General features: G+C 67.4%; 51 protein-coding genes and 1 pseudogene (1 of these 52 cut by a window edge). 15 read left to right on the top strand and 37 right to left on the bottom strand.

Annotation, left to right across the window (positions count from 1 at the left end; genetic code table 11):
* The 4 genes from AVE30378_RS20405 to AVE30378_RS20390 all read left to right on the top strand — a co-directional run.
* On the top strand, positions 1–118 hold the end of the coding sequence (locus tag AVE30378_RS20405) for an Lrp/AsnC family transcriptional regulator (RefSeq protein ID WP_129242725.1). The gene continues 341 nt to the left of window position 1, outside the view; only the last 118 of its 459 coding nucleotides appear in the window; its start codon lies beyond the left edge, outside the window; the stop codon is at positions 116–118.
* A gap of 42 nt (positions 119–160) precedes the next feature.
* Entirely contained in the window at positions 161–469 is a 309-nt protein-coding gene (locus AVE30378_RS20400) for a hypothetical protein (protein WP_129242723.1), read from the top strand.
* A gap of 73 nt (positions 470–542) precedes the next feature.
* Positions 543–1,523: a 4-hydroxythreonine-4-phosphate dehydrogenase PdxA gene (pdxA, locus tag AVE30378_RS20395; RefSeq protein WP_129242720.1), complete on the top strand. Its 981-nt coding sequence runs from the start codon at positions 543–545 to the stop codon at positions 1,521–1,523.
* 151 nt (positions 1,524–1,674) lie between these two features.
* The gene (locus AVE30378_RS20390; RefSeq protein WP_129242718.1) at positions 1,675–2,652 is read left to right on the top strand and encodes a bile acid:sodium symporter family protein; all 978 of its coding nucleotides are present in this window, start codon (positions 1,675–1,677) and stop codon (positions 2,650–2,652) included.
* Positions 2,653–2,766: 114 nt separating this feature from the next.
* Here AVE30378_RS20390 and AVE30378_RS20385 read toward each other — a convergent pair whose 3' ends face one another.
* The 12 genes from AVE30378_RS20385 to AVE30378_RS20330 form a co-directional block, all read right to left on the bottom strand.
* A complete protein-coding gene (locus AVE30378_RS20385) occupies positions 2,767–4,149 on the bottom strand; it encodes a replicative DNA helicase (RefSeq protein ID WP_129242716.1) in 1,383 nt (460 codons plus the stop codon).
* A complete protein-coding gene (locus tag AVE30378_RS20380) occupies positions 4,146–4,985 on the bottom strand; it encodes a BUD32 family EKC/KEOPS complex subunit (RefSeq protein ID WP_129242714.1) in 840 nt (279 codons plus the stop codon). Before AVE30378_RS20380 ends, AVE30378_RS20385 begins: the two co-directional genes overlap by 4 nt.
* Positions 4,986–5,083: 98 nt before the next feature.
* Entirely contained in the window at positions 5,084–5,539 is a 456-nt protein-coding gene (gene rplI, locus AVE30378_RS20375) for a 50S ribosomal protein L9 (RefSeq protein WP_129242712.1), read from the bottom strand.
* Between the two features lie 14 nt (positions 5,540–5,553).
* Positions 5,554–5,826 (bottom strand): 30S ribosomal protein S18, encoded by a 273-nt coding sequence (rpsR, locus tag AVE30378_RS20370; protein ID WP_006218308.1) that lies wholly within the window; start codon positions 5,824–5,826, stop codon positions 5,554–5,556.
* A 109-nt stretch (positions 5,827–5,935) separates the two neighbouring features.
* Positions 5,936–6,259 (bottom strand): primosomal replication protein N, encoded by a 324-nt coding sequence (gene priB, locus AVE30378_RS20365; RefSeq protein ID WP_129242711.1) that lies wholly within the window; start codon positions 6,257–6,259, stop codon positions 5,936–5,938.
* Positions 6,260–6,310: 51 nt separating this feature from the next.
* Positions 6,311–6,685: a 30S ribosomal protein S6 gene (rpsF, locus tag AVE30378_RS20360; RefSeq protein WP_129242709.1), complete on the bottom strand. Its 375-nt coding sequence runs from the start codon at positions 6,683–6,685 to the stop codon at positions 6,311–6,313.
* 190 nt (positions 6,686–6,875) lie between these two features.
* Complete coding sequence (locus tag AVE30378_RS20355; protein WP_129242707.1) at positions 6,876–7,799, bottom strand: DUF817 domain-containing protein; 924 nt, start codon at positions 7,797–7,799, stop codon at positions 6,876–6,878.
* 7 nt (positions 7,800–7,806) lie between these two features.
* Positions 7,807–8,604, bottom strand: coding sequence for a GTP cyclohydrolase FolE2 (gene folE2 / locus AVE30378_RS20350; RefSeq protein ID WP_129242705.1), 798 nt, complete (start codon positions 8,602–8,604; stop codon positions 7,807–7,809).
* A 186-nt stretch (positions 8,605–8,790) separates the two neighbouring features.
* Complete coding sequence (gene dxs, locus AVE30378_RS20345; protein WP_129242703.1) at positions 8,791–10,653, bottom strand: 1-deoxy-D-xylulose-5-phosphate synthase; 1,863 nt, start codon at positions 10,651–10,653, stop codon at positions 8,791–8,793.
* A 53-nt stretch (positions 10,654–10,706) separates the two neighbouring features.
* Complete coding sequence (locus AVE30378_RS20340; RefSeq protein ID WP_129242701.1) at positions 10,707–11,618, bottom strand: polyprenyl synthetase family protein; 912 nt, start codon at positions 11,616–11,618, stop codon at positions 10,707–10,709.
* Between the two features lie 7 nt (positions 11,619–11,625).
* Complete coding sequence (locus AVE30378_RS20335) at positions 11,626–11,892, bottom strand: exodeoxyribonuclease VII small subunit (RefSeq protein WP_129242699.1); 267 nt, start codon at positions 11,890–11,892, stop codon at positions 11,626–11,628.
* A gap of 82 nt (positions 11,893–11,974) precedes the next feature.
* The gene (locus AVE30378_RS20330; protein ID WP_129242697.1) at positions 11,975–12,826 is read right to left on the bottom strand and encodes an IclR family transcriptional regulator; all 852 of its coding nucleotides are present in this window, start codon (positions 12,824–12,826) and stop codon (positions 11,975–11,977) included.
* Positions 12,827–12,997: 171 nt separating this feature from the next.
* Here AVE30378_RS20330 and AVE30378_RS20325 point away from each other — a divergent pair, with 171 nt between their 5' ends.
* From AVE30378_RS20325 to AVE30378_RS20315, 3 genes are all read left to right on the top strand, one after another.
* Positions 12,998–13,966, top strand: a complete 969-nt coding sequence (locus AVE30378_RS20325) for a Bug family tripartite tricarboxylate transporter substrate binding protein (protein WP_129242695.1) — start codon at positions 12,998–13,000, stop codon at positions 13,964–13,966.
* Between the two features lie 87 nt (positions 13,967–14,053).
* Positions 14,054–15,064, top strand: coding sequence for an acyltransferase (locus AVE30378_RS20320; RefSeq protein WP_129242693.1), 1,011 nt, complete (start codon positions 14,054–14,056; stop codon positions 15,062–15,064).
* A 346-nt stretch (positions 15,065–15,410) separates the two neighbouring features.
* Entirely contained in the window at positions 15,411–16,559 is a 1,149-nt protein-coding gene (locus AVE30378_RS20315) for an aromatic ring-hydroxylating oxygenase subunit alpha (RefSeq protein WP_129242691.1), read from the top strand.
* A gap of 81 nt (positions 16,560–16,640) precedes the next feature.
* On the opposite strand, the gene AVE30378_RS20310 is transcribed toward AVE30378_RS20315, so the two are convergent.
* From AVE30378_RS20310 to AVE30378_RS20290, 5 genes are all read right to left on the bottom strand, one after another.
* The gene (locus AVE30378_RS20310; RefSeq protein ID WP_129242690.1) at positions 16,641–17,771 is read right to left on the bottom strand and encodes a TIGR03364 family FAD-dependent oxidoreductase; all 1,131 of its coding nucleotides are present in this window, start codon (positions 17,769–17,771) and stop codon (positions 16,641–16,643) included.
* A 29-nt stretch (positions 17,772–17,800) separates the two neighbouring features.
* Positions 17,801–18,823, bottom strand: coding sequence for a putative 2-aminoethylphosphonate ABC transporter substrate-binding protein (locus AVE30378_RS20305; protein WP_129242688.1), 1,023 nt, complete (start codon positions 18,821–18,823; stop codon positions 17,801–17,803).
* 97 nt (positions 18,824–18,920) lie between these two features.
* Entirely contained in the window at positions 18,921–19,742 is an 822-nt protein-coding gene (gene phnX, locus AVE30378_RS20300) for a phosphonoacetaldehyde hydrolase (RefSeq protein ID WP_165360254.1), read from the bottom strand.
* Positions 19,743–19,770: 28 nt separating this feature from the next.
* Positions 19,771–21,504 carry a putative 2-aminoethylphosphonate ABC transporter permease subunit gene (locus AVE30378_RS20295; RefSeq protein ID WP_425265787.1) on the bottom strand — a complete coding sequence of 578 codons (1,734 nt, stop codon included), beginning with the start codon at positions 21,502–21,504 and terminating at the stop codon, positions 19,771–19,773.
* 31 nt (positions 21,505–21,535) lie between these two features.
* On the bottom strand, positions 21,536–22,609 hold the full coding sequence (locus AVE30378_RS20290) for a putative 2-aminoethylphosphonate ABC transporter ATP-binding protein (RefSeq protein WP_129242682.1): 1,074 nt from the start codon (positions 22,607–22,609) through the stop codon (positions 21,536–21,538).
* 148 nt (positions 22,610–22,757) lie between these two features.
* Here AVE30378_RS20290 and AVE30378_RS20285 point away from each other — a divergent pair, with 148 nt between their 5' ends.
* Positions 22,758–23,621, top strand: a complete 864-nt coding sequence (locus AVE30378_RS20285) for a LysR family transcriptional regulator (protein ID WP_129242680.1) — start codon at positions 22,758–22,760, stop codon at positions 23,619–23,621.
* Between the two features lie 54 nt (positions 23,622–23,675).
* Positions 23,676–24,245: a phosphonate degradation HD-domain oxygenase gene (locus AVE30378_RS20280; protein ID WP_129242678.1), complete on the top strand. Its 570-nt coding sequence runs from the start codon at positions 23,676–23,678 to the stop codon at positions 24,243–24,245.
* Between the two features lie 27 nt (positions 24,246–24,272).
* Here the strand turns inward: AVE30378_RS20280 and AVE30378_RS20275 are convergent, their stop codons facing one another.
* Together AVE30378_RS20275 and AVE30378_RS20270 are read right to left on the bottom strand one after the other, a co-directional pair.
* Positions 24,273–25,124 (bottom strand): sulfurtransferase, encoded by an 852-nt coding sequence (locus tag AVE30378_RS20275; protein ID WP_129242676.1) that lies wholly within the window; start codon positions 25,122–25,124, stop codon positions 24,273–24,275.
* 37 nt (positions 25,125–25,161) lie between these two features.
* A complete protein-coding gene (locus AVE30378_RS20270) occupies positions 25,162–26,016 on the bottom strand; it encodes a DMT family transporter (RefSeq protein WP_129242674.1) in 855 nt (284 codons plus the stop codon).
* A gap of 151 nt (positions 26,017–26,167) precedes the next feature.
* Between AVE30378_RS20270 and htpX the strand changes: the two genes are divergently transcribed.
* Positions 26,168–27,049 (top strand): protease HtpX, encoded by an 882-nt coding sequence (gene htpX, locus AVE30378_RS20265; RefSeq protein WP_129242672.1) that lies wholly within the window; start codon positions 26,168–26,170, stop codon positions 27,047–27,049.
* A gap of 104 nt (positions 27,050–27,153) precedes the next feature.
* Here the strand turns inward: htpX and AVE30378_RS20260 are convergent, their stop codons facing one another.
* On the bottom strand, positions 27,154–28,545 hold the full coding sequence (locus AVE30378_RS20260; RefSeq protein ID WP_129242670.1) for an L-serine ammonia-lyase: 1,392 nt from the start codon (positions 28,543–28,545) through the stop codon (positions 27,154–27,156).
* 170 nt (positions 28,546–28,715) lie between these two features.
* Here AVE30378_RS20260 and AVE30378_RS20255 point away from each other — a divergent pair, with 170 nt between their 5' ends.
* Entirely contained in the window at positions 28,716–30,377 is a 1,662-nt protein-coding gene (locus tag AVE30378_RS20255) for a Na/Pi cotransporter family protein (RefSeq protein ID WP_129242668.1), read from the top strand.
* 257 nt (positions 30,378–30,634) lie between these two features.
* On the opposite strand, the gene AVE30378_RS20250 is transcribed toward AVE30378_RS20255, so the two are convergent.
* From AVE30378_RS20250 to polA, 3 genes are all read right to left on the bottom strand, one after another.
* Positions 30,635–31,423 carry a dienelactone hydrolase family protein gene (locus tag AVE30378_RS20250; protein WP_129242666.1) on the bottom strand — a complete coding sequence of 263 codons (789 nt, stop codon included), beginning with the start codon at positions 31,421–31,423 and terminating at the stop codon, positions 30,635–30,637.
* 48 nt (positions 31,424–31,471) lie between these two features.
* Positions 31,472–32,311 carry a ZIP family metal transporter gene (locus AVE30378_RS20245; RefSeq protein ID WP_129242664.1) on the bottom strand — a complete coding sequence of 280 codons (840 nt, stop codon included), beginning with the start codon at positions 32,309–32,311 and terminating at the stop codon, positions 31,472–31,474.
* 118 nt (positions 32,312–32,429) lie between these two features.
* Positions 32,430–35,147, bottom strand: a complete 2,718-nt coding sequence (polA, locus tag AVE30378_RS20240) for a DNA polymerase I (protein ID WP_129242662.1) — start codon at positions 35,145–35,147, stop codon at positions 32,430–32,432.
* Between polA and AVE30378_RS20235 the strand changes: the two genes are divergently transcribed.
* Positions 35,146–35,838: an LOG family protein gene (locus tag AVE30378_RS20235; RefSeq protein ID WP_482757307.1), complete on the top strand. Its 693-nt coding sequence runs from the start codon at positions 35,146–35,148 to the stop codon at positions 35,836–35,838. The genes polA and AVE30378_RS20235 overlap by 2 nt on opposite strands.
* A gap of 185 nt (positions 35,839–36,023) precedes the next feature.
* Here AVE30378_RS20235 and AVE30378_RS20230 read toward each other — a convergent pair whose 3' ends face one another.
* Complete coding sequence (locus tag AVE30378_RS20230) at positions 36,024–37,448, bottom strand: M20 family metallopeptidase (RefSeq protein ID WP_129242660.1); 1,425 nt, start codon at positions 37,446–37,448, stop codon at positions 36,024–36,026.
* A 66-nt stretch (positions 37,449–37,514) separates the two neighbouring features.
* A complete protein-coding gene (locus tag AVE30378_RS20225; protein ID WP_129242658.1) occupies positions 37,515–38,498 on the bottom strand; it encodes a Bug family tripartite tricarboxylate transporter substrate binding protein in 984 nt (327 codons plus the stop codon).
* 128 nt (positions 38,499–38,626) lie between these two features.
* Between AVE30378_RS20225 and AVE30378_RS20220 the strand changes: the two genes are divergently transcribed.
* A complete protein-coding gene (locus AVE30378_RS20220) occupies positions 38,627–39,568 on the top strand; it encodes a LysR family transcriptional regulator (protein ID WP_129242656.1) in 942 nt (313 codons plus the stop codon).
* Here AVE30378_RS20220 and AVE30378_RS20215 read toward each other — a convergent pair.
* Positions 39,552–40,415, bottom strand: a complete 864-nt coding sequence (locus AVE30378_RS20215; protein WP_129242654.1) for a LysR family transcriptional regulator — start codon at positions 40,413–40,415, stop codon at positions 39,552–39,554. The genes AVE30378_RS20220 and AVE30378_RS20215 overlap by 17 nt on opposite strands.
* Before the next feature lie 108 nt (positions 40,416–40,523).
* Here AVE30378_RS20215 and AVE30378_RS20210 point away from each other — a divergent pair, with 108 nt between their 5' ends.
* Entirely contained in the window at positions 40,524–40,916 is a 393-nt protein-coding gene (locus AVE30378_RS20210) for a tautomerase family protein (RefSeq protein WP_129242652.1), read from the top strand.
* 26 nt (positions 40,917–40,942) lie between these two features.
* Here the strand turns inward: AVE30378_RS20210 and AVE30378_RS20205 are convergent, their stop codons facing one another.
* The 4 genes from AVE30378_RS20205 to AVE30378_RS20190 form a co-directional block, all read right to left on the bottom strand.
* Positions 40,943–41,731, bottom strand: a complete 789-nt coding sequence (locus tag AVE30378_RS20205; protein WP_129242651.1) for a 1,6-dihydroxycyclohexa-2,4-diene-1-carboxylate dehydrogenase — start codon at positions 41,729–41,731, stop codon at positions 40,943–40,945.
* 21 nt (positions 41,732–41,752) lie between these two features.
* On the bottom strand, positions 41,753–43,099 hold the full coding sequence (locus tag AVE30378_RS20200; RefSeq protein ID WP_129242649.1) for an MFS transporter: 1,347 nt from the start codon (positions 43,097–43,099) through the stop codon (positions 41,753–41,755).
* A gap of 93 nt (positions 43,100–43,192) precedes the next feature.
* Positions 43,193–44,107, bottom strand: a complete 915-nt coding sequence (locus AVE30378_RS20195) for a dioxygenase family protein (protein ID WP_129242647.1) — start codon at positions 44,105–44,107, stop codon at positions 43,193–43,195.
* A gap of 40 nt (positions 44,108–44,147) precedes the next feature.
* On the bottom strand, positions 44,148–45,344 hold the full coding sequence (locus AVE30378_RS20190) for a muconate/chloromuconate family cycloisomerase (RefSeq protein WP_129242804.1): 1,197 nt from the start codon (positions 45,342–45,344) through the stop codon (positions 44,148–44,150).
* Positions 45,345–45,543: 199 nt separating this feature from the next.
* On the opposite strand from AVE30378_RS20190, the gene cynR reads away from it, so the two are divergent.
* A complete protein-coding gene (gene cynR / locus AVE30378_RS20185) occupies positions 45,544–46,464 on the top strand; it encodes a transcriptional regulator CynR (protein WP_129242645.1) in 921 nt (306 codons plus the stop codon).
* A gap of 97 nt (positions 46,465–46,561) precedes the next feature.
* Here the strand turns inward: cynR and typA are convergent, their stop codons facing one another.
* The 7 genes and pseudogenes from typA to AVE30378_RS32765 form a co-directional block, all read right to left on the bottom strand.
* On the bottom strand, positions 46,562–48,385 hold the full coding sequence (typA, locus tag AVE30378_RS20180) for a translational GTPase TypA (RefSeq protein WP_129242644.1): 1,824 nt from the start codon (positions 48,383–48,385) through the stop codon (positions 46,562–46,564).
* A 16-nt stretch (positions 48,386–48,401) separates the two neighbouring features.
* Positions 48,402–49,133, bottom strand: coding sequence for a tRNA pseudouridine(55) synthase TruB (gene truB, locus AVE30378_RS20175; RefSeq protein ID WP_129242643.1), 732 nt, complete (start codon positions 49,131–49,133; stop codon positions 48,402–48,404).
* Between the two features lie 38 nt (positions 49,134–49,171).
* Positions 49,172–49,573, bottom strand: coding sequence for a 30S ribosome-binding factor RbfA (gene rbfA / locus AVE30378_RS20170; RefSeq protein WP_102774817.1), 402 nt, complete (start codon positions 49,571–49,573; stop codon positions 49,172–49,174).
* Positions 49,574–49,596: 23 nt separating this feature from the next.
* Positions 49,597–52,644, bottom strand: a complete 3,048-nt coding sequence (gene infB / locus AVE30378_RS20165) for a translation initiation factor IF-2 (RefSeq protein WP_129242642.1) — start codon at positions 52,642–52,644, stop codon at positions 49,597–49,599.
* Positions 52,645–52,740: 96 nt separating this feature from the next.
* Entirely contained in the window at positions 52,741–54,219 is a 1,479-nt protein-coding gene (gene nusA / locus AVE30378_RS20160) for a transcription termination factor NusA (RefSeq protein ID WP_129242641.1), read from the bottom strand.
* Positions 54,216–54,722 (bottom strand): ribosome maturation factor RimP, encoded by a 507-nt coding sequence (gene rimP, locus AVE30378_RS20155; RefSeq protein ID WP_129242640.1) that lies wholly within the window; start codon positions 54,720–54,722, stop codon positions 54,216–54,218. The genes nusA and rimP overlap by 4 nt, the downstream gene beginning before the upstream one ends.
* Positions 54,723–55,085: 363 nt before the next feature.
* Positions 55,086–55,300, bottom strand: a pseudogene (locus AVE30378_RS32765) (23S rRNA pseudouridylate synthase B); the annotation flags it as partial.

Genomic DNA, 55,300 nt, shown 5'->3' with positions numbered 1-55,300 from the left:
CGAGCAGCTTGACGGACTGCTGGACCGCATCGGCCTCATCGACGGCGTCAAGCAGACCCAGACTTCCATCGTCCTCAGCCGCAAGCTCGACCGCCGCAGCGCCGTCGGCGCGCCGTGAAATGATGGTGTAATGGTGCCTATCGCGATTCCAGGACCCTCCATGCTTGCTCGTCTTGCCCCCGCCGCCGCCCTGCTCACTCTTCTGGCCGCCTGTTCCAGCATGAGCGAGGTCACATCCGTCGGCAAGGACACCTACAGCGTCACCTACAGTTCCGGCACCCAGTTGCTGACCTGGGTCGAGATCAAGAACCAGACGCTGCAGCGCGCCGAGCAGTACTGCCAGTCCACCGGGCGCAAGCTGCAGAAGCCGAAGATCACCTCCAATCACGCGACCGGCCTGGGCTCCAAGCGCGCCACCGTCACCTTCGAATGCGGCGTCATCGAACCGCCGAAGGACGCCAAGCAGTAACGCCGGCCCCGCCGCGGGCGCGCCCGCGAACGGGTGTAGCATTATCGGCATCGCAACCCCGACCCCAATCACCGTGAACAGCTCCCTGCCCGTGGGAATCACCATGGGCGATGCCGCCGGCATCGGCCCCGAAATCGTCGTCAAGGCATGCGCGCAAGGCCTGAACGCGCCTTGCGTGGTGTACGGCGACGCCGGCGCGCTGCGCCGCGCCGCGGCCCAACTGGGCGCGCGGCTGACGGTCGCCGAGATTTCCGGCGTGGGCCAGGCCAGCGGCGATGCGGGCCATATCGACGTCATCGCCTGCGGCCCCGCCCTGCCCGCCGACCTGCCCCTGGGACAGGTCAGCGCGGCCGCCGGACGCGGCGCCTACGATTACGTTTGCGCGGCCATCGACGATGCGCGGGCCGGCCGCATCCGCGCGATCGTCACCGCCCCGCTGAACAAGAAATCCATGCACGCCGCCGGAATCGACTACCCCGGCCATACCGAGATCCTGGCGGAACGCTCGGCCACGCGCGACTTCGCGATGATGCTCGCCAACGACGAACTGCGCGTGCTGCTGGTGACCATCCACGTCGCGCTGGCCGACGTGATCGCGCGCATCACCCCGGAAGCGGAACTGACGGCCATGCGACTGGCCGACAGGGCCTGCCGGCAAATGGGCATCGCGCATCCCCGGATCGCGGTGGCGGGCCTGAACCCGCATGCCGGCGAAGGGGGAAAGTTCGGCCGCGAGGACATCGACATCATCGAACCCGCGATCGCCGCCGCCCGCGCGCAGGGCATCGACGCCAGCGGCCCCTGGCCCGGCGACACGATCTTCATGCGCGCCCGGCGCGGCGAGTTCGACATCGTGGTGGCGCAATACCACGACCAGGGCCTCATCCCGGTGAAGTACCTGGGCCTGGACCATGGCGTCAACGTGACGGTGGGGCTGCCCTTCGTCCGCACCAGCGTGGACCACGGCACGGCCTTCGACATCGCCGGCAAGGGCCTGGCCGACCACGCCTCGCTCGTGGCGGCGTTCGACCTCGCGCTGGCGATGACCCCCTGAACGCGGCGCGCGCCGCGTCCGCATCGGCACAATCCGCGACCGCCGCCGCGCGGGGCGACACCCGCCTGTCAGGAAGCCCGGCCCGCCCGGGTCTACAATACGCCCCGTTTCCGGCGCCTCGCGGCGCTTTCCGTCCGTCCCCCGATCCTCCATGTCACGTCTCGCCAGCCTTCTTCCCGACCGCTTCACCCTCTACCTGATCTGCACCGTCATCATCGCCAGCATCGTGCCCGCCCACGGGCAAGGCGTGGTCGTGTTCGGCTGGATCACCAACATCGCGGTCGGCCTGCTGTTTTTCCTGCATGGGGCGCGGCTGTCCCGCGAAGCGATCATCGCCGGCCTGACGCACTGGAAGCTGCACCTGACGATCTTCTCGGCGACCTTCCTGATGTTTCCCCTGCTGGGCCTCGCGCTCAAGCCCGTGCTGGAACCGCTGGTCACGCCCGAGCTCTACCTGGGCATCCTGTTCCTGTGCTGCCTGCCCGCCACCGTGCAGTCGGCCATCGCCTTCACCTCGATGGCCCGCGGGAACGTGCCGGCCGCCGTATGCAGCGCCTCGGCCTCCAGCCTGCTGGGCATCTTCCTGACGCCCCTGCTGGTGGGCACCGTGGTGGCCAACGCGGGCAGCGCGCCGATCTCGTTCGACGCCGTCGGCAAGATCATGCTGCAGTTGCTGCTGCCTTTCGTGCTGGGCCAGTTCGCGCGCCGCTGGATCGGGGCCTGGGTCCACAAGCGCAAGGCCATGCTGAAATTCGTCGACCAGGGCTCCATCCTGCTGGTGGTCTACACGGCGTTCTCCGAGGCGATCAACGAAGGCCTGTGGAGCGCCACGCCGATCCCCGCCCTGCTCGGGCTGCTCGTGTGCTGCGCCGCGATCCTGGCCCTGGCGCTGGGCCTGTCGGCCTTGGCCGGCAAGGCGCTGGGCTTCAATGTCGAAGACCGCATCACGCTACTGTTCTGCGGCTCGAAGAAAAGCCTGGCCAGCGGGATCCCGATGGCGCAGGTGCTGTTCGCCGGCCACGCCGTGGGCGCGATCGTGCTGCCGCTGATGCTGTTCCACCAGATCCAGTTGATGGTCTGCGGCGTGCTGGCCGCGCGCTTCGGCAAGCGGCCGGACATTGACGGCTGAAATGTGGGTGGGTGTTCCGCGGGCCTGGGTGTCAGACACCCGGGGAGGCCTGCTTCAATCCGTAAGCGCGTCTCGTACGGGTGTCTGACACCCGACTAGTGTCTGACGCCTGGGTCAGTACATGTCCCGCGGCTGCGCGCCGGAGAAGTTCAGGAAGCGCGTGCTGGATCCCTGGAAGGTCAGGCGCACGCTGCCGATGGGACCGTTACGCTGCTTGCCGATGATGATCTCGGCGGTGCCCTTGTCCGGCGAATCGGGGTTGTAGACCTCGTCGCGGTAAATGAAGAGAATCACGTCCGCGTCCTGTTCGATGGCGCCGGATTCGCGCAGATCGCTCATCACGGGACGTTTGTTGGGGCGCTGTTCCAGGCTGCGGTTCAACTGCGACAGCGCGATCAGCGGGCAGTTGAGTTCCTTGGCCAGCCCCTTGAGCGAACGGCTGATTTCCGACACTTCGGTAGCCCGGTTCTCGCCCGAACCATTGCCCGACATGAGCTGCAGGTAGTCGATGATGATCAGGCCGAGCTGGCCGCACTGGCGCGCCAGGCGGCGCGCGCGGGCGCGCACTTCCATCGGGCTGAGCGCGGGGGATTCGTCGATGTAGACCTGCGCGTCCTGCATCAATTGCACGGCATGGGTCACGCGCGGCCAGTCCTCGGCGATCAGCTTGCCGGTTCGCATGCGGTGCTGGTCCAGCAGGCCGACCGAACCCAGCATGCGCATGGCGAGCTGCACGGCGCCCATTTCCATGGAGAACACCGCCACGGGCAGGCCTTCTTCGATGGCGACGTGCTCGCCGATGTTCATGGAGAACGAGGTCTTGCCCATGGACGGGCGGCCGGCCACGATGATCAGGTCCCCGCCCTGCATGCCCGAGGTCATCTTGTCCAGGTCGGTGAAGCCGGTGGGCACGCCCGTCACGTCGGAGGTGCTCTCGCGGTGGTAGAGCTCGTCGATGCGTTCCACGACCTGCGTCAGCAGCGGCTGGATCTCCTGGAAGCCGGCGGCGCCGCGCGCGCCTTCCTGGGCGATCTGGAACACCTTGGACTCGGCTTCGTCCAGCAACTGGCGCGCCTCCTTGCCCTGCGGATTCATGGCGGCGGAGGAGATCTCGTCGGCGATGGACACCAGCTTGCGCAGCATCGCGCGCTCGCGCACGATCTCGCCGTAGCGGCGGATGTTGGCCGCCGACGGCGTGTTGTGGGCCAGCGCGTTCAGGTAGGCCAGGCCGCCGGCGTCCTCGGCCTTGCCGGCGCTGACCAGCGATTCATGGACGGTGATGACGTCGGCCGGGCGCGCCAGCCCGATCAGCCTGGCGATGTGATGCCAGATCAGCCGGTGGTCATGGCGGTAGAAGTCCTCTTCGACCAGCACGTCGGCGATGCGGTCCCACGCCGCGTTGTCGAGCATCAGCCCGCCCAGCACCGACTGCTCCGCTTCGATGGAATGGGGAGGAACGCGCAGGTATTCGAGCTGGGAGTCGGCGGGTGTGTTCATGGCTTCAATAGTAACGGCTGCAGAATATCCGAGACCCGGAAGAATCCCTGGATATCGCGGGAAGGCAGGCGGCCCAGCACGGCGCGCAAGGGGGCGGCGGTGCCGCAAAGCAGGCGCGCCAGGCGCGTCAGGCGGGCCTTGACCTCGGGATCGGGGTTGTGCTCGAAATAGACGTCGAGGGCCAGTGTACCCAAGGTCCGGGCCGTGTCGTCCGGCAATTTGCGCAAAGACGCCAGCGAAGACAGCATCTGGAACAGATCGTAGGCCTGGGCAAGCGGGCGCGACAGGGTCGAACCGATATTCTCTTCGAAATCGATGCGCCACAGTTCGCCGTCGCGCAGTGTGACGTTGCGTATCTGCGCGCCGCCATGCCACATGCCGCGGGCATGGAAGGCGGCCAGGTCGGCCGCGGCCGCCCGGGCCAGCCACAGCCTGGAGGTCGTCTCTTCGTTGCGGATCAGGTCGGCCAGGTCCTCGCCCACGTATTCCAGCACGAGCAGGCCTTGTTCCTGCCACCATACTTCGGGGACGCGGCAGCCCGCCTTCAGCAGTTGCCCGAGCCGCAGGGACTCGTGCGCAAGGCCGTTGCGCAGCAGCACGCCGGGCCGCGGGAATTCCCCCAGGAACAGCTTGCAGCCCACCCCCAGGAACAGGGCGCGCGTGTAGCGCATGACGTAGCTGATGCCGCGGCCGATGCTGGGGCGCCGCCGCTTGATGATGCAGCGCACGCCGTCTATCGTTACGTCCCGCACCGAGGGTTCACGCGACGCGTCCACGCTGTCGAGCCAGGCTCGCAGGCCGGGAGGGGCGTTGTGATGAACGGGTGGCTGGGTCAAGGGGTCCTCTGGGAAAACGCCGCGCCTGATGCTAGGCAGGAAACTAGGCAAAAAAAAGCCGGCGCGCGGGCCGGCTTTTTTTCACTGCCGGTACCGGCTTAGGACAGTTCGCCTTCGACCAGAACCGTGACGTCCACCAGGACGTCGGCGTGCAGGGCAACCTGGATCGGGAACTCGCCGACCGACTTCAGTTGACCGTTGGGCAGACGCACTTGCGCCTTTTCGACGGCTTCGAAACCGGCCTTCTTCAGACCTTCGGCGATGTCGGCGTTGGTGACCGAGCCGAACAGGCGGCCGTCGACGCCGGCCTTCTGGACGACCTTCAACTGGAAGCCGGACAGGCGCTCGCCCAGGGCTTGGGCAGCGGCCAGCTTTTCAGCCTGGGCCTTTTCCAGTTCGGCGCGGCGGGCTTCGAATTCCTTCATGGCGGCGTCGGTTGCGCGACGGGCCTTCTTCTGGGGAATCAGGAAGTTGCGGGCGTAGCCATCGCGCACGCGGACGACTTCGCCGAGGTTGCCCAGGTTGACGACTTTTTCGAGCAGAATAACTTGCATTTCAATGCCCCGGATTAGTTGTGGTTATCGGTGTAAGGCAACAGGGCCAGGAAGCGCGCGCGCTTGATGGCCGTGTCCAGTTGGCGCTGGTAGATTGCCTTGGTGCCGGTCAGGCGAGCCGGGATGATCTTGCCGTTTTCTTGCACGAAGTCGCGCAGGGTGTCCAGATCCTTGTAGTCGATCTCTTCCACGCCGGCGGCGGTGAAGCGGCAGAACTTGCGACGCTTGAAGAGCGGGTTCTGCTGCGTGAATTTGCGTTTTTCTTTGCGTTTTCCGAAGAAAGCCATGATATGTGCCTCTTTGTTTGAGGGGGCCGGTTTTTACCCGAATCGGGTCCGAATCCCCATAACCTATCCGTATTCAGAAGGCGCTCATCGCGCCTCTTGCTCATTCCCTTCAGGCCACCTGCGGATCGCGTCCCGCACTGCCGCCGATCTTGCGCGCCTGCTGCAAATGCAGCTTGACCTTCACCGAGTCCTTGCGCGCGGGAGCCAGAAACCCCTGCACCAGCAATTCGGACCCCAAAGCGGTGTTCTTCAACAGCAGCGCCAGATCGCCCAACGCCACGGCCGTGATCGTCAATTCGACGCGGCGCGGAAGGCCGGCTTCAATGACTTCGGACTCGTGGGCCAGCAGCATTTCCAGCGCTGGCAGTCCGGCGGGAGTGTGGCGCAAAGGCTCGCATTCGAGAACGCGGGCGCTGAGTTCCAGCTTGTTCATCCTGCCAGGCACCAAGGTGACCACATGGGAAGAGCTCTGCGTGAGCCCTGCTTACTCGGCCTGAGCCGCGGCCGCTTCCGCCGAAGCCTTGCGGGCTTCTTCGCGCTCGACCGACTTCATCATGATCGAGGGCGTGGTCTGGGCCTTCTTGGTCTTGATGACCAGGTGGCGCAGAACGGCGTCGTTGTAGCGGAACGAGTGTTCCAGCTCATCCAGCGTGGCTTGGCCGCACTCGATGTTCAGGCAGACGTAGTGAGCCTTGACGAGCTTCTGGATCGGGTAGGCCAGTTGGCGGCGACCCCAGTCTTCCAGGCGGTGAACCGAGCCGCCTTGGCCCGTGACCAGCGCTTGGTAACGCTCGACCATGGCGGGCACTTGCTCGCTTTGGTCGGGGTGAACGATAAACACTACTTCGTAGTGACGCATGAGTAAAACTCCTTGAGGATGTCTCGCCGGCCTGGCGTCTTGCACCCGCGCTTTCCATCACGGATGTCGTGGCTTGCACGCAAGACGTCGGCCCGCAAGGGGCAGCCCGCTACCCAAAAACCATGGGCGGTCGAGCAAGAAAGCTCTCGATTATCACCGATTGGGCCGCCAGGCGCAAGCCGACTGCCTGTCAGGAAATAAGGGACGCGTTATTTCGCGCGCCCTGCCCCGCCGCCTGAGGCGTATCGGCAACATCGATTTCCCGGGGCCGGTTGACCACGCTGACCATCACGTAACTGATGATCATGAGCAGGAACCACGAGCCCAGTTTGGCGGCGGATACCCATTCCCAGCCGCCGGACTGGTTCGGGTAGCGCCAGGCGTTGGCGAAGGTCCCGATGTTCTCGGCGAACCAGATGAACAGGGCCACCAGCGTGAACCCCAGCAGCAGGGGCATGCGGCGGTAGTCGCGCCAGATCCGGAAGTACACCCAGGTGCGGGCGAACAGGACGGCGGTCAGCGCGAAGAGGATGAGCCTGAAGTCCGCGATGAAATGGTGCGCGAAGAAATTCAGGTAGATCAGCACCGACAGCAGCACCGTGGCCGCCAGCGGCGGATGCTCCCGGAAGCGGAAGTCGAACAGGCGCCAGACCCGCGCCAGGTAGCTGCCCACCGCCGCGTACATGAAGCCCGTGAACAGCGGCACGCCGCCGACGCGCAGCACGCTGGCCTCGGGATAGATCCAGGAGCCGGCCGCCGTCTTGAACAGTTCCATCCCCGTGCCCACGACGTGGAACATCAGGATCACGCGGGCTTCGCTCCAGGTTTCCATGCGCAGCGCCAGCAGCGCCGCCTGGATGCCCAGCGCCGCCAGGGTCAGGAAATCGTAGCGGGCCAGGAAGGCGTCCTTCGGATACCACCAGTGGGTGCCCAGCAGCAACGCGCACATCAGGCCGCCGAACAGGCAGGCCCAGGCCTGCTTCACGCCGAAGCGGAAGAACTCGTAGAGCGCGACGCCGAAACGGCCGCGGCCGGCCAGATTGCCGGCCAGCCGCGATTCCCAACCCTGCAGTCCGGCGATGAGCGGCCAGTCGTTGGCCGCCGGATGGCGCACGGGAGGCTCAGCCTTCCACGACGGCGTAGGCCGAGTGGTTGTGGATCGATTCGAAGTTCTCGGCTTCCACGCGATAGCGGGCGATGCCGGGGTGCGCGTTCAGGCGGGCCGCCACGTCGCGCACCAGGTCTTCGACGAACTTGGGATTGTCGTAGGCGCGTTCGGTGACGTACTTTTCGTCGGGGCGCTTCAGCAGGCCCCACAGTTCGCACGACCCTTCCTCTTCGATCAGGCGGATGACGCTGTCCATGCCGATGTCGCCGTTCAGGATGGCGGACACGGTGACGTGCGAGCGCTGGTTGTGCGCGCCGTACTCGGAAATGGCCTTCGAGCACGGACAGAGACTGGTGACAGGCACCTGCACGATCAGTTCGAATTCCACGGCGTCGCCCTGGGCGCGGGCGATCCACTGGACTTCGTAGTCCAGCAGGCTCTGCACGCCGGAGATCGGGGCGGACTTGTTGATGAAATACGGGAACGCCGCGGTAATGTCGCCGCGCTCGGCGTGCAGCAGCGGCAGCATGTCGGCCGCCATGGCGCGGAACAGGGCCGGCGTCATGGGCGTGCTGCGGTACTTTTCCAGCAGGGCCACGAAGCGGGACATATGCGTCCCCTTTTCTTCGGGGGGCAGCGCCACCGTCAGCGTCCAGTTGGCCACGGTGCCCTGGGGCGAACCGTCGCCGCTTTCAACCAGCATGGGGTGGCGCACGCCACGGATGCCCACCCGCTGAATCGGGATGTGCCGGGTGTCCGCCGAACTCTGGACGTCGGGCATCACGATGGCGGGGTCGATCGGAGAATTCATTTCGGCTTACCTGTCTAGGCGTTCAATCGTGCATACGCACGCGCCCAGGAATCTAGAGAAGGGGGCCATTATCGCCCATACGCCGGCAATCGCCAGGGAAAACCCTTTTCCGCGTAGGTTGGCGGGGCCGGAACAGTGTGTTGCATCCATGGGGCCCAGGCCGCCGGGCCTGGGCCCCATGGAGCTTCAGCCGGGCAGATCGGCGTAGCGGGCGCGGATCGAGCGCTCGATGCCGGCGGCGTCCAGGCCGATGCCGGCCAGCAGGGCCGATTGCTCGCCATGGTCGATGAACTCGTCGGGCAGGCCCAGTTGCAGCACCGGAATCTGCACGCCCGCGGCGCTCAGCGTCTCCAGCACCGCGCTGCCCGCCCCGCCCATGATGGAGGCGTCTTCCAGCGTGACCAGCGCATCGTGCCGGGCGGCCAGGTCCAGGATCAGTTCGCGGTCGATCGGCTTGGCGAAACGCATGTCGGCCACGGTCGCGTCCAGCTTTTCGGCGGCGACCAGCGCGGCCTGGACCAGGGTGCCGAAGCCCAGGATGGCGATCCGCGCGCCTTCGCGGCGCACCACGCCCCGGCCGAGTTCGACGGTTTCCAGGCCGGGCGCTTCCGCGGCGCCGCAGCCCGCGCCGCGGGGATAGCGCACCGACGCGGGGCCGGGATGCTGATAACAGGTCGACAGCAGCAGGCGGGTTTCGTTTTCGTCCGACGGCGTGGCCACCACCATATTGGGCACGCAGCGCAGGAAGGCGATGTCGTAGTTGCCGGCGTGCGTGGCGCCGTCCGCGCCCACGATGCCGGCGCGGTCCAGCGCGAACGTGACGTCCAGGTTCTGCAGCGCCACGTCGTGGATGAACTGGTCGTAGCCGCGCTGCAGGAAGGTGGAGTAGATCGCGACCACGGGCTTCTGGCCTTCGCAGGCGACGCCGGCGGCGAACGTCACGGCGTGCTGTTCGGCGATGCCCACGTCGAAGTACCGCTGCGGGAAGCGCTGCTCGAACTCCACCAGCCCGCTGCCCTCGCGCATGGCGGGCGTGATGGCGACCAGGCGCGAGTCCTGCTCGGCCATGTCGCACAGCCACTTGCCGAACACCTGGGTGAACGTGCGCTTGCCCGGCGCCTTGGACTGCTGGATGCCGACCGCGGGATCGAACTTGCCCGGGCCGTGGTACAGGACCGGATCCGCCTCGGCCAGCTTGTAGCCCTGCCCTTTCCGCGTCACCACGTGCAGGAATTGCAGGCCCTGCAGGGCCTTCAGGTTCTGCAGGGTCGGCACCAGGGCGTCCAGGTCGTGCCCGTCGATGGGGCCGACGTAGTTGAAGCCGAATTCCTCGAACAGCGTGGCCGGCGTGACCATGCCCTTGGCGTGCTCTTCGAAGCGGCGCGCCAGTTCCAGCACCGGCGGCACGTGCTGCAGCACCGCGCGGCCGACGTTCTTGGCCGCCGCGTAGAAGCGGCCCGACATCAGGCGGGCCAGATAGCGGTTCAGCGCCCCGACCGGCGGCGAGATCGACATGTCGTTGTCGTTCAGGATCACCAGCAGGTTGATGTTGGGTGTGACGCCCGCGTTGTTCATGGCCTCGAACGCCATGCCGGCGGACATCGCGCCGTCGCCGATGACGGCGATGTGCTGGCGCTGCGCGCCGGCGTTGCGCGACGCGACCGCCATGCCCAGCGCGGCCGAGATGGACGTGGACGAGTGCGCCGTGCCGAAGGCGTCGTACTCGGATTCGCTGCGCTTCGGAAAGCCCGAAATGCCGCCCTGCTGCCGCAGTTGGGCCATGCCGGCGCGGCGGCCGGTCAGGATCTTGTGGGGGTAGGACTGGTGGCCCACGTCCCAGACGATGCGGTCGTGGGGCGTGTCGAATACCTGGTGCAGGGCCAGCGTGAGCTCGACGGTGCCCAGGTTGGACGACAGGTGCCCGCCCGTTTTGGATACCGATTCCAGCACGAAGCCTCGCAGCTCGTCCGCAAGCTTCTTGAGCTCGCGGCGATCCAGGCGCTTGAGGTCTGCCGGGGATTGAATGCGGTCCAATAAATCTGTCGTCATGCTTTTATTTGGTTCGTTGTCCCGGCCTGCATCCAGCCCGGGCTTGTCTCGGCTCAGCGGTCCCGCAGGACGATGAAGTCGGCCAGTTGGGCCAGGCGCGATCCCGCCTCGCCCAGCGGCGCCAACGCGGCCAGCGCGTCCTCGCGCAATTCTTCGGCAAACGCCCGCGCCTCGGCAAGGCCCAGGAGCGATACGTAGGTGGGCTTGTTCTCCGCCGCGTCCTTGCCTGGCGTCTTGCCCAGGCTGGCGCTGTCGGCGGTCACGTCGAGGATGTCGTCCACGACCTGGAACGCCAGGCCCACGGCCTGCGCGTAGGCGTCCAGCGCCTGGCGCGCGGCCGAGCTGGCGCCCGCCACGATTCCGCCCAGGGCCACGCTGCACGCGAGCATGGCGCCCGTCTTCATGCTGTGCATGGTCTGCAGTTCGTCGCGCGACAGCGCGCGGCCGACGCTGAACAGATCGATGGCCTGCCCGCCCGCCATGCCCTGGCTGCCGGCGGCGCGCGCCAGCGACTGGGTCGCCTGCACGATCAGCGCGGGCGCGATCGGCATGGAAGCCAGCAGGTCGAAGGCCAGCGGCTGCAGGGCGTCGCCCGCCAGCATGGCGGTGGCTTCGTCGAACTGCACGTGGGCCGTGGGCCGGCCGCGGCGCAGCGTATCGTCATCCATGCACGGCAGGTCGTCGTGCACCAGCGAATAGGCGTGGATCAGTTCCACCGCCGCGGCGGCGCGGTCCAGCGAGGCCTCGACGGCCAGGACGCTGCCGCTGACGGGGCAGGCCTGCCCGGCCGCATAGACCAGCGCGGCCCGCACCCGCTTGCCGCCGCCGAGAACGGCGTACCGCATGGCTTCGTGCAGGCGGGCGGGCAGCGCGTCCGCGGGAGGCAGGAGATCGTCCAGGACGTCTTCGACGCGCCGCACGCGGCCCTGCAGCCATTCCGGGAAGGCGAGTTGGATTTGCTTCATCGGGTTTTTATTCGTCATCCAGCGCCGCCGGATCCAGCGGGCGCAGCAAGTCGCCCTCAAGGACCTTCACCTGCTGCTCGGCCTGCGCCAGGCGATCCTGGCAGACCCGGGTGAGCGCCACGCCGCGCCGGTAGGCGGCCAGCGATTGCTCGAGCGGCAACGATCCGTCTTCCATGGCCGCGACCAGCGATTCGAGCTCGGCCAGCGCCGTTTCGAAATCCTGGGGCAAGGGACGGTCGTCGACCTGCGGGTCGGCTTGAGAGGGTTTGGCCAAACGGATCTCCGAGGACGCTAGGGGTGGATCAATCCGTGAATTGTACGAGATACCCAGGCCCTGTCCCGATGCCCCGCGCGACTCAGGCGGACGCCCCCGCGAGCCCCGCGATCGCCGCCCGCAGCAAAGGCGCCACGCGCCCCCGCAGCTCCGCCTCGGGCAGCAGGCCGGCGGGCCCGCCGCAGCTCATGACGAAGACGCCTTCGCCCGTGACGGACGAGAACGGCACCGCGGCGGCATTGATCCCCGACTGCCACTCGCCGATGGCGAAGCAGCAGCCCGACTCCCGCAATTCCGCGCGGGCGCGTTCGATGGCCGCGGCCGCGGGCGCGGCCTCGCCCAGGCGGGCCAATGCGTCGTCGCACGCCGGGACCGGCAGGCTGGCCAGGTAGGCCCGGCCCATGGCGCTGTCCAGGCTGGCGCGGTAGCCCACCGGCAGGCGCAGGTAGAGGGCGGAGGATCCGTGGATGGCCTCGACATAGGTCATGGCGTCTCCGTCGAAGGCGCCCAGCGCGACCGCGCCGCCCGTGCCGCGGGCGAGTTCCGTCATCGACGCCTTGGCGAGTTCGCGCACTTCCAGCCCGGCCAGCAGGCCGAACCCCAGCGCCAGGACCCCGTAGCCGGGCGAATACTTGCCCGTATCGGGGTGATAGCGCAGATAACCCAGTTCGGTCAGCGTGTAGGTGATGCGGCTGATGGTGGGCTTGGGCAGGCCGGTCAGGCGCGCCAGGTCCAGGTTGCCCAGCGCGGTCACGCCATGGCGGAAGCAGCGCAGCACGTCCAGGCCGCGCGCCAGCGCCGTAATGAAGTCCGGCGAACTGGCGCCCTCTCCGCCCGCGGCGCGCTTGCGGCGCGCGGGCAGGCTCAGTTCGACCTTGCCGTCCGGCTTGGCGGCGGGATGGACGATGCGCTTGCCGTCAGAAAAAGATTGCATTTCTATTCGCTTCGTTTTTATAGTTTATTTCGAATAACAAAATTAAATTTCATTTATCGGAATTTAAAACATCCTAGGTGAACTGGCAAGCGCGACGACCCCGCCCCGGCGGCAACGCGCGAGGCCAGGCCCGACGATCCACTCCTGTATGCGACATCAAGGGGAAAAAACATGATACGCACGAGCTTCAAACTGCTGGCCACCCTGCTTCTCGGCGCCGCGGCGCTGGGCGCCCAGGCCGACACCTACCCTTCCCGCCCGATCAAGGTCGTCTCGCCCTTCCCGGCCGGCGGCGCCACCGACGTGCTGACGCGGATCCTGGCCGAGCGCATGGCCAAGACGCTGGGCCAGCCCATGATCGTCGAGAACAAGGCGGGCGCCGGCACCTCCATCGGCGCGGCGTTCGTCTCGCGCGAAGCGCCGGACGGCTACACCATCCTGATGGCCACCAACTCCACGCTGGTCACGAACCGCTACCTGTACAAGGAACTGCCCTACGACCCGGACGGCTTCGCCCGGATCGGCATGGTGGGCGTGGGGCCGCTGGTCCTGCTGTCCAGCCCCAAGCGGCCGTTCAACAGCACCCAGGACCTGGTGGCCTACGCCAAGCAGAACCCCGGCAAGCTGACCTTCGCCACGTTCGGCCCCGGCACCTCGTCCCACCTGGCCGGGGAACTCTTCAAGGAGCGCGCCGGCATCGACATCCTGCACGTGCCCTTCAAGGGCGCGACCCAGGCGCTGCCCGCGCTCATCAGCGGCGACGTGGACCTGTTCTTCGACATGGTGGCCACCGGCATGCCGCAGGCCGACGCGGGCAAGGTCAAGGTGTTCGCCATCACCAGCCCCTCGCGCCTGGCCACGCAGCCCAAGCTGGAAACGCTGTCCGAACAGGGCTACCCCTCGTTCGACATGACCGCCTGGTTCAGCTTCGTGGCGCCCAAGGGCACGCCCGCCCCGGCGATGGAAAAGCTGCAGCAGGCGCTGGCCGAAACGCTCCAGGACGAAGCGGTGAAGAAGCGCATGCTGGACATGGGCATCGACCCGCGGTCCGGCACGCCGGCCGAACTGGACAAGCAGATCCAGACCGAACAGCCCATCGTTTCGCAACTGATCAAGCAGGCCAACATCGTCCTGCAGTGACGGGTTGTTAACAGGCCCTAACCCCTGGATACACAAGCCTCGCACTCCCGGCTGCTATGGTGAAACAAACACCGAACCGGGAGTCCGATGCCGTACCTGGAAGAAAAATATTCGCGCCTGGATGCCGCCCGCTGGCTGGCGGCACTGGCCGTCGTCCTGCTGCACAGCGCGGCCATGATCGTCAGCAACCCGTCCGCCTACGGCGGCGGGGCCTGGCTGGCGGCCAATCTGTACGATTCCGCCGCCCGCTGGTGCGTGCCCGTTTTCGTCATGGTCAGCGGCGCCCTGCTGCTGGACCCCGACAAGCCCCAGGACGCGCGCCAGTTCTACAGCCGCCGCATGGCCCGTATCTGCGCGCCGCTGCTGTTCTGGACGCTTTTCTACCTGGCATGGCGCACGGCGCTGGACTGGTGGGACGACGGCCGCGTCGATTTTTCGTTCTGGCCGCGCAAGGTCGTCCAGGGCGAACCCTACTACCATCTCTGGTATCTCTACATGATCGTGGGGCTGTACCTGTTCGCCCCGCTGACCCGGCTGCTGTATGCGCGCAGCACGCCGCGCGCGCGCGGGCTGTGGGTGGTCGGCATCCTGGGCGTGGCGATCCTGGACGCGCTGTACCGCCGCGCGCTCGGCGCGCCCGCCGGCTTCTTCCTGACCTGGTTCCTCCCCTATCTGGGCTACTTCGTGGCCGGCCGTCTGATCTTCGACGGCCAGATGCGCGTGCCGCGGCCCGGCCTGATGCTGGCGGCCAGCGTGGCCGCGACCGCGCTTGGCGTCTATGCCATGTCCAGCAGCCGCACGCTGGACACTTATTTCTATGATTATTTCAGCCTGACCGTGCCGTTCATGTCGCTGGCCGCGTTCCAGTGGATCGTCTCCTCGCCCCGGCTGCCGCGCCTAGCCCCGCTGGCGCCGCTGACCTTCGGCGTGTACCTGATCCATCCGCTGTTCCTGGACCTGGCGCGCCGCGCCGGCGCGATGGCCGGCTCGCGCAGCGACGCCTGGGCGGTGCCCTTGCTGGCCGCCACCGTGTTCGCGCTGTCGGCGGCCAGCAGTTGGCTGCTGAGGCGGCATCCGGCCACCCGCCGGCTAGTCTGAAAGGCTTGCGCCGCCTGGCGGAAACCGGGTTCCGGCACCGGCCGGAACGGCTCCGCCGCGGCCCGCCCGGGCTTCCCGTATCTTCACGGGCGCGGGGCAAGGGCTTGGGGTACAATTCACGGCTTATTTGATCGGCCAGACACCGATTTTTCTTCGCGCCAGAACGGAATTCACCCAGCGGATTTCACTTGGCGGATTTGCCCAGCGGAATTCAACCGGCGGATTTGGCCAGGCCCCCAAGGCCCGGCCCGACAGGTCCGCGCTGCACGCTGGGCAAGGCCGCCAGGCAAAGCCCCTGGGCAAAAAGCTCGACCGTCCTGGCTTTTTTATCCGAGCGGAGGGAATCATGACCGACATCGGTCGGATGGCACATGTAGTGCCAGCTCGCACCCAGCTACCCGTCAGCGCGTATTTTGACGAAGCCCTCTTTGCCCGCGAGCAAGAACTCATTTTCAAGCAATCCTCGCAATACGTCGGCCACCAGAAATTGGTGCCCGAAATCGGGGACTGGCGTACGCTGGTCCAGGAAAGCAGTGGGCGCGTGCTGGTCCGCAACCAGCAGGGCGTCGAACTCATCTCGAATGTCTGCCGCCACCGGCAGGCATTGATGCTTGGCGGCGAGGCCGGCGATGTGGCCGGCAACTGCAATACGAAGGGCAATCTGAAGGCAAGCGGCGGCAACATCGTGTGTCCGCTGCACCGTTGGACGTACAACAACCAGGGCGAGTTGTTGGGCGCGCCGCAGTTCGACACCACGCCCTGCATGAACCTGCAGAAGTTCCGCCTGCGCGATTGCCACGGCCTGCTGTTCGAAGGCCCGCGCGATCCGGCCTCCGACATGGCCCCGCTGTTCTCGCGGCCCGAGTTCGACTTCGGCGACTACGTGCTGGACCACGTCGAGGTGCACCAGTGCAACTACAACTGGAAGACCTTCATCGAGGTCTACCTCGAGGACTACCACGTCGGCCCGTTCCACCCCGGCCTGGGCCGCTTCGTCACGTGCGACGACCTGACCTGGGAGTTCAACGACTGGTACAGCCTGCAGCGGGTCGGCGTGCACAACGCGCTGGCGCAGCCGGGCTCGGACGTCTACAAGCAGTGGCATGACCGCCTGCTGGCGTTCCGCGAAGGCGACGCGCCCGATTTCGGCGCGGTCTGGGTCACGTATTTCCCGACCCACATGATCGAACTCTATCCGCACGTGCTGGTGCTCTCCACGCTGTACCCCAAGAGCCCCCAGGAAACGGTGAACGTGGTCGAGTTCTACTACCCCGAGGAAATCGCCGCCTTCGAGCGCGAGTTCGTCGAGGCGCAGCGCGCCGCCTACATGGAAACGGCCATCGAGGACGACGAGATCGCCGAACGCATGGACGCCGGCCGCAAGGCCCTGATGCTGCGCGGCGTGAACGAGACCGGCCCCTACCAGTCGCCCATGGAAGACGGCATGCAGCATTTCCACGAATGGTATCGCCGCATCATGCAGGAGAAGGCCTGAAGCCCCTGGGCTTCGGCGCCGCTTCCTCCAGACGGAAAGGCCTCGCGTTCATCCGCGAGGCCTTTCTTTTTCCTGCCGTGGTCAGCGGCCCAGCACCCCGGCCACGGTGCGCTCGCCGATGGCCAGCCCCACCGTCATGCCCACCCCCGAATGCATGACCGCCACCGTCGTGGCCGGGTCCACCGGCATCACCGAGAACGGCGCCGGTCCGCGCGCGCCGTAGACGCCCTGCCAGCGCTCCAGCACGCGCAGGCGCGCCCCCAGGGCCTGCGAGGCCAGATCCAGCATCGCGTCGTCGACGGCTTCGTCGTTGAACGGCGGCGCGTCCTGGCCGTAGCGGTGCGAATCGCCGATGATCAGTTCGCCGTAGGGCGTGGGGCTGACCAGCAGGTGGATGCCGTTTTCCAGCAGCATCGGCTCGCGCGCCTGGATCGTGCCGCGCAGCGCCAGCGCCGAAGGCAGGTCCGAGAACGCGCCGTAGTGCACGCAGGACAGGCCCGTGAGCAGAGGACGGTCCAATGCGATGGGGGCCGTCTCGAACGCGGCGCGCAGCATCTGCAGGCGCGTGACCTCCAGGTTCAGCGGCGCGAACCGTTCGGGCAGCAGGGTCAGGTAATCGTGGCCCGGGCAGACGAACACATGCTCGCCCTTGAATTCGCCGGCCGAGGTGCACACCAGCCCGCCTTCCACGGCGCGCGCCAGCGTGCCGGTGACGAAGGCGACGCCCAGCGACCCGGCCAGGTAGCGCGTGATGGCCGGCAGCGCCTCGCGCGAATAGATCTGCAGGTCGTCATGCCCCTGCAGGGCCGCGCAGTGGTGCGCCAGCCGGCCGCCATACAGGCCGGCCACGTCGCGGCCCGACAGCAGGTCGGCGCGATAGCCTTCCTGCCGCATGCGCGTGTCGGCGAACTCCTGCAGCACGTCCGCCTCGTCGGCATTGCGCGCCAGCACCAGGGCGCCGTTGGCCCGCACGTGGAAGCCCGCCTTGCCCGCCAGATCCAGCCACAGTTCGCGGGCCTGCCGGGCGTGCGACAGCATCGTGCCGGGCGCCTGGCCCGTGACGATGACCTGGCCGAAATTGCGGATCGTGGCGCCATGCGCCTGGCGGCTGCGCTCGATCACGGCCACGGACAGGCCGCGCTTGGCGGCCGCCCAGGCGTGCGCGATGCCCAGCATGCCCGCGCCCACTACGACTACGTCGAAGTTCTTCATCTCTGGAATATTGCTCGAGGGATTGCGGCTTACTTCTTCTTCGGCTCGGACTTGCCGTCGTAACGCTTGGTCCATTCGGCGATGATGCGTTCGCGGTTCGTGGCGGCCCACACGAAGTCGTTCTTGATCATGCGCGTGGTCAAGTCGGCCGGCAGGTTGGGATTGACCGTCGCCACCGACGGGATCGCCAGCACCGCGAAGTTGGCCTTGTACAGTTCGTTGGCCTCGCGGCTGGCCGAGAAGTCGGCCAGTTTGCGGGCCGCTTCCAGGTTCTTGGTGCCCTTCACGATGGCGGTGGCTTCGACTTCCCAGCCCAGGCCTTCCGACGGGAACACGGCCTCGACCGGCGCGCCGTCGGCCTTCAGCTTCGCGGCGCGATAGTCGAACGACACGCCGATCGGGAACTCGCCGGCGGCGGCCATGTTGCAGGGCTTGGAACCCGAGTGCGTGTACGAGCCGATGTTCTTGTGCAGGGCGTCCATGTAGGCCCAGCCCTTTTCTTCGCCGAAGATCTGCAGCCAGGCGCTCACGTCCAGAAAGCCCGTGCCCGAGGACGCCGGGTTCGGCATGACGATCTTGCCGGCGTACACCGGCTTGGTCAGGTCCTGCCACGAGGCGGGCTTGGGCAGCTTCTGCTTTTCGGCTTCGATGGTGTTGAAGCAGATGGCGGCGGCGTAGCCGTCCATGCCGACCCACGACGGCTCGGCCTTGGCGTCGCGCATGTTGGCGGCGATCTGGTCCAGGCCCTTGGGGGCATAGGGCTGCAGCATGCCTTCCTTGTCCATCAGGCCCAGGGCCGTGCCGGCCAGGCCCCAGATCACGTCGGCCTTGGGGTTGCTCTTCTCGGCCAGCAGCTTGGCGGCGATGATGCCGGTGGAGTCGCGCACCCACTGGATCTTGATGTCGGGATTGGCCTTCTCGAACGCGGCCTGGTAGGCCTTGATCTGGTCGGCCTCGAGCGCCGTGTACACGGTCAGGGTGGTCTCGGCGGAGGCGGCGCCCATCGTGCCCGTCAGGGCGGCGGCCAGTGCAAGCAGCTTGTAGCGATTCATGGAGTACTCCGTGGATAAGCGGAAAAAAGGCTGAAAAGGGCCCCCGGGGCCGGCGCGAACCGGTCCCGTATGCGGCGCGTAAAGGGTCGGTGAGCGGTTAGGGCCGCCGGCCCGCGGACAAGCGGGATTCGATATCGGCGATCACGGCGGGCAGGTCGGCGACGGTGTCGATCAGGTAATGCGGCGCGGCGGGCGAGAGTTCGGCGCTGGCCCGGGCGCGCGCCTCCTGGCGGCCGGCGTCGTCCAGGCTCAGGTATTCGTCCAGCGTCAGGCCGGCGGCGTTGCCGGAGAGCAGCAGGCCCACGGTCCACATGCCGGCGCGGCGCCCTTCCTCGATCCCCGGCGCGGTGTCGTCGACCTTGATGCACGCGGCCACGTCCGACAGGCCCAGCTCCACCACGTTCTTCAGGGCCATCGCGGGCGCGGGGCGGGCGCGCGGCACGTCGTCGCTGGCCACGATGCAGTCGGGCTCCAGGCCCTCCGCGGCGGCGCGCTCGACCACGCGGCGCATGACGCTGTCGGGATAGCCCGAGCACGAACCGATCTTCAGGCCGCGCTGGCGCAGCGCGCGCAGCAGTTCGGCCGCGCCGGGTATCGCCGCCGAATACTGGGCGACCTTCTCCAGTTGCATCGGCAGGAAGCGCTCATAGATGGCGGTCACGTCGTCGTCGGTGGGCAGGCGGCCGAACTGGGCCTGATACTGGCTGGCGATGGCGATGTCGTTGCACAGCGCGCGGATGTGGTCCCACTTGCCCATGCCCATCGGGCCGCGGGCCTGCGCCAGCGAGACGTCCATGCCGAACTGCGCGAACGCGTCGACGAACACTTTAGTGGGCGCGAAAGAACCGAAATCGACCAGCGTTCCGGCCCAATCGAAGATCACCGCTTCCAGGCGGACGGGCAAAGGCGAAACAGTCATGAGGGTCATCCTTCAGGAAAATAGTCGGTCAATGGGCCGCGGGGCGGCGCCAGGCCTGGCTGCGCGCCACCAGCGCGCGGCTTGCCAGGTGCAGGGCCAGCGCCGCGGCGGCCGAACTGGCCATGATCACGGTGCACATGGCGGCGGCGGGGCCGATGAAGCCGGCGTCGTCCATGTTCAGCACCGCGACCGCGGCCAGCACCGTGGACGGGCTGTACAGGAACACCACGGCGGACACCGTCGTCATGGCGGAAACGAACAGATAGCGGGCGACGTCCAGCGCGGCCGGCAGGCACATCGGCAGGGTCACGCGCAGGAACGTGGTCAGGCGCGGCACCTTCAGCGACGCGGAAGCGGCCTCGAACTCGGGGTCCAGCGCGTTGAGCGCCGTGGCGGCCGTCAGGTGCGCGCTGGTGTAGAAGTGGACGACGGTGCACAGGACCAGCAGCGGCATCGTTCCGTACAGCACGTTCAGCGGATTCATCGGGCTGTTGAAGAAGAAGATGTAGCCCAGCCCCAGCACCAGGCCCGGAACGGCCATGGGCATCAGCGCCAGCATGCCGAGCAGGCCGCGCAGGCCCTGCGCCATGGCGCCGCGGGCCGGCACCTTCTCCATCATCCAGGCGCCGGTGAAGACCACGGCCGTGCCCGCCAGCGCCGTGCAGAACGCCAGTTGCAGGCTGTTGCGCCAGGCCAGCCAGCCGCCGCCGTCCATGTTGTCGAAGTCGTAGGAACGCAGCGACATCGACAGGTTGTAGGGCCACATCTTCACGAACGACGCCCAGACCGCCACGCCGATGATCAGCAGCAGGAACGCGGCCAGCACGCCCGCCAGCGCCAGGAACGCGGCGTCGCGGCGGCGGTTGGAGCCCGCCGCGTAGGGCTGGGCCCGGCCGCTCAGTTGGGCGCCCTGGCGGGCGCGCAGCCGGCGGTCCAGCGCGAAGGTCAGGAGGGCGGGCAGGAGCAGCAGGATGCCGATAGCCGCGCCCTTGGGGAAATTCTGCTGCCCGACCACGGCCTTGTAGGCCTCCATCGCCAGCACGTTGTAGTCGCCGCCGACGACCTTGGGTACGCCGAAGTCCGTCACCGTCAGCGTGAACACCACGCAGCACGCGGAGAACACGGCGTAGCGGGTGCCCGGCAGGGTCACGGTCATGAAGGTGCGCCACGGGCCCGCGCCCATGGCGCGCGCGGCGTCGTAGAGGCGGCCGTCGGCCAGGGCCAGCCCGGTCAGCAGGATCATGAGGGCGTGCGGGAAGGTGTAGAACGCCTCGCCCGCGACGATGCCCCAGAAACCGTAGATGGTGGCGCCGCCGGTCAGCCCCTTGAGCAGGCCCTGGTTGCCCAGCAGGTACACCAGCGCGATGCCCGGCAGCAGCGACGGGGCGAGCAGCGGCAGCAGGGCGACGGTGCGCAGCAGCCCCTTGCCCGGCAGGCGCGTGCGCGTCAGGCCATAGGCGAATCCGTAGGCGCAGGGCACGACCAGCAGCGTCGTCACGGCGCCCACCGCCAGGCTGCGCGCGACCATGGCCAGGAAACCGTCGCCGCCGATGATGCCGGCGACCACCGACAGCCCGGCCCAATCGCCGTTGCCGTCGGTCACGGCCTTGATCAGGATCGCCGCCAGCGGCAGGGCCAGGAACAGCAGCAGGCCCAGCGCCAGCGCGCCCTGCCCGGCCGCCAGGCCGGCGGCGCCGATCCAGGCGGGCAAGGGGCGCCGGCCCAGCGACGGCGCGGGCGCGGCAACGAGAGCGGCCGGCATGGGCGCATCGGAGGAGCGGACCATGGCGGGATCAAGCGTAGGCGCGTAGCGCATGGCGCGGCAGCTCCACCCAGCAGCGGCTGGCAGCGTGAGGGCCCAGCAGGGCGTCTCCGATTTCAGGGGATACGATGGAATGCACCGTCGCGCCGGGCACGCCTTCCAGGCGCAGGGCCAGGCGGTAGCCGCGGCCCAGGAACACGCCGTCCAGCACGTCGGCCAGCATGGCGTTGGGCAGGTCCGGACGCGCCGTGCTCACACGCACCGCTTCCGGCCGCACGAACAGCCTGCCCGTGGCGGCGTCCAGCGCCTCGTCCACGGCCAGTTCCTGCCGGCCGACGCGGGCGCGATGCGCGTCCACGCGTTCGAACGGCAGCCAGTTGGCCTCGCCCACGAAATCGGCGATGAAGGCCGAGCCGGGCTGGCGGTAAAGCTCTCTCGGGGTGCCGTACTGTTCGATGACGCCGCCGTTCATGACGGCGATGCGGTCGGCCATCACCATGGCCTCTTCCTGGTCGTGGGTGACCATCAGCGTGGTGATCGACAGGCGCTTTTGCAGGGCGCGCAGTTCGATGCGCAGATGTTCGCGCACGCGGGCGTCCAGGGCGGACATGGGCTCGTCCAGCAGCAGCAGGGACGGCGACGGGGCCAGCGCGCGCGCCAGGGCCACGCGCTGCTGCTGTCCGCCCGAAATCTGTCCCGGATATTTTCCGGCCGCGCCCGCCAGGCCCACCAGCGTCAGCATTTCCTCGACGCGGCTGGCGACGTGGCTGCGGTGGGCGCGCTTGCCGCTCAGTCCGTAGGCCACGTTCTGGGCCACGGTCAGGTTGGGGAACAAGGCATAGGACTGGAACAGGATGCCGTAGTCGCGCGCTTGCGGCTCGGCGTGCGAAATGTCGCGGCCGGACAGTACGATCGCGCCGCTGTCCTGGCGCTCCAGGCCGGCGATCGCGCGCAGCAGGGTGGTCTTGCCGCAGCCCGAGGGCCCCAGCAGGCACACCAGCTCTCCGGCGCGGATGTCGAGCGAGACGTCCGACAGCGCGGTGTGGCTGCCGAACCGCTTCACAAGATGCCTGACGGAGAGAAATGCGTTATCGCGTGCGGCCATGGGGCCTCCGGTTTGGGAACGCAGGCAGTATGGAACGCGCGTATTGAGTGTTTATGACACTTCGCGCAAATGCAGTAATAAAAACATCAAATTATTTTGGTGTACTGGCGGTCTTGCGCATTGCGTCCATTTACCGCCCCCAAACACCGTGCTTGTTGCCGAACTCAAATCCTTCTACGCCGTGGCCCGCTGCGGCACCGTCACCAAGGCCGCCGCCCAGTTGGGCGTCAGCCAGCCCACGGTGACGGGGCAATTGCGCCAGTTGGAGTCGCGCTACGGGGTAGAACTGTTCCATCGGCAAGGGCGCGGCATGCGCCTGTCGGACGCGGGCCACAGCCTGATGCCCATGGTGGAGAAGCTGGTCCAGCAGGAAACCGAGATCGACTTCCGCCTGCGCGACGCCAGCGATCTGCGCGAAGGCAATCTGCGCATCGGCGCCACCGGCCCCTTCTACATCATGGACACGGTGCGCAGCTACAACCAGCGCTACCCGGGCATCGACCTGACCCTCACGATCGGCAATTCGCAGAGCATGCTGCAGGCGCTGCACGATTACCGCATCGAGATTGCCACCTCATCCTTTCTGATGGATGACAGGCACCTGTACCGGCGGAGGATCGCCGCCGATCCCATCCGCGTGGTGACGCATCGCGACCACCCGCTGGCCCGCCGCGGCCAGGTCCGCCTGGCCGACCTGGCGGAACACGCCCTGCTCCTGCGCGAACCCGGTTCCATGACGCGGCAGCTCACGGAAGACGCCCTGCGGGCGGCCGGCGTCGCCGTGCGCCGCACGCTGGAGATCGGCAGCCGGGAATCGATCCGGCAAGCCATCCTGTGCGGGCTGGGGATCAGCCTGATCCCCTCGCGCGAAATCCCCTCGCATCCCGACCTGGCGGCCCTGGACATCCAGGGCGCCGACATCGTGATGCACGAATACCTGTATTGCCTGCGCGAGCGCCAACCGGTGCAGCTCATCGCGCGCTTTCTGGAGATGGCGCCGGCCGCGAACTGACCGGCACCGGCCCCCGCCCGCCACCTCCGCTTTGCGGCCACCCTGGAGACGACCATGGCCTTGACCCTGCAAGATATCGAACAGATTTTCCTGGAGCGCGGACACCGCTCCTATCATGGCGAATCCGTCAGCCATCTGCGGCATGCGCTGCAGACGGCGGCGCTCGCCGAACGCAACGGCGCCGGCCCCCACCTGATCACGGCCTGCCTGCTGCACGACCTCGGCCACCTCATCGCCGACCGGCCGGGCACGCCGACCCTGCGCGGCATCGACGACAAGCATCAGTACTTCGTGCTGCCATTCCTGCGCGGCCTGTTCGGCCCCGAGGTGCTGGACCCGATCCGGCTGCACGTGGAGGCCAAACGCTACCTCTGCTATATGGAGCCGCAATATGAAGCGTCGCTCTCGGAGGATTCGAAGCGCAGCCTGGCGCTGCAAGGGGGCGGTTTCGATGCGGGCCAGGCGGTGGATTTCGCGAGCGTGCCGGGCGCGCCGGACGCGATACGCCTGAGGCGCTGGGACGACATGGCCAAGGTGCCCGGGCTGGCGACCCCGTCGCTGGACCACTTCCTGGAAATCGCCGAAGGCGTCTCGGCGCGGGTCAGGCTGGCCGCCGTCTGGTAAGGGCGGCCTGCCCGGGGTTTGCCGGTATCAGGCGCCCTTGGCCACCGGACGGGACGGGTCGCTGCACCATTCGCTCCAGGACCCCGGGTACAGGCGCGAACCCGCCAGGCCCGCGATCTCCATGGACAGCAGATTGTGGCAGGCGGTGATGCCCGAACCGCACTGGTGCACGATGGACGCGGGATCGCGTCCGTCCAGCAGGCCGGCGAATTCGGCGCGCAGTTGCTCGGCCGGCTTGAAGCGGCCGTCCGGCTGGAGATTCTCGCCATTGGGGCGGTTCAGCGCGCCCGGGATATGGCCCGCCACGGGATCCATGGGCTCGACTTCGCCGCGGTACCGGTTGGCCGCGCGCGCGTCGATCACGGTGAACGACGGGCGGGCGATGTTGTCCAGCACGGCCTGGGCGTCCACGGATCCGGCCAGCGCAGCGCCGGGTTCCACCGCCGCGCCCGGGGCCGGGGCCGGTTCGGCCTCGGCGGCCGTGGGCAGCCCGGCGGCGGTCCAGGCCTGCCAGCCACCGTCCAGCACGGCAACCTGCCCATGCCCCAGCCAGCGCAGCATCCACCACAGGTGGGCGGCGTACATGCCGCCGCTGGCGTCGTACGCCACCACCAGGGTCTCGGGCGTCACGCCATGGGCGGCCATCAGCGCGCCGAACGCCGCGCGGGACGGCAGCGGGTGGCGCCCGTTCCTGCCCGTGCGGGCCGCGGCCAGTTCGGTCTCGTGGTCCAGGTAGCGGGCGCCGGGGATATGGCCGGCCTCGTAGGCCTGGCGGCCGGCCGAGTGGTTGGTCAGGTCATGGCGCACATCGAAGACGCGCACGCCGGGGGCATTCAGGCGCTCGGCCAGGCCGGCCGCGGAAATCAGTGTCATCGTCATTCGGTGTGCTCCTGTATGGGATAGGGTCGGCCGCGGCTCAGGCCGGCTTGGGGTCGCGCATGGTGCGCCATACCGACAGCAGGCCCGCGAAAATGATCAGGCCCATGCCTGCCCAGGCCAGGGCGTCGAGATGGTCGCCCCACAGGCCCATGCCCAGCAGGGCCGCGAAAATGATGGTGCTGTATTGCAGGGCCGCCGTCAGCAGGGCCGAACCCACGCCGAACGCCCGGGTCATGGCCAGTTGGCCGAACAGGCCCGCCACGCCCACGCCCACCAGCGACAGGTAGCCCGTCCAGTCGGCGCGGCCCCAGCCTTCGAAGGCCAGCCCGACCATGCTGGACACGCACACGGCCACGGAGAAGAACAGCACCGTGCGCCATTCGGGTTCGCCGATGCGGCCCAACTGGCGGATCTGCATCATGGCGATGGCCGACATGGCGCCGGCCGCCATGCCCAGCAAGGCGGCCAGCCACTGGTCTTCGTTGATGCTGGGGCGCAGCACGGCGATCACCCCGAGGAACCCCAGCGCCACCGCCGCGATGCGCACGGGGTCGCGCTGCGCGCCGCCCCAGCCCAGCATCCAACAGGCGATGAAAAGCGGCGCCGTGTAGTTCAGGCTGGTGGCCGTGGCCAGCGGCAGGTGGGAAATCGCGAAAAAGCCCAGCCACATCGAGGTAACGCCGGAGAGATTGCGCCACAGATGCAGCTTCCAGCTAGTCGGGATGATGGACTGGCGGCCGGCGCGGGCCCAGATCAGCAGCAGGATGACCGACGGCAGGCCGCGGAAAAGCACCACTTGCGGCAACGACGCGCCATGCTCGGTACCGAGCTTCACGAACGATCCCATAATGGCGAACATGGCGGACGCCAATAACATCCAGAGAGCCTGCATGGGGGATCTGCGCTAAGGGAAGAGTGAGGAGGAATAAGGGAAAGCGATACTATACTCTCCGTCACCGGAGCGGTGCCGCCGGCTCGGGGAACTGGCGGGCCGCCGCCTTGTCGAATTCCGGCAATTCCCGCTCGCAGAGGACCAAAAAAACATGAAACGCATCATCCTGTTCGTCATCACCAACCTGGCCGTCATGCTCGTGCTGTCGGCCACGCTGCGCATCCTGGGCGTAGACCGCTACATCACCGCCAACGGCCTGAACCTCAACGCCCTGCTCATCTTCTCGCTGGTCGTCGGCTTCACGGGCGCCATCATCTCGCTCCTGATCAGCAAGCCGATGGCCAAGTGGAGCACCGGCGCGCAGGTGCTGGACCCGAACTCGCCCCGCAACCAGCGCGAGGCCTGGCTGGTCGACACCGTGCACCAACTGGCCGACCGCGCCGGCATCGGCCGCCCCGAAGTCGCCATCTATGAAGGCGCGCCCAACGCGTTCGCCACCGGCGCATTCAAGAACGACTCGCTGGTCGCCGTGTCGACCGGCCTGCTGGAAAGCATGAGCGAAGAGGAAGTCGCCGCCGTGCTGGCCCACGAAGTCGCCCACATCGCCAACGGCGACATGATCACGCTGACCCTGATCCAGGGTGTCGTGAACACCTTCGTCGTGTTCCTGGCCCGCGTGGTCGGCTACTTCATCGACCGCGTCGTGTTCAAGAACGAACGCGGCATCGGCCCGGGCTACTACGTCACGGTACTGGTCTGTGAGATCATTTTCGGCATCCTGGCCTCGATCATCGTGGCCTGGTTCTCGCGCCAGCGCGAATACCGCGCCGACGCCGGCTCGGCCCATCTGATGGGCGCCCGCGAACCCATGATCCGCGCCCTGGCCCGCCTGGGCGGCCTGGAACCCGGCGAACTGCCCAGGTCCTTCGAGGCCTCGGGCATCACCGGCAAGGGCGGCATCGCCGCCATGTTCGCGTCGCACCCGCCGATTCCGGCCCGCATCGCGGCGCTGCAGCATGCCAAAGTGATCTGAGCTGCGCCCGGCTTCCCGCCTCGTTTGGTGTCTGACACCCGCGGGAAACGGACTCCAGATCGCGCCGCCATTCCAAGGGGTGTCAGACACCCCCCCCAACGGAATCAGCATTCGACGATATTCACGGCCAGGCCGCCGCGCGCGGTTTCCTTGTACTTCGTCTTCATGTCGGCGCCGGTTTCGCGCATGGTCTTGATGACCGAATCCAGCGACACGTAGTGCTGGCCGTCGCCGCGCAGCGCCATGCGCGCCGCGTTCACGGCCTTGATGGAGGCCATGGCGTTGCGCTCGATACAGGGAATCTGCACCAGGCCGCCCACGGGGTCGCAGGTCAGGCCCAGGTTGTGCTCCATGCCGATCTCGGCGGCGTTCTCGACCTGCTCCACCGTGCCGCCCAGCGCCGCGGCCAGGCCGCCCGCCGCCATCGAGCACGCCACGCCCACTTCGCCCTGACAGCCGACCTCGGCGCCCGAGAGCGACGCGTTGTACTTGTACAGCAGCCCCACGGCCGCCGCCGTCAGCAGGAAATCCCGCACGCCTTCGCGGTTGGAACCGGGCACGAAGCGGTCGTAGTAGTGCAGCACGGCCGGGATGATGCCCGCCGCGCCGTTGGTCGGCGCCGTGACCACGCGGCCGCCGGCGGCGTTTTCCTCGTTGACCGCCATGGCGTACAGGTTCACCCAGTCCATGACCGACAGGGGGTCGGACAGCGTGCGTTCGGCGCGCTGCGTCAGGTTGCGGTAGAGCTCGGGCGCGCGGCGGCGCACGCGCAAGGGGCCCGGCAGTTCGCCGTCCGCTTCCGGGTAATTGATACCGCAGCCGCGCGAGACACAGTCCTGCATCACTTGCCAGATGCGGTCGAGCCCGGCGTGCACCTCGGCCTCGTCGCGCCAGGTCAGCTCGTTCTTCATCATCAGCCGGGCCACCGACAGCCCGCTGTCGCGGCACATGGACAGCAATTCGCGGCCCATGCGGAACGGATAGGGCAATTGGTCGTGCGCGGCGATGACCTGGCTGTTCGACGCGCCGGCCGTCACCACGAAGCCCCCGCCCACCGACAGGTAGCGGGATTCGCGCAGCGGCTCGCCCTCGGCGTCAAATGCGTGAAACTTCATGCCGTTAGGATGTTCCGCCATGGCTTCGCGGCGGTAGAACATCATGTGCTCTTTTTCCACGAACGGGACGACGTAGCGGCCCAGCAGCGGCAACTGGCGGCTGGCCCGCACCGACGCGATCATGCCGGCGATGGCGGCGGGGTCCACGGTATCGGGCGCTTCGCCCATCAGGCCCAGCAGCACGCCCTTGTCGGTGCCGTGGCCCTTGCCCGTGGCGCCCAGCGACCCGTAAAGCTCGGCGCGCACGGAGGCCACGCGCGGCATCAGTCCGTCGCGCTCCAGGCCCTGGGCGAACAGCAGCGCCGCCCGCATCGGCCCCACCGTATGGGAACTGGACGGGCCTATGCCTATCTTGAACAGGTCGAATACGGAAACCGCCACGCAAAACTCCAGTGCTTCTAAGGTTGGTCAGGCAATGATACGCGCTGCCCATGCCGCGCGCAGTAAAGCCCCGGCGGGCGTATGCTGTATTGTGGGGACAGGTTTCCCTGTCCTGGCCGCGCATGCGATCATTACAGAATTATTTCTTGTCATAAAAAGAATGGAAACGGATGTCCGGACTTATCACCCTGCTTGACTTCGCCGGCTACGTCGCCCTCCTGCTGTGGGGCGTGCACATGGTCCAGACAGGCGTGCAACGCGCCTTCGGCGCCGCGCTGGGCGCCGCGTTGGGCAGGGCGCTGGGCACCCGCTTGCGGGCCTTCGCGGCCGGCCTGGGCATCACCGCCGCGCTGCAGAGCAGCACCGCCACGGGCCTGATGATCACCGGCTTCGCGGCCGGCGGGGTCGTCGGCCTGGTGCCGGCGCTGTCGGCCATGCTGGGCGCCAACGTGGGCACCACGCTCATCGTCCAGTTGCTGTCCTTCGACCTGACCTCGCTCGCCCCGATCCTGATCCTGGCGGGCGTCTGGATGTTCCGCCGCTACCCGCCGGGGCGCACGCGCGACCTGGGCCGCGTCTTCATCGGGCTGGGGCTGCTGCTGCTGTCGCTGCACCAGTTGGTCGAACTGTTCCAGCCGTTCCAGACCGCGCCCATGCTGGGCATGATCCTGGACGCCCTGTCGACCCAGCCGGTGGCCGCCGTGCTGCTGTCGGCCGCCTTCACCTGGGCGGCGCACTCCAGCGTGGCCGTGGTCGTGCTGGTGATGTCCTTGGCCAGCCACCACATGGTGGCGCCGCACGTGGCGTTCGCGCTGGTGCTGGGCGCCAACCTGGGCACCGCCATCAACCCCATGATAGAAGGCGTGACCGGGGACGACCCCGCCGCGCGCCGCCTGCCCCTGGGCAACCTGCTCACCCGGGTGATCGGCGTGCTGGCCGGCCTGATACTGTTGCCCTACCTCCAGCCTCTGATGAGCGAGCTGGCGAACGACCCGGCCCGCGCCGTGGCCAACTTCCACACCCTGTTCAACGCGGTCATCGCCCTGGTGTTCCTGCCGCTGCTGACGCCCTACGCCGCCCTGCTCACCCGCTGGCTGCCCAAGCGCGCCGACCCGAACGACCCGTCCCGCCCCCAGTACCTGGACGAATGGGCCCATGACGTGCCGGCCGTGGCCCTGGGCAACGCCGCCCGGGAAGGCCTGCGCATGGCCGACATGCTGCAGACGCTGCTGCTCTATGCCCGCGCGGGCTTCAAGCGCGACAACCGCCACCGCATGGTGCAGGCGCGCCAACTGGACAGCGCCCTGGACAAGCTGGAAAACGCCATCACGACCTACCTGGCCACGCTGGACCAGGAAAACATGACGCGCGAGGACCTGCAGCGCCTGGACGACATCCTGGCCTTCATCAGCAACATCGGCCATGCGGGCGACATCGCCCACCACGGCCTGCTAGGCCACGTCGCCAAGCTGCGCAAGCAGGGCTGGGTCTTCTCGCCCGAGCAGCGCGCCAGCCTGGACGACACGCTGGGCCAGCTCATCGCCAACCAGCGCACGGCCGCCGCCCTGTTCGTCAACGACGACCTGCGCCAGGCCCGCTCGCTGGCGGGCGAAAAGGCGCGCTTCCGCACGATAGAAACCACCGCCGCCGACACGCACCTGCAGAAGATCAAGGCCGGCGAGGTCGATGCGGCCGAAGTGGGCGCCCTTTATCTGGATATCCTGCGCGATATGAAGGGCATCAACTCCCATCTGGTGGGCGCCGCGGCGTATCCGCTGCTGGCGCGCCATGGAGAGCTGCTGCCCAGCCGCCTGCGCGAAGCGGGGAATTAGGGCCCCCACGCTGCGCCCGCTGCGCGCGCTTGCTGCCCCCCGAGGGGGCTGGCCCGCCCTTGGGGCGGCCCGGCGGGCGGGCCGGCCATTTTTGCGGAGGTCGTCGTTGTATACCTCGCGCCGTGCGAGTCTGGTGTCTGACACCCGGGGACACCGCCTTCAGCCTGTACGGGCATCTCGTACGGGTGTCAGACACCTGTATTACGCGGGTGTCAGACACCTGTATTACGCGGGTGTCAGACACCTGCATTGCAGCATTACAGATACCGCTTGAACCACTCCAGCATGCGCTTCCAGCCGTCCTGCGCGGCCTCGGCCTTGTAACTGGCCCGGTAGTCCGCCAGGAAGGCGTGGTCGGCTTCCGGGTACACCACGAACTCCGACCGCCTGGCGTTGTCGTTGCCGGCGGCCAGCTTGGCCTTCATGGCCTCGACGTCGGCCAGCGGGATGCTGGCGTCCTTGGCCCCGTACAGGCCCAGGACCGGCCCGTGAAGTTCGTTCACCACGTCGAAGGCCACGCGCTTGATCAGCGGGCCGTGGCCCACGCTGAGCTTGCCGTACCAGGCCACGGCGGCCTTCACGTCCGGATTGTGGGCCGCGTACATCCAGGTCAGGCGCCCGCCCCAGCAGAATCCCGTCACCGCCACGCGCTTGGCGTCCCCGCCGTTGCGGGCGGCCCAGGCCACGCTGGCGTCCAGGTCGGAGTACACCTGTTCGTCGGGCACCTTGCTGACCAGTTCCGAAATGAGCTTGGGGATGTCGGTATAGGCCGAGGCGTCGCCCTGGCGTTCGTACAGGTTCGCGGCCACCGCCAGGTAGCCGGCCTTGGCGACCCGCCGGCACAGGTCCTTGATGTGCTCGTGCACGCCGAAGATCTCCTGCACCACCAGCACGATGGGCAGGTCGCGCTTGCCTTCGGGCGCGGCGTAGTAGGCGTCGATCGAACCGTCGGCCACGGGCAGTTTGAAGTCCCCGTGGACCAGTCCCTGGGTGTCCGTGTGGATCACGGTGGGCGCGACGTTGCCGGCTGCGGCGGAAAAACTCATGGAGTACTCCTCTGTTGGGGTCGACAAGGCCGGATACCCTGGAGCGTCCTAATGCCGGTGGACGTGCTCCGCCTGCGGCGCGCCATGGCCGGCTTCGGCATCATGGTCGTGCCCGTGGTGCATCAGCGTGGTCACGCTGTAGATCAGCGCCACGCCCACCCCGACCAGCAGCAACTGCGGGACGGCGTCGGCAAGGGATACCCGTTCGTGCATCTGCGGCATCAGGTCGGCCACCGAGATATAGAGGAAGCTGCTGGCCGCAACCACCAGAATATAGGGCACCCAGCCCTGCGCCTGCTGCAGCACGAAGAACCCTATTATGCCGCCCACGGCTGAACACAAGCTGGTGAACAGGATCAGGGCGAAGGCGCGGCGGCGCGCCAGGCCGGCGTTGAGCAGCACGACGAAGTCGCCGAGCTTGTGCGGCACCTCATGGATGATGATGGACGCGGCGGTCAGCACGCCCAGCAGCGGATCGGTCAGGAAAGCCGCCGCCACCAGCACGCCGTCGCACAGATTGTGCAGCGAACTGCCGACCAGGATCAGCACGCCGCCCCGGCCCGCCTCGTGGCGGTCGTGCCCCTTGTGGTGATGGTGGCCGTCGCCCTCGTGATGGTGGCTGTGCCGCAGCAGCGCGATCTTCTCCAGCACGAAAAAACCGATCAGGGACGCCAGCATCAGCCCGAAGAGCACATGGGCGTCGGCCACGCCGGTCTCGAACGCCTCGGGCAGCAGGTGCAGCAGGGCCACCGACAGCAGCACCCCCACCGACAGGCTCACCATGTGGTGCAGATACTGCGCGAAGACCTTGTAGGCCAGCCAACTGGCGACAAGGACGGCGATGAGCCCGCCGGTGACGGTGGCAAGCAGAACCCAGAGCAGCAACATTTGGGGGACGTATTTAGAGGCGGGGAAGCGCAACATTATATTGTTGCAATCCCAAAACCGGAAATGGGCCGCCCCGGGAGGCGGCCCGTCGATTCCGCCCGCGCGGCGGCGGCCCGCCCTAGTGGGCCTGCTCCCAGTTCTTGCCCATGCCGACTTCGGCCACGAGCGGAACGCGCAAGGTCGCCACATTGCACATCAGGCGCGGCAGCGTTTCCTTGACCAGATCCAGTTCGGCGTCCGGCGCTTCCAGCACCAGTTCATCGTGCACCTGCATGATCATGCGCGTCTGGAGGTTTTCGGCTTCCAGCCAATCCTGCACCGCGACCATGGCCATCTTGATCAGGTCGGCCGCCGTGCCCTGCATGGGCGCGTTGATGGCCGCCCGCTCCGCCCCTTGCCGGCGCGGGCCGGAGGCGCCGCGGATCTCCGGCAGTTGCAGGCGGCGTCCGAAGACGGTTTCCACATAGCCCTGTTCGCGCGCCCGGCGGCGGGTGTCTTCCATGTACATCGCCACGCCGGGATAGCGGGCGAAGTAGCGGTCGATATAGGCCTGCGCGGCGTCGCGCGTGATGCCCAGGTTGGACGCCAGGCCGAACACCCCCATGCCGTAGATCAGGCCGAAGTTGATGGCCTTGGCCGCGCGGCGCTGCTCCGTGGACACGTCCGCCAGCGGCACGCCGAACACTTCCGACGCCGTGGCGCGGTGGATGTCCTCGCCCGCGGCGAAGGCGCGTTGCAGGTTGGCGTCGTCGGACACGTGCGCCATGATGCGCAGCTCGATCTGCGAGTAGTCGGCGGACAGCAGCATGCCCTGCTCGGCGATGAACGCCTCGCGCACGCGGCGGCCGGCTTCGGTGCGCACCGGGATGTTCTGCAGGTTGGGATCGGACGAGGCCAGGCGGCCGGTGATCACGGCCGCCTGGGAATAGCGCGTGTGCACGCGCCCCGTGTCCGGATTGATCATGCGCGGCAGCTTGTCCGTATAGGTGGACTTCAGCTTGGACAGGCCGCGGTATTCCAGCAGCACCTGCGGCAGCGGATAGTCCTGCGCCAGCTTGGTCAGCACGTCTTCGTCGGTGGACGGCGCGCCGCCGGCGGTCTTGCGCACGACCGGCAACTGCATGCGGTCGAACAGGATCTCGCCCAATTGCTTGGGCGAATTCAGGTTGAAAGGCTGCCCGGCCAGCTCATAGGCCTTCTGCTCCAGCCGCAGCATTTCCTGGCCCAGCTTGTGGCTCTGGCGGCCCAGTTCGGCGGCATCGACCTTCACGCCGTTGCGCTCGATGGTGGTGAGCACCGCCGACACCTGTATTTCCAGCCGGTAGATGCGGTTCAGGCCTTCGTCGGCCGCCACCATCGGGCGCAGCACCCGATGCAACTGCAAGGTGAAGTCGGCGTCTTCGGCGGCATAGTGGCCGGCCTTGTCGACCGCGACTTCATCGAACCCGATCTGCTTGGCGCCCTTGCCGCACAAATCCTCGTAGGACACGCCGCTGCGGCCCAGATAGCGCTGGGCCAGGTCGTTCAGGCCCACGCCGCGGTGCGATTCCAGCACATAGGCTTGCAGCATCGTGTCTTCGGCAATGCCCGCCAGCTTGATGCCTTCGTTGGCGAGCACGTGGGCGTCGTACTTGGCGTGATGCAGCAACTTGGCGCGCGTGGCGTCTTCCAGCCACGGCTTCAGCCGCGCCAGCACCTCGGCCTTGGGCAACTGGGTGGCGCCGTCCGGGCCGCGGTGCGCCACCGGGATGTAGCAGGCCACGCCCGGCTCCACCGCCAGCGACAGGCCGACAAGCCTGGCCTGCATCTGGTCCAGCGACGTGGTCTCGGTGTCCAGCGCCACCAGGGACGCCCCTTCCAGCTTCTCCATCCAGGCGTCGAATCCGGCCCAATCCGAAATGATCCGGTAGTCCAGTTCCGTGGGTGCGGCGGGCGCGTCGTGGGCGATGCGGGCGTCGCCCGCGGGCACGCGCTCGGCATCGCCGGTCAGCTCGCGCAGCCAGGTGCGAAAGCCATAGTGTTCATAGATTTCGGTCAGCGCCGCGTCGTCGCGCGGGCGCGGCGTCAGGTCGTCGACACTGTCGACGTGGCCCGCCAGGTCGCAGTCGCATTTCACGGTCAGCAACTGGCGCGTAAGCGGAAACTTCGGAATGGCGTCGCGCAGGTTGTTGCCCGCCACGCCCTTGACCCCGTCCGCGCCTTCGACCAGCTTGTCGATGGAGCCGAATTCCGTGATCCATTTGGCGGCCGTCTTCGGGCCCACCTTGGTCACGCCCGGGACGTTGTCCACCGTGTCGCCCACCAGCATCAGGTAATCCACGATGCGGTCGGGCGGAACGCCGAACTTGCTGGCCACGCCGGCTTCGTCCAGCACTTCGCCGCTCATGGTGTTGACCAGGGTGACGTGGCTGTTGACCAGTTGCGCCAGGTCCTTGTCGCCGGTGGACACGATGGTGTGCACGTCGTGTTCGGCGGCCCGCTTGGCCAGGGTGCCGATCACGTCGTCGGCTTCCACCCCTTCGATGGCCAGCACCGGCCAGCCCAGCGCCCGCACGGCGCGGTGGATGGGCTCGATCTGCGCCGCCAGGTCTTCCGGCATGGGCGGGCGATGCGACTTGTACTCCGGATAGATGTCGTCGCGGAACGTCTTGCCGCGGGCATCGAAAATACATGCGGCATACTCTGCCTTATGGTCAGATACCAGCTTGCGCAACATATTCACCACGCCATAGAGCGCCCCCGTGGGTTCGCCTTGCGCGTTGCGCAAATCAGGCATAGCGTGGAAAGCGCGGTACAAGTAACTTGAACCGTCGACCAGTAATAAGGTTTTTTTCATGGTTACAAAGGCAGATATGGCAATAACTGCGGAAACACCCGCCAACAAACAAATTCCGCTGATTATGTCAGAGATACGGACGGCGGCAGACGAGCTCGCGCATATCGGGCCCGCGGTCAGCGTCTTTGGCAGTGCACGAGTCAGCCGGAACTCCCCCCACTATGAAACCACCGTCGCGATCTCGGCCGCCCTGGCCGACGCCGGTTTCGCGGTGATCGCAGGCGGTGGCCCCGGCATCATGGAGGCAGCAAACAAGGGCGCATTCGAGGCAGGAGGCACCAGCATCGGGCTGAACATCAGCCTGCCGCACGAAGCGCACAATAACGAATACCAAACCATCAGCCTGTCGTTCGAGTATTTTTTCTCCCGCAAGGCTACATTTTTCATGCACAGCTTCGCCTATGTGGCGATGCCGGGCGGTTTTGGCACGCTGGACGAACTCTTCGAAGCGTTGACGCTCATCCAGACGGGCAAAGTCCCGCCCGCCCCCATCGTACTGGTGGGCAGCGAATACTGGTACGGCCTGGTCGATTGGCTGGGCAGCCAGGTGCTGGCCAACGGCATGATCGGCGCGCACGACCTGGATCTATTCATCGTCGAAGACGATCCGGTCAAGGTGGTGCGCAAGGTAGTGGAATTCCACGCGAAGGTCACCTCGGACGCGCAATACGCGCCGTCCCTGCCGGCCTGAAATCGCGTGGCGTAGGGGCCCGCGCCGCCGCCAGGCCGCCCTAAGGCGGCGCAGCCCCTTCGGGGGTAGCAAGCGCGCGTAGCGTGCGCGGCATGGGGGCCCGCGCCGCCGCCAGGCCGCCCTAAGGCGGCGCAGCCCCCTCGGGGGGCAGCAAGCGCGCGTAGCGTGCGCGGCGTGGGGGCCCTCTACTTTCTCATGAAAGACGGCAGCACGTTGGCAGGAATCGGGCAGACGTAGGGCTGCCCGCGCCTCGTTTCGATCAGTTCTTCCTTGGCGCGCGCCAGCGCCTGCGGCTGCGTGTACAGATCGGCGGCCGTCGCGGCGATGATCTTGGCCGCATGCACCATGCCCTTGTGCGCCAGCGACATCTTGCCCTGCGCCACCATCTGCCAGGAGTGGAACGGCGTGCCGTAGGCGTAGCAGGCGCCCCAGCACTGCGCGGTGGGCGCGACCCAGCTCACGTCGCCGACGTCGGTGGACCCGTAGGTGATCTCGGCCTTGGCGGGATCGTACGGCGCCACGCCCTGGAACAGCGGCGTGGGGTTGCGCAGCACCGCGCCCAGGTTCTTGCCGGCGTTGTCGATGTCGTCTTCGGAAATCGCGTCCCACATGCGGCGCGCGGCCTGCTGCTCGCCGTCCGTGTACGACGGCCCTTGCAGCGCCAGCATGTTGGCATACATGACCTGGTTGAGCACGCGGTTCGGGATGTAGTTCGAGCAGGCCTTGTCGAAGACGATCTCCAGTTCGCAGCCGGTCATCAGCGCCGCGCCGCGCGCCACGTTCTGCACGCGTTCGTACAGTTCCGCCGCCTGGGCGTTGATGGGCGCGCGCACCAGGTACAGCACCTCGGCGCGGGCCTGCACCACGTTGGGAGAAATGCCGCCGCTGTTGGTCACGGCGTAATGCACCCGGGCGTCCGGCACCATGTGTTCGCGCAGGTAGTTCACGCCCACGTTCATCAGTTCGACCGCGTCCAGCGCGCTGCGGCCCAGGTGCGGCGAATTGGCCGCATGCGCGGCGATGCCGCGGAAGCGGAAATAGGCCTGGATGTTGGCCAGCGACGACTGGTGGAAGATCCCCGTGTGCGAGGCGGGATGCCAGGTCAGCGCCGCGTCCAGGTCGTCGAACAGCCCCGCCCGCGCCATGAAGGTCTTGCCCGAACCGCCCTCTTCCGCCGGACAGCCGTAGAAGCGGATGGTGCCGGGCAGCCCGTTGGCTTCCAGGAACTCCTTCACCGCCGCCGCCGCGAAATGCGCGGCCGTGCCCAGCAGATGGTGGCCGCAGCCGTGGCCATTGCCGTTGGGGGTTTCCGGCGAAGGCTGGCAGGCGTACGCGCCGCTTTCCTGGCTCAGGCCCGACAGCGCGTCGTATTCCCCCAGGATGCCGATCACCGGGCCGCCGCTGCCGGCCTCGGCCACGAACGCGGTGGGGATGCCGGCGGCGTCCCGTGTAACGCGGAAGCCGGCTTCCTCCAGCATCGCGATGTGCAGTTCGGCGGACCTGTGCTCGTCGTAGCGCAATTCCGCCAGGCTCCAGATGCGGTCGCTCAGGTCCGCGTAACGCTCGCTGCGCGCGTCGATGAACGGCGCGAGTTTGTCGATGGCACCCATGGTTTCTCCAGTGGCAGGGGTCGTGTGAGCCGGGTTCCTTCGGGGCGGCCCGGCGGGAAAGGCCGCTTACTCGTCGAGCTTGATCCCGGCAGTTTCAATGATTTTCCGGTTGGCGGCCAGCGTCCGGGCGATGCGCTCGGCGAATGCCTGCGGCGTGCCCGAATCCGGCTGCGCGCCCAGGGCCGCCAGGCGCCGCACCAGCGCGGGGTCGGCCAGCGCGCGGTCCACGGCCTGGTTCAGGCGCAGCACTACGGCGTCGGGCGTGCCCGCCGGCGCGACCAGGCCGAACCAGGTCTGGCCCAGCGCGTTCAACTGCGGATAACCCAGCTCCGCCAGGGTGGGCAGTTCCGGCATGCCCTCCAGCCGCCCGGGCGCGGACACGGCGATCGCGCGCAGCTTGCCGGCCTTGATCAGCGATTGCGCCGACGCGTACTGGTCCTGCTGCACCTGCACCTCCCCGCCCACCGCCGCGGTCAGCGCCGGCCCCATGCCTCGGTACGGCACGTGCAGCACGTCCACTTTCAGGTCGGCGTTCATGGCCGCCAGGTTCAGGTGCCCCAGCGAGCCCACGCCCGGCGAGCCGTAGGAATACTTGCCGGGATGCGCGCGGAGTTCGGCCAGGAATTGCGCGAAGTCCTGCGCCGGGAACGCCGGGTTCACCATCCACACGACCGGCACCGTCGCCACCGGCGCCACCGGTTTCAATTGCGTCGCCGGATCGACCCGCTGGGTGCCGTACAGCAGCGGATTGACGGCCATGGTGCTGACCGTCGCCATGCCCAGCGTGTAGCCGTCGGCCTGCGCCCGCGCCACGGCCTCGGTGCCGATCAGGCCGCCCGCGCCCGCGCGGTTTTCCACCACCACGCTCTGGCCCAGTTCCTTGCGCAGGCCGTCGGCCACCGCGCGGGCCAGTACGTCCGTGGATCCGCCCGGCGCGAAGGGCACGATGAGGCGCACGGGCTGGGACGGATATCCGCCCTGGGCGGCCGCCAGGGAACACGCGCCGAGGGTCACGGCGCAGACGAGGGCATGCAGCAGGCGGTACTTCATGGACGGGGCCACTCCTTGGGAAAGGAAGCAATGAAAGGAATCGCTGCATTGTGGCCAGGGCATATCCTTATTTCAAATACATTAATGGGGTTATATATTCAAATTTTGAATACCTCGAACCACCTCTCATGGACGTCGCCCCCGCCACCCTGCTGGCCCGCCTGCTCGCCAAGGGCCGGCTGCGGCACCTGCAACTGCTCGCCGGCATCGCCGACCTCGGCAGCATCCAGCAGGCGGCCAGCCACGTCGGCATGAGCCAGCCCGCGGCCACTCACGCGCTGGCCGATATCGAAGGCCTGCTGGGCGTGCGCCTGTTCGAACGCCATGCGCGCGGCATGCGGGCCACGCGCAGCGGCCAGCTCATGGCCGAATGCGCCCGGGGCATGCTGACGACCTTGCGCGCCTCCACCGACTCCGTGGCCGCCCTGCGCCAGGGCGCCACCGGCTACCTGCGGCTGGGCGCCATTCCGGCGGCCAGCGGCGGCCTGCTGGCCGAACGCCTGCCCGCCTACATGAACGCGCGGCCCGGACTGCAAGTGGAAATCGTGGAAGGCAGCCGCGAACAACTGCTGCCGCAGGCCGCCAACGGCGGCCTGGACATGCTGCTGTGCCGGCAGCCCGACGCGGTGCCGGCCGGCCTGGAATTCGTGCCGCTGCAACAGGACGAAGCGCTGATCGTGGCGGCCGCGGGCCATCCCCTGCTGGAGCCGGGCTGCTCGCCCACGCCCGCGCAGGCCGCCTCGCAGCTCTGGATCGAACCCCGGCCGGAATTGGCCATCCACGCGGTCTTCAAGACCTTCTTCGAGCGCGCCGGCGTCGTTCCCCGCCTGTGCAGGCTGGCCAGCGCCGCGCCTCCCATGCCGCTGCTCATCGCCGTCATGCAGGCCCAGCAGGCCCTGGCGATGGTGCCGCGGACCCTGGCCGGCTGGTACATGCAGCACGGGCATTTCCAGCGCGTGGACATCGCCTCCCCCGGCTCGTTCCTGCCGATAGGCGCGATCGTCCGCGACAGCGGGCCGGGCCGCGATTTCCTGGACTGGCTGGGAACGGGCCCTAGCCCATCGCCTTGACGATGGCCTCGCGCGCCAGGCCGACGAATTCGCTTTCGCCCGGCCGCGCGGGCAGTAGGCGGAACTCCACCGCCGGCAAGGCCGGCAGGCCAGGCGCGCGCAGGCGCGCAATGCCCGGCGCCAGGGAGGACTCGTTCAGGCAGGCCACGCCCAGCCCCGCCGCCACCGCCAGTTGCAGCCCCGCCACGCCGGAGGCCACGTGGGCCACCGAATACGGGATGCCGCGGCGCGACAGCAGGCGCTCGACGAATTGCCGCAGCGCGCAGGTTTCCGGCAGCACCAGCAGCGGCAATTCCTCGCCCGATGCCGCCGCCCGCCCGTCGGCCGCCATCCACAAGAGCGGTTCGCGCCGCAGCAGCGCGCCCTGGGCGCGGCCCCGCGCGGCGCCGCGTTCCTGGATGGACATCGAAATCCCGACGTCGATTTCGCCGCGCTCGTAGGCCGCCTCGATCGCGCCGCTCTTCATGATGGTGACGTGCAGGCGCACTTGCGGATATTGCTCGTTCAGCCTGCGCAACAGGCGCGCCACGTCGCCGGGGCGGAAGTAATCCGTGACGCACAGGCGCAGTTCGCCGCGCAGCGCCACGCCGCGCAGGTCGCGGTAGGCCTCGTCGCTCAGCGCCAGGATGGCGCGCGCGTGGGCCAGCAGGCGTTCCCCCGCCGGCGTCGGGGCCACGCCGCCCTTGCCGCGCACCAGCAGGGGCTGCCCGGCGCGCTCCTCGAGCTTGCGCATCTGCTCGCTGACCGAAGACTGCGACAGGAACACTCTCGGCGCGGCGGCCGTCAAGCTGCCGGCATCGAGCACGGCGACCAGGGTGCGCAATTGGTCGAGGTCGAATCCGGACATGGCTTATCCAACGGTTTCTTCGATGGATGAAATCGTAATTTCCCGCTTTTCCGATGTCAATGCGGCGCCTAGACTGGCTCCATTCCCCTCACCGACAGGAGTTCCGCCATGCCCCACATCGTGATCCACCTTTCCGGCCATCCCGACGCCGCCCGCGACCGCCGCGTGGTGGACGCCGCCGCCGGGCTGACCCAATCCGTGCTGGGCAAGAAACTGCCCGTCATCGCGATCACGCTGCAGCACATTCCCCACGACCTCTGGTTCATCGGCGGCCGGCCGCTGTCCGAACAGGGCAGGAACGCCTTCCACCTGGACATCAGCGTCACCGACGAAACCAACACCAAGGCCGAGAAGGCGCGCTTCATCAAGGACGTCTACGCGGCCTTCCAGGACATCCTGGGCGAACTGCACGAGTGCTCGTACGTGCACGTGATCGACGCGCGCGCGGCGGCGTACGGATACGGCGGGGCGACGCAGGAATACCGCCACCAGCACGGCTGACCGCCGCGCCGCCCCGGCCGCGGGGCTCAGCCGATATCCCCGCCCGCCACGTACATAATCTGGCCGGTGATGTACGACGCCTCGGGCGCGGCCATGAAGCAGATCGCCGCGGCCACCTCGTCGGCCTGGCCCAGCCGGTCCTGCGGCGTGTCCTTCAGGCAGGAGACGTACATCTCCTTCATCCAGGCGGTCTCCTGCTCGGACGGCGGCTCGGCGTTGCGGGGAATGGCGCGCACGCCGTTGTCCAGGGCGCCCGGCGACACGCAATTCACCCGCACGCCCGATTTCGCGAGCTCCAGCGCCATGCAGACGGTTGCCGCGTGCACGCCGCCCTTGGACGCGGAATACGGCACCCGGTAGATCCCGCGCGTGGCGTTGGAGCCCACATTGACGATGGCCCCGGCGCCCTGCGCGCGCATCACCGGAATGACGGCGCGGCAGGACCACAGCGTGGGCCACAGCGAGCGGTTGACCTCGCGCTGCATCTGTTCCGGCGTGTATTCCCAGAACGGCTTGGCCCAGATGGTGCCGCCCACGTTGTGCACGGACACGTCGATGCGGCCGTTGATCTCCAGGGCGGACTGGACCATGGACTGCGCGCCTTCGTGCGTTTCCAGGTCGGCCTGGACAAAGCGGGCGCGCCCGCCGGCGGCGCGGATCTCTTCGGCCACGGCGACGCCCTGGACCTCGGCGCGGTCCACGACGACGACCTGCGCGCCCTCGGCGGCCAGGCGCAGGGCCGTGGCCCGGCCCACGCCCTGGGCGGCGCCCGTGACCAGGGCCACCTGCCCCTCGAAGCGTTGATGCGTAAACATGGAATGGCGACTCGTCATGGGTTAGTGGGCGGCGGACAGCGCCGCGTTGGAAGGCGCGTGGGAAAGCTTGATACTGAGCACCGCGAGCGCCGCGACGGCCAGGGGCACGGCCAGGGCCAGGAAGAAGCCCGACGGGCCGCCCCATGCCAGGAACGAGCCGCCGATGGCGGATCCCGCGATCGCGCCGGCGCGTCCCATGCCGATGGCCCAGCCGGCGGCCGTGGCGCGCAAGGCGGTGGGATAGGCGCCCACGATCAGGTAGTTCAGCGCGATCTGCTGCCCGCCGATGCCCAGGCCGGCGGCGCCGACCAGGATGAACACCAGCGTCCAGTTGTCGCCCGCGTAGCTCAGGCCGATGGCCACCGCGATGCCCAGGGCGAACATCGCGCCCAGCAGCCGCCGGGTGTTCACGCGGGGCAGCAGGAACGACAGCGGAATCGCGCAGATGATGAAGACGGCGTTGACGATCACGGTCCCCATCGGCGCCTGCGCGGCGGGCAGGCCGGCGGCCTTCAACACCGTGGGCAGCCACGACAGCAGCATGAACCACGCGACCCAGTTCAACAGGTACACCGACCAGATGGCCACGGTCTTGCCGCCATGCCCGCCCGAGAACAGCGCCTTGACGCTGGCCTTGGCGACCGATTCTTCCGGCACGGTGAAGCGCGCGTCGGCCTCCAGCTTGCGGCGGGAGATCAGGGAGAGGACGCGCGCGATGTAGCGCTGGCTGTCGGGATCGCGGCGGGTGGCCTTGAAATACAGCGACTCGGGCAGTATCAGCGCGGTGACCGCCAGCAGGGCCAGCGGCGCCAGGCCGCCCACCACGAAGATGCCTTCCCAGCCGATGACCGGCAGCATCCTGGCGGCCAGCAATCCACCCAGCATGGCGCCGGCCGGCAAGCCCAGCAGGACGCCCGTCATGATGGCGCCGCGCAGGCGGGCCGGACCGTATTCCGCGGCCAGGGCCAGCAGGACCGGGGTGCAGCCGCCCATGCCCAGGCCCGCGATGAAGCGCAGCACCAGGATGTGGGTGGTGTCGGTCGCCCAGGCCGTGGCCAGCGTGGACAGGCCGAACAGGGCCAGGCCGATCATGATCGCGGGCCGGCGGCCGATGCGGTCGCCGATCAGGCCCAGGGTCATGGCGCCCACCGTCATGCCGACGATGCCCGCCGTCAGGATGGGCGCGAGCGCGCCCGCCTGCAGGTTGAATGCGGCCAGGATGGCCGGTCCCGTGAAGGCGATCGCCTGCGTGTCGAATCCGTCGAACAGCGCGATCATGAAACACAGGATCAGGACGCGCCACTGGAACGCGCCAAGGCGCTCCTGGTCGATCAGCGTCGGAATCGACCAACTGGAGGAAGTGCTCATCTTGCTTGTCTCCATGGCGCGGCGGTATCGGCGCCGCGCCGGGTATTTTTTGAATGGGGCGAAGGCGGCGCCGGACAATGGCGCCGCCGGGATCTAGGCGGCGACGCGGTCCATCCGGGCTTCCGGCCGGGCCTCGTCCGCGTCCAGCGCCGGCTGCATCACGAAGTCGAAACAGACGCGCGTGAACGGCGCGTTCACGCCCAGGCTCTCGTAGCCGGCGGGCGGCGTGCCCGGCTGCAATTCGACGACCAGCCCGTCGCGGGTAGCGAAGGCGAAATCGTCGTCCAGGAAGGTATCGCCCGGGATGTTGACCTGGGTCGTCAGCGTGCGCAGATTCTCGGCGGCCACCAGGAAATGGATGTGGGCCGGACGGTTGCCGTGGCGGCCCAGGGCTTCGAACAGTTCGGAAGTCGGGCTGGCGGGCGGAATCGCATAGCCCGGGGGAATGAAGCTGCGGAAGCGGTAGCGGCCCTGCGCGTCCGTCCGGATCTTGCGGCGCAGGTGATAGTCCTCCTGGTCGGGATCGAAGTGCGAATAGCGGCCCAGTTCATTGGCGTGCCAGACGTCCAGGAGCGCGCCGGCGACGGGATTGCCGTCCGTGTCGCGCACTTGGCCTTCCATGACCAGGACCTCGCCGCGAGGCGGATCCTCGTCCAGCCGCGCCTGTCCCTCGGACAGCGGCGCGCCCGCGATGTAGAGCGGCCCCTCGATCGCGCGCGGCGTGCCCGCGGCCCGATTGGCGGCCTCGTCGGCCTCTTCCTCGCGGATGTCGATCAGGCGGTCGAACCCCAGGCCCGCGGTGATCAGGCCGATCTGGCCGCTGGCGCCCAGCCGGGCAAGCCAATTCACGCCGGCCCAGAACTCGTCGGGCTTGATGTCGAGGTCGTCGATCGCGCGAAACAGGTCCGACACGATGCGCTGCGAGATCTGCCTGACCCGTTCGTTGCCGGGGTTCACCTGGGAACTGTTGACCAGGTCCAATAATTGTTGCTGGGTATATTCAGCCATGATGCGTCTCCTTTTGTGTAGTAAGCGAGAAAGCGGCGGGTCAATTCCCGGACTGCGCGGGCTTGCGGCCGAAGTCGACGGTCTTCGGCGCCAATCCCTGGCGGGCCCGGTCGTAGCGGTCGAGACGCTTTGCGTCCACCTCCACGCCGAAACCCGGCCCGTCGGGCAGTTGAAGTTCAAAATCGCGCACTTCCATCGGCTGCCCGACGATGTCGTCGACCAGCAGTTGCGGACCGAACAGTTCGCAGCCGTGGTGCCGGTCCGAAAGCGTGGCGAAGACGTGGGCGGACGCGGCGCTGCCCAGCGAAGTCTCCAGCATGGTGCCGCCGTACCAGCCGATGTCGGCCGCGTCGGCGATCGCCGCGACTTCGCGCGTCCGCAGCAGGCCGCCGTGCTTGGCGACCTTGAGCGAAAACACGTGGCACGCGCGTTGGGACGCCAGTTGGAACGCATCCTGCGGCGAGCACAGGCTCTCGTCGGCCATGACCAGGGCGGTGTCTCCCAGCGCCTGCGTGGCTTCGCGCAGGGCCTGCACGTTCCATTTGGCGACGGGCTGCTCGATCAGCGTCACGCCGGCGTCCACCAGCCTGGGCAGGAAGCGGCGCGCGGTGTTGCCGTCCCACGCCTGGTTCACGTCCACCGTCATGGTGGCGCGGCCGTCCAGGCCGCGCGCGATGCGCTCCACGTGCTCGACGTCGTCGGCCGGGCTGCGCGCGCCGATCTTGAGCTTGAACAAGCGGTGGCGGCGCGACTGGAGCATTTTTTCGGCCTCTTCCAGGTCGAGCCGCGAATCGCCGCTGGCCAGCGTCCATGCCAGGGGCAGGCTTTGAATCCGCTTGCCGCCCAGCAGTTGCCACGCGGGCACGTCCAGGCTGCGCGCCACCGCGTCCACGAGCGCCATTTCCACGGCGCTCTTGGCGAACATATTGCCCTTACAGACGGCCTCGAAGCGCGCGAAGTGCTCGCAGAACTTGCGGGCGTCGCCGCCCGTCGCGGCGGGAGCCAGATACTCCTGGATCGCGTGCAGGATGGTCTCGGGCGATTCTTCGTTCCACGAAGGCCCGCCGATGGTGGCCGCCTCGCCGAAACCGCAGGCGCCGTTGGCCAGCCAGAGCTGCACGATGACCGGACTCTGCCGGTTGATCGCGCCGAAGGAAAACTTGTGGGGCCGGATGGTCGGGATATCGACGATCCGCGCCTGGATGCGCTCGATGCGCCAGGCCGAATCGTTCTGCATGATCGGCGCCCGCGTGGGCGCATGGGTCGAAACGGAGGTCATAAGTCTGCTGCCATGGATGATGCCCGCAGATTAGGACTCGGCTCCGTTTGCATCCAATGATTTATTTTCAATGGAACATTCGATAGAATCGAACGGTCAGGTAGCAATAATCGATGGAAATACATCAGTCCATCCGGGATTACGCGAGGAAAAAACCATGGAAATCCGTCAGCTCCGCTACTTCCTCAGCGTGGCGGAAACCGAACACCTGACCCGTTCCGCGGACGCCCTGCACGTAACCCAGTCCACCTTGTCCCACGGGCTGCGGCAACTGGAGGAAGAGCTGAACATGCCCCTGTTCGACCGCATCGGGCGGGGCCTGCGGCTGTCGCAGGCGGGCAAGGTGCTGCGCGATCACGCGAGCCGGGCCCTGCAGGAGATCGAAGCGGGAAAGATGGCGCTCGCGGATCTGGCCGGCCTGCAGGCGGGCTCCCTCACGATAGGCGTCATTCCGACCTTCCTGACCCACTTCGTCCCCGACGCCGTGGCGGGGTTCAGCCTGGCGTTTCCCAAGGTCCAGATACACGTGCGCGACCTTCGGGCCGGCCCCATCGAGGAACTGCTGATCGCGGGCCAACTGGACCTGGGGATTTCGTTCCACCCGGCGCTGCGCGAAGAAATCGAGGCCCAGCCGCTGTTCGAAGAGCGGCTGCAGGTGGTCGTGAGCAAACGGCATCCGCTGGCCGCCCGCCGCAGCCTGCGCATGCGCGAACTGGAAGGCGTCCCGCTGGCGTTGCTGCCGCGCAGCTTCGCGACCCGCCGCATGATAGACGCCGCCTGCCTCACGGCGGGCCTGAAACCCGACGTGCGGGTGGAAATGGAATCGGTGGACGCCCTGATACACCTGTGCCGCCAAGGCGCGCTGGCGACGATCTCCGCCGAGCACGCCGCGCAGCAGGCGGCGAACGAGGCCGGCTCGGCATTGAAGAGCATCGTCCTGACCGAGCCCGCCACGGTCCGCCGCGCCGCCATCCTGTGGCGCCGGGATGCCTCGCGCAGCCGGGCGGCGCTGGAGTTTTCGGCCAGATTGCTGACCGCCACCCAGCGCCTGCCGGGCGCCGCCGCCTCGCGCGCCTGAACCGGGGCCGCGGCCGGCCGGCGAAAAAAAACCGCACACCCGGAAGTGTGCGGCCTTCTTGCTGTGCGGCAACGCGGGGCGGCGCCCCGCCACCCGCTTAGACGGCGGATTCGCGCGCGGCGCGCTTGCGTTCGTTTTCGAGCAGGTAGCGCTTGCGCAGGCGGATCGACTTGGGCGTGATTTCCACCAGTTCGTCGTCGTCGATGAATTCCACGGCGTATTCCAGCGACATCTGGATCGGCGGAACCAGGCGCACGGCTTCGTCGGTGCCCGAGGCGCGCACGTTGGTCAGTTGCTTGCCCTTGATGGGGTTCACGACCAGGTCGTTGTCGCGGCTGTGGATGCCGATGATCATGCCTTCGTACAGCGCATCGCCCGGGCTGACGAACATGCGGCCGCGATCCTGCAGCTTCCACAGGGCGTAGGCCACGGCGTCGCCGTGGTCCTGGCTGATCAGCACGCCGTTGCGGCGCTCGCCGATCGAGCCTTCCTTGATGGGCGCGTATTCGTGGAAGATGTGGCTCATCAGGCCGGTGCCGCGGGTCAGCGTCAGGAACTCGTTCTGGAAGCCGATCAGGCCGCGGGCGGGGATCAGGTATTCCAGGCGGGTGCGGCCGCGGCCGTCCGGCTGCATGTCCTGCAGATCGCCCTTGCGGCGGCCCAGTTCTTCCATCACGCCGCCCTGGTGGGCGTCCTCGACGTCGACGGTCAGCGATTCGAACGGCTCGCACTTCACGCCGTCGATGTCCTTGAACACCACGCGCGGGCGCGACACGGCCAGCTCGTAGCCTTCGCGGCGCATCGTTTCCAGCAGGATGGTCAGGTGCAGTTCGCCGCGGCCCGACACTTCGAACACCGTGTCGTCGCCGGTGTCGCGCACTCGTAGCGCCACGTTGGACTTCAGTTCGCGGTCCAGGCGGTCGCGCAGTTGGCGGCTGGTCACGAACTTGCCTTCGCGGCCGGCCAGCGGCGACGTATTCACCATGAAGTTCATGGTCAGGGTGGGCTCGTCGATGCGCAGCATCGGCAGCGCGTCCTGCGTGACCGTATCGGTGACCGTGCAGCCGATGCCCAGCTCCTCGATGCCGTTGACCAGCACGATGTCGCCGGCCTCGGCCTCGTCCACGACGATGCGCTCCAGGCCGTGGAACTTCAGCACCTGGTTGATGCGGCCGCGGCCGCCCTGGCCCTCGGGACCGAACTTGTAGGCCACTTCCATGCCGGGGCGCATGCGGCCGCGGTTGATGCGGCCCACGCCGATCTTGCCGACGTAGCTGTTGTAGTCGAGCGAGATGATCTGCATTTGCAGCGGACCGTTGGGGTCGTCTTCGCGCTGCGGCACGTGTTCGAGGATGGCTTCGAACAGGGGACGCATGTCGCCTTCGCGCACGTCGGCGCTCAGGCCCGCGTAGCCCGACAGGCCCGAGGCGTACACCACCGGGAAGTCCAGTTGCTCCTCGGTGGCGCCCAGCTTGTCGAACAGGTCGAACGTGGCGTTGATGACGAAATCGGTGCGGGCGCCCGGACGGTCCACCTTGTTGACCACGACGATGGGCTTCAGGCCGAGGGCCAGCGCCTTGCGGGTAACGAAGATGGTCTGGGGCATGGGGCCTTCGACCGCGTCCACCAGCAGCAGCACGCCGTCGACCATGGACAGCACGCGCTCGACTTCGCCGCCGAAGTCCGCGTGTCCCGGGGTGTCGATGATGTTGATGTGCGTGCCTTGGTATTCAACGGCACAGTTCTTGGCCAGAATGGTGATGCCGCGCTCTTTTTCCAGATCGTTCGAGTCCATGACCCGTTCGGTCAGCGCCTGGTTTTCGCGGAAGGTGCCGGATTGGCGCAGCAACTGGTCGACCAGGGTCGTTTTGCCGTGGTCGACGTGGGCGATGATGGCGACGTTGCGCAGGGCGCGAGTCATAGCTAGTCCTTTAAGGTCAGGTGGCGGGCAGCAAGCCCGCCGGCAATTCGTTCAGTGCAAGCAATGCCTGCTTGGGGTCTGGCATGGCCTGCAAGGCTTCCAGCGCAACGGCGCGTTCCAGGGAAAAGGGCCCGACGTGCGTGCGCCGCAGCGCCGTCAGGTGGGCGTAACAGCCCAGCACGCGCCCGATGTCCTGGGCCAGCGTCCGGATGTATGTGCCTTTACTGCAAGCCACATCGATCTCTGCCTGCGTCCCGTTCAGGGACAGCAGTTCGATGCGGTGTATCGTGATCTGGCGCGGCGGCCGTTCAAGCTCGATGCCCGCGCGCGCGTACTCGTACAAGGGCTTGCCGTCGCGCTTGAGCGCCGAATACATCGGCGGAATCTGCTCGATCGTGCCCGAGAAACGTGACAGCGCTTCGCGCAGCGCCTGCTCCTCCACCACGAAGCCCGGCTCGGCCGTGGACACCACGTTGCCGGTCAGGTCGCCGGAGTCGGTTTCCGACCCGAATTGCAGCGTAGCGCGATAGGCCTTGTCGGCGTTGAGCATCGCACCGGAAATTTTCGTCGCCTTGCCCATACAGCACACCAGCAGCCCGGTGGCGAAGGGATCCAGCGTGCCCGTATGGCCGGCTTTCGCCGCGTCCATGGCGCGCTTGGCGCGTTGCAGGGCATGGTTGCTCGACAGACCCACGGGTTTGTCGAGCAACAGCACACCGTCGAGCATAAGCCCGCGTCGTTTAGCCATCGTCGGAATCCGGTAGTAAAGCAGTGACGACAGCCCGATCAGGACTGGTCTTCAGGTTCGTCGGGCACGCCCGAGTGCGGGCCGGGCCGGTTTGCGCGGTCGATCAGGATCGACATTTCGATACCACGGGCAATCTGCTCGTCGTGGATGAAACGCAAAGTGGGGACAGTGTGAATGTGCAACAGCTTGTAGAGCTGCGAATGCAGCCAGCCGGCCTTCTCGTTCAGCAGCGCGGTCGCGGCTTCGGGCTCGGCGCCCAAAACCGTGAAATATACCTTCGCGTGCGCGTAGTCGGTCGACAGCTCCACACCAGAGAGCGTGATCAAGCCAGCGCGGGTCGTGTCGATCTCGCGCTGGATGATCCCGGCCAGATCCTTCTGGATCTGGTCGGCCAGCCGCAGATTGCGGCCGGGGATGGCTTTGGACTTGTGACGGCTCATTAGAAATAATGCCTCGCGACGCCTTACAGCGTACGCGCGATTTCCTTGATTTCAAAGACTTCCAGTTGGTCGCCCACCTGGATGTCGTTGTTGCCGCGCAGCGTAAGGCCGCAGTCGAAGCCCGACTTGACTTCCTTGACGTCGTCCTTGAAGCGGCGCAGCGAATCGAGCTGGCCGGTCCAGTGGACCACGTTGTTGCGCAGCAGGCGGACCTGCGAATCGCGACGCACGATGCCGTCGAGCACCATGCAGCCGGCGATGTTGCCGATGCGGGAAATGCTGTAGACCTCGCGGATCTCGACCAGGCCGATGACTTCTTCCTTCTTCTCAGGCGCCAGCATGCCCGACATGGCTGCCTTCACTTCGTCCACGGCGTCGTAGATGATGTTGTAGTAGCGCACGTCGATGCCGTTGTTCTCGGCCAGCTTCTTGGCGCTGGCTTCGGCGCGGACGTTGAAGCCGATCACGACGGCGTTCGAGGCGATGGCCAGGTTGATGTCGCTTTCCGAGATGCCGCCCACGGCGGCGTGCACGACCTGCACGCGGACTTCGTCGGTCGACAGCTTGGTCAGGGACTGCACCAGCGCTTCCTGCGAACCCTGGACGTCGGTCTTCACGATCAGGGCCAGGGTCTGCGTGCCCTCGCCCAGGTTGTCGAACATGGACTCCAGCTTCGCGGCCTGCTGGCGGGCCAGCTTGACGTCGCGGAACTTGCCCTGGCGGAACAGCGCGATTTCGCGCGCCTTGCGCTCGTCGGACAAGACCATCAGTTCGTCGCCGGCGGCCGGCACTTCGGTCAGGCCCTGGATTTCCACCGGAATCGACGGACCGGCTTCCTGGACGGGCTTGCCGTTTTCATCGAGCATGGCGCGCACGCGGCCGAAGCTCGCGCCGGCCAGCACCACGTCGCCGCGCTTGAGCGTGCCGCTTTGCACCAGGATGGTCGCGACCGGGCCGCGGCCCTTGTCGAGACGGGCTTCGATGACCAGGCCCTTGGCGGGCGCGTCGACCGGGGCCTTCAGTTCCAGCACTTCGGCCTGCAGCAGCAGGTTTTCGAGCAGATCGTCGATGCCCTCGCCGGTCTTGGCCGATACGGACACGAACGGCACGTCGCCGCCGTATTCTTCCGGCACCACTTCCTCGGCGACCAGTTCCTGCTTGACGCGGTCGGGGTTGGCGCTGGGCTTATCGATCTTGGTCATCGCCACGACCATGGGAACGCCAGCGGCCTTCGCGTGGTGGATGGCTTCACGGGTCTGCGGCATCACTCCGTCATCGGCCGCGCAGACCAGGATGACGATGTCGGTGGCCTTGGCGCCGCGGGCACGCATGGCGGTGAACGCCTCGTGGCCCGGGGTGTCCAGGAACGTGACCATGCCGCGTTCGGTCTGGACGTGGTAGGCGCCGATGTGCTGCGTAATGCCGCCGGCTTCGCCCGCGGCGACCTTGGCGCGGCGGATGTAGTCCAGCAGCGAGGTCTTGCCGTGGTCGACGTGGCCCATGACGGTCACGACCGGGGCGCGCGGCAACTGTTCGGCTTCGGTGCCGGCGGCCGATTCGTCCAGGAAGGCTTCCGGATCGTCCAGCTTGGCGGCGATGGCGACGTGGCCCAGTTCCTCGACCACGATCATGGCCGTTTCCTGGTCCAGGACCTGGTTGATGGTGACCATCTGGCCCAGCTTCATCAATTGCTTGATGACTTCGGCGGCCTTGACGGACATCTTGTGGGCCAGGTCGGCCACGCTGATGGTTTCCGGCACGTGGACTTCACGCGCGATGAATTCCTGCGGCGCCGGCTCGTTGCGGCGGTCGTTCTGCTGGTGACGGCCGCCTCGGCCGCCCCCCTTGCCGCCCTTGCCGCCCGCGCGCCAGCCGTCGCGGCTGGCCGGAGCGGCCGGCTTGTCAGCGGGCTTCTTGCGCGAAGCATCGTCGGACCAGGTCGAAGCGACTTCGGCCGTCTTGATGGTCTTCTTGTTGCCGGGAGCGGCGGGCTTGGCGTCCTTCTTCGCGCCGGGGGTCGCGCCGGGCTTGCCGGCCGGCTTGTGCAGCGTGCCCGAAATCGGCGCGGCGGCGGCGGGCGCCTCCGGCTCGGGAGCGCGCAGCACCTTGCGCGGGCGATTCAGCATCTCGCGCAGGGCGGCGGCTTCGGCCTCGGCGGCGCGGCGGGCCTCATCGCGGCCGGCCGACGTAGCGGAGGCGGCAAGAGGCGGGCCGGCGCGGCGGTTGTCCGCACGGCTGCCAACCTTGACGGCGGGCGCGGCGGACTCGGGCTTCGCGGCGGATTTGACGGGTTCGGACTTCGCGGCAGGCTGAGCCTGGGCGACAGGCGCGGCGGCCTGGGAGGTGGATGGTTCGGACTTATTGGCTAGCACAACGGGTTCCGACCCGGCTTCTTCAGCCTTGGGCTCGGTGGATTCAGTCTTGACTTCGGGCTTGGCCTCTTCGGCCACGGGCTCGGCAGGAGCAAGCGCCGGCGTCGGTTCGGGTTCAGGCTGGGCCTGGACTTCGGCGGATTTCGCCTCGACGGGGGCGGGCGCTTCGGCCGCGACGGATTCAACGGGCGCGGGCGCTTCTACCGGCGCGGGCGCTTCTACAGCAACAGGCTCTTCCGCCTTGACGGGGGCCGCGGCCTCCGCCTGGACGGGAGCGGCCTCGCGCGGCTCGGCCGCGGCGGGAGCCTCGGGAACAGCCGGCGCGGACACCTGCTGCGCCTCTTCGGCGGAAGCTTCATCTTCGGCGCGCGCGGCGGCGGCCTGCTCCAGGGCGATTTCGGAGGGATCACGCTTGACGAACACGCGCTTCTTGCGCACTTCGACCTGGATCGTGCGCGAGCGGCCGGTGGCGTCAGCCTGCCGGATCTCGGACGTCTGGCGGCGCGTCAGGGTGATCTTCTTGCCTTCGGTTGCGCCGTGGGCGCGGCGCAGCGATTCGAGCAATTTCGCCTTGTCGCTGTCGGTGACGGAATCGTCCACCGATTTGAGGTCAACGCCGGCCGAGCGCAGCTGATCCAGCAGCACATTGGCAGGCATTTTCAGCTCGGTAGCGAACTGGGCGACGGTGTTACTCGACATTAGGCTCTCTCTTCCCTATAGGCAGCTATTACAAACAACGTGAACTTGCGGAAGAATGGAATGCATCCATCCCGCCGCAGACCCGTGTCCTTTTGGTTATTCTTCGTCGAACCAATGGGCACGGGCACGCATGATGAGGTCGCTGGCTTCCTGCTCGGTCAAGCCGGCGATTTCCGCCAGTTCGTCCGTCGCCAATTCGGCCAGATCGTCACGCGTATGCACTTGACGCTCGGCCAGCTTGGCAGCCAGTTCGGGCGTCATGCCTTCGAGTTCAAGCAAATCCTGTGCGGTCTCAAGGCGCTCTTCCTGGGCAATCGCCTCGGTCAGCAGCGCATTGCGGGCACGGGCGCGCAATTCATTGATGGTGTCTTCGTCAAAGGCCTCGATTTCCAGCAATTCCTGCATGGGAACGTAGGCGATTTCCTCGATACCGGTAAAACCTTCATCGATCAGGATGTCGGCGACTTCTTCGTCGACGTCCAGCTTGCTCATGAACGTGGTGCGCAGGCCCGAACGCTCGACTTCCTGGCGGTTCAGGCTTTCTTCCGGCGTCATGATGTTGATCTGCCAGCCGGTCAGCTCGGAAGCCAGGCGGACGTTCTGACCCTTGGCGCCGATGGCCTTGGGCAGGTTTTCCTCGTCCACCACGACGTCCATCGCGTGCTTGTCCTCGTCGACGACGATGGACTCGACGTTGGCCGGCGCCAGGGCGCCGATGACGAACTGCGCGGGGTCTTCCGACCACAGCACGATGTCGACCTGCTCGCCGCCCAGCTCGTTGCGCACCGCGGTCACGCGCGAACCGCGCATGCCGACGCACGTGCCGATCGGATCGATACGCTTATCGTATGCCACCACGGCGATCTTCGCACGCACCCCGGCGTCGCGGGCGGCCGCCTTGATCTCCAGCAGGCCCTGCTCGATCTCGGGGACTTCGTTCTCGAAGAGCTGGCGGATGAACTCGGGCGAGGTGCGCGACAGGATCACCTGCTGGCCGCGCGCGGCGTGGTCGACACGCAACACAAAGGCGCGGACGCGGTCGGCCACCCGGAGGTTTTCCTTCGGGATCATCTCGGAACGCGGCAGGCGCGCTTCGATCTTGCCGGTCTCGATGATGGCATCGCCCTTGTCCATGCGCTTGATGGTGCCGGACACGATGGTTTCGCCGCGCTCGAGGAAGTCGTTCAGCACCTGTTCGCGCTCGGCGTCGCGGATCTTCTGCAGGATGGCCTGCTTGGCCGCCTGCGCGCCGATGCGGCCGAACTCGATGGGTTCGAGCGGCTCTTCGATGTACTCGCCTTCCTGGATGCCGGGGACGATTTCCTGCGCGTCCGACAGCATTTCCTGCTTGTCGGGTTCTTGCAGGCCCGCCTCGTCGGGCACGACCAGCCAGCGGCGGAAACCTTCGTGATCGCCGGTTTCCCTATCGATGGCGACACGGATGTCCGCATCATCTTTGAAGCGTTTTTTCATCGCCGAGGCCAGCGCGCTTTCCAGCGCGCCGAACACGACGTCGCGCGTGACGTTCTTTTCACGCGCCAAGGCATCGACCAACAGAAGAATTTCGCGACTCATCGCTTTTTGCCCTTGAAATCCAGAACGGGATCCAGTTTTGCACGTTCGATGTCTTCGACCGTGAAATTCAACACCTGGACTTCGTTCTTTTTTGCCTCAAATTCGAGACCGAACACGGTCTTGTGCACCCCAGCAGCCGCGTCGGAGGCCGCGGCGCCGTCGTCTTCGGGCACGGTCAACGTGCCGGAAAAGACCTTGCGTCCGTCCAATGCCTCGCGCAGCTTGATTTCGATGCGCTCGCCTGCGAAACGGCGGAAATCGGCCTCGTTGCACAGCGGGCGGTCCACGCCCGGCGAACCGACTTCCAGCCGCTTGTAATCGATGTTCTCGACTTCAAACACCCGCGACAATTGGCGGGACACCTGCTCACAGTCTTCGATGCGCACACCGCCGACCCGATCGATCGTGACGCGCAAAAGGCCCAGGGCGGCACGCTCGACGTCCACGAGTTCGACGTCCATGCCGGCCAGAGCCTCTTTGGTCAATGCGAATAAATCAGCCATATACTCAAAAAAAATGGGCTGCACGCCCAGCCCACCGTATTGCACAGCGCCCAGCCGCTACCCTACTGCACGTAAGGAGCAATGCCGGGCAGTGCCCTATATTGCGACCTAAATTTTGGCTTGCGCCGCCCGGTCCGCCGCCGTCTGCATCGCCGGCGCTGTCCCGCCGCTTTCCAGGAAAGCGCAATGCGGCGGCTTCGTCGATCAAACCGCCCATGCAGCCAAAGCACAGGCAAAGACGCGAAGCCATGAAAACCATTGATTTTACCAGATAAACTGGAAAAACGCCTGATTCGTCACGGGCTTACGTTTATATGGGACACATCGCCCCCGGCGGCGCGGCCAGCGCGCCGCCCGCGGGCCTCAACGTCCCCGGTGGCTGCGCCCACCCATCACGCCCAGGCGGGACTCGTGAGCCGAAGCGCCCCGCGGCTGCCAATCGTCGCCCCGCGGCGCGGCGCCGCTGCGTTGCGCCCGCGGCTTGCCACCAGCGCCCGGCCCCTTGTTGCCGCCGGAGCGCGCGCCCTCGGCCTTGTTTCCGCCGCGGCCGCCCGCGGCCGGCTTGCCAGCGCGGCCGG

The sequence above is a fragment of the Achromobacter veterisilvae genome (assembly GCF_900496975.1).
Classification (GTDB): domain Bacteria; phylum Pseudomonadota; class Gammaproteobacteria; order Burkholderiales; family Burkholderiaceae_B; genus Achromobacter; species Achromobacter veterisilvae.
The sequence above is the reverse complement of the archived record's forward strand: the minus strand, read 5'-3'. Positions and strand labels throughout refer to the sequence as shown.

What these genes read in the sequence shown, in the direction of transcription:
- AVE30378_RS20220 (WP_129242656.1), top strand. Translation starts at nt 38,627, where the DNA reads ATGGACGTCGCCCCCGCCACCCTGCTGGCCCGCCTGCTCGCCAAGGGC.
- AVE30378_RS20330 (WP_129242697.1), bottom strand. Translation starts at nt 12,826, where the DNA reads ATGCAATCTTTTTCTGACGGCAAGCGCATCGTCCATCCCGCCGCCAAG.
- AVE30378_RS20195 (WP_129242647.1), bottom strand. Translation starts at nt 44,107, where the DNA reads ATGGCTGAATATACCCAGCAACAATTATTGGACCTGGTCAACAGTTCC.
- rimP (WP_129242640.1), bottom strand. Translation starts at nt 54,722, where the DNA reads ATGGCTGATTTATTCGCATTGACCAAAGAGGCTCTGGCCGGCATGGAC.
- truB (WP_129242643.1), bottom strand. Translation starts at nt 49,133, where the DNA reads ATGGCTAAACGACGCGGGCTTATGCTCGACGGTGTGCTGTTGCTCGAC.
- polA (WP_129242662.1), bottom strand. Translation starts at nt 35,147, where the DNA reads ATGAAAAAAACCTTATTACTGGTCGACGGTTCAAGTTACTTGTACCGC.
- priB (WP_129242711.1), bottom strand. Translation starts at nt 6,259, where the DNA reads ATGAACAAGCTGGAACTCAGCGCCCGCGTTCTCGAATGCGAGCCTTTG.
- typA (WP_129242644.1), bottom strand. Translation starts at nt 48,385, where the DNA reads ATGACTCGCGCCCTGCGCAACGTCGCCATCATCGCCCACGTCGACCAC.
- cynR (WP_129242645.1), top strand. Translation starts at nt 45,544, where the DNA reads ATGGAAATCCGTCAGCTCCGCTACTTCCTCAGCGTGGCGGAAACCGAA.
- AVE30378_RS20245 (WP_129242664.1), bottom strand. Translation starts at nt 32,311, where the DNA reads ATGTTGCTGCTCTGGGTTCTGCTTGCCACCGTCACCGGCGGGCTCATC.
- AVE30378_RS20340 (WP_129242701.1), bottom strand. Translation starts at nt 11,618, where the DNA reads ATGAAGCAAATCCAACTCGCCTTCCCGGAATGGCTGCAGGGCCGCGTG.
- AVE30378_RS20320 (WP_129242693.1), top strand. Translation starts at nt 14,054, where the DNA reads ATGCCGTACCTGGAAGAAAAATATTCGCGCCTGGATGCCGCCCGCTGG.
- AVE30378_RS20310 (WP_129242690.1), bottom strand. Translation starts at nt 17,771, where the DNA reads ATGAAGAACTTCGACGTAGTCGTAGTGGGCGCGGGCATGCTGGGCATC.
- nusA (WP_129242641.1), bottom strand. Translation starts at nt 54,219, where the DNA reads ATGAGTCGCGAAATTCTTCTGTTGGTCGATGCCTTGGCGCGTGAAAAG.
- dxs (WP_129242703.1), bottom strand. Translation starts at nt 10,653, where the DNA reads ATGACGACAGATTTATTGGACCGCATTCAATCCCCGGCAGACCTCAAG.
- AVE30378_RS20295 (WP_425265787.1), bottom strand. Translation starts at nt 21,504, where the DNA reads ATGCCGGCCGCTCTCGTTGCCGCGCCCGCGCCGTCGCTGGGCCGGCGC.
- AVE30378_RS20270 (WP_129242674.1), bottom strand. Translation starts at nt 26,016, where the DNA reads ATGCAGGCTCTCTGGATGTTATTGGCGTCCGCCATGTTCGCCATTATG.
- AVE30378_RS20205 (WP_129242651.1), bottom strand. Translation starts at nt 41,731, where the DNA reads ATGTTTACGCATCAACGCTTCGAGGGGCAGGTGGCCCTGGTCACGGGC.
- AVE30378_RS20315 (WP_129242691.1), top strand. Translation starts at nt 15,411, where the DNA reads ATGACCGACATCGGTCGGATGGCACATGTAGTGCCAGCTCGCACCCAG.
- htpX (WP_129242672.1), top strand. Translation starts at nt 26,168, where the DNA reads ATGAAACGCATCATCCTGTTCGTCATCACCAACCTGGCCGTCATGCTC.
- AVE30378_RS20385 (WP_129242716.1), bottom strand. Translation starts at nt 4,149, where the DNA reads ATGAACACACCCGCCGACTCCCAGCTCGAATACCTGCGCGTTCCTCCC.
- AVE30378_RS20255 (WP_129242668.1), top strand. Translation starts at nt 28,716, where the DNA reads ATGTCCGGACTTATCACCCTGCTTGACTTCGCCGGCTACGTCGCCCTC.
- AVE30378_RS20290 (WP_129242682.1), bottom strand. Translation starts at nt 22,609, where the DNA reads ATGGCCGCACGCGATAACGCATTTCTCTCCGTCAGGCATCTTGTGAAG.
- AVE30378_RS20235 (WP_482757307.1), top strand. Translation starts at nt 35,146, where the DNA reads ATGGTTACAAAGGCAGATATGGCAATAACTGCGGAAACACCCGCCAAC.
- AVE30378_RS20200 (WP_129242649.1), bottom strand. Translation starts at nt 43,099, where the DNA reads ATGAGCACTTCCTCCAGTTGGTCGATTCCGACGCTGATCGACCAGGAG.
- rpsF (WP_129242709.1), bottom strand. Translation starts at nt 6,685, where the DNA reads ATGCGTCACTACGAAGTAGTGTTTATCGTTCACCCCGACCAAAGCGAG.
- rpsR (WP_006218308.1), bottom strand. Translation starts at nt 5,826, where the DNA reads ATGGCTTTCTTCGGAAAACGCAAAGAAAAACGCAAATTCACGCAGCAG.
- AVE30378_RS20325 (WP_129242695.1), top strand. Translation starts at nt 12,998, where the DNA reads ATGATACGCACGAGCTTCAAACTGCTGGCCACCCTGCTTCTCGGCGCC.
- phnX (WP_165360254.1), bottom strand. Translation starts at nt 19,742, where the DNA reads ATGACTGTTTCGCCTTTGCCCGTCCGCCTGGAAGCGGTGATCTTCGAT.
- AVE30378_RS20305 (WP_129242688.1), bottom strand. Translation starts at nt 18,823, where the DNA reads ATGAATCGCTACAAGCTGCTTGCACTGGCCGCCGCCCTGACGGGCACG.
- AVE30378_RS20230 (WP_129242660.1), bottom strand. Translation starts at nt 37,448, where the DNA reads ATGGGTGCCATCGACAAACTCGCGCCGTTCATCGACGCGCGCAGCGAG.
- AVE30378_RS20225 (WP_129242658.1), bottom strand. Translation starts at nt 38,498, where the DNA reads ATGAAGTACCGCCTGCTGCATGCCCTCGTCTGCGCCGTGACCCTCGGC.
- AVE30378_RS20400 (WP_129242723.1), top strand. Translation starts at nt 161, where the DNA reads ATGCTTGCTCGTCTTGCCCCCGCCGCCGCCCTGCTCACTCTTCTGGCC.
- AVE30378_RS20390 (WP_129242718.1), top strand. Translation starts at nt 1,675, where the DNA reads ATGTCACGTCTCGCCAGCCTTCTTCCCGACCGCTTCACCCTCTACCTG.
- AVE30378_RS20250 (WP_129242666.1), bottom strand. Translation starts at nt 31,423, where the DNA reads ATGAGTTTTTCCGCCGCAGCCGGCAACGTCGCGCCCACCGTGATCCAC.
- rplI (WP_129242712.1), bottom strand. Translation starts at nt 5,539, where the DNA reads ATGCAAGTTATTCTGCTCGAAAAAGTCGTCAACCTGGGCAACCTCGGC.
- AVE30378_RS20275 (WP_129242676.1), bottom strand. Translation starts at nt 25,124, where the DNA reads ATGACGATGACACTGATTTCCGCGGCCGGCCTGGCCGAGCGCCTGAAT.
- rbfA (WP_102774817.1), bottom strand. Translation starts at nt 49,573, where the DNA reads ATGAGCCGTCACAAGTCCAAAGCCATCCCCGGCCGCAATCTGCGGCTG.
- AVE30378_RS20280 (WP_129242678.1), top strand. Translation starts at nt 23,676, where the DNA reads ATGGCCTTGACCCTGCAAGATATCGAACAGATTTTCCTGGAGCGCGGA.
- AVE30378_RS20210 (WP_129242652.1), top strand. Translation starts at nt 40,524, where the DNA reads ATGCCCCACATCGTGATCCACCTTTCCGGCCATCCCGACGCCGCCCGC.
- folE2 (WP_129242705.1), bottom strand. Translation starts at nt 8,604, where the DNA reads ATGAATTCTCCGATCGACCCCGCCATCGTGATGCCCGACGTCCAGAGT.
- AVE30378_RS20215 (WP_129242654.1), bottom strand. Translation starts at nt 40,415, where the DNA reads ATGTCCGGATTCGACCTCGACCAATTGCGCACCCTGGTCGCCGTGCTC.
- infB (WP_129242642.1), bottom strand. Translation starts at nt 52,644, where the DNA reads ATGTCGAGTAACACCGTCGCCCAGTTCGCTACCGAGCTGAAAATGCCT.
- AVE30378_RS20190 (WP_129242804.1), bottom strand. Translation starts at nt 45,344, where the DNA reads ATGCAGAACGATTCGGCCTGGCGCATCGAGCGCATCCAGGCGCGGATC.